This is a genomic window from Candidatus Pelagibacter sp., from assembly GCF_052049815.1.
GTDB lineage: Bacteria > Pseudomonadota > Alphaproteobacteria > Pelagibacterales > Pelagibacteraceae > Pelagibacter.
This window is the reverse complement of the sequence record NZ_JBNGZG010000006.1, coordinates 1-49,348: the sequence shown is the minus strand read 5'-3', so window position 1 is coordinate 49,348 and position 49,348 is coordinate 1. Positions and strand designations below refer to the sequence as shown.

The 49,348-nt window shown below is 27.7% G+C and carries 43 protein-coding genes, 2 tRNA genes and 1 other RNA gene; 30 read left to right on the top strand and 16 right to left on the bottom strand.

Annotated features, from left to right (window positions below; translation table 11 throughout):
• The 3 genes from ACTT9D_RS02195 to ACTT9D_RS02185 form a co-directional block, all read right to left on the bottom strand.
• The coding region (locus tag ACTT9D_RS02195) for a histidine kinase dimerization/phospho-acceptor domain-containing protein (RefSeq protein ID WP_440930241.1) at positions 1 to 1,031 on the bottom strand (1,031 nt) is incomplete at its 3' end.
• Positions 1,012 to 1,689, bottom strand: a complete 678-nt coding sequence (locus ACTT9D_RS02190; RefSeq protein WP_014952769.1) for a response regulator — start codon at positions 1,687 to 1,689, stop codon at positions 1,012 to 1,014. The genes ACTT9D_RS02190 and ACTT9D_RS02195, both read right to left, overlap by 20 nt.
• Positions 1,682 to 2,119, bottom strand: a complete 438-nt coding sequence (locus ACTT9D_RS02185; protein WP_440930240.1) for a MarR family winged helix-turn-helix transcriptional regulator — start codon at positions 2,117 to 2,119, stop codon at positions 1,682 to 1,684. The genes ACTT9D_RS02190 and ACTT9D_RS02185 overlap by 8 nt, the downstream gene beginning before the upstream one ends.
• 72 nt (positions 2,120 to 2,191) lie before the next feature.
• On the opposite strand from ACTT9D_RS02185, the gene ACTT9D_RS02180 reads away from it, so the two are divergent.
• Positions 2,192 to 3,073 (top strand): branched-chain amino acid aminotransferase, encoded by an 882-nt coding sequence (locus ACTT9D_RS02180; protein WP_440930239.1) that lies wholly within the window; start codon positions 2,192 to 2,194, stop codon positions 3,071 to 3,073.
• On the opposite strand, the gene pgsA is transcribed toward ACTT9D_RS02180, so the two are convergent.
• From pgsA to uvrB, 5 genes are read right to left on the bottom strand one after another with little or no spacing between them, the layout of a single operon-like run.
• Positions 3,070 to 3,654 carry a CDP-diacylglycerol--glycerol-3-phosphate 3-phosphatidyltransferase gene (gene pgsA, locus ACTT9D_RS02175; RefSeq protein WP_014952772.1) on the bottom strand — a complete coding sequence of 195 codons (585 nt, stop codon included), beginning with the start codon at positions 3,652 to 3,654 and terminating at the stop codon, positions 3,070 to 3,072. The two genes, ACTT9D_RS02180 and pgsA, sit on opposite strands and share 4 nt — an antisense overlap.
• Before the next feature lie 3 nt (positions 3,655 to 3,657).
• The gene (uvrC, locus tag ACTT9D_RS02170; protein ID WP_440930238.1) at positions 3,658 to 5,493 is read right to left on the bottom strand and encodes an excinuclease ABC subunit UvrC; all 1,836 of its coding nucleotides are present in this window, start codon (positions 5,491 to 5,493) and stop codon (positions 3,658 to 3,660) included.
• The gene (locus ACTT9D_RS02165; RefSeq protein WP_014952774.1) at positions 5,480 to 5,905 is read right to left on the bottom strand and encodes a dihydroneopterin aldolase; all 426 of its coding nucleotides are present in this window, start codon (positions 5,903 to 5,905) and stop codon (positions 5,480 to 5,482) included. The genes uvrC and ACTT9D_RS02165 overlap by 14 nt, the downstream gene beginning before the upstream one ends.
• Positions 5,902 to 6,657 (bottom strand): SDR family oxidoreductase, encoded by a 756-nt coding sequence (locus tag ACTT9D_RS02160; RefSeq protein ID WP_440930237.1) that lies wholly within the window; start codon positions 6,655 to 6,657, stop codon positions 5,902 to 5,904. Before ACTT9D_RS02160 ends, ACTT9D_RS02165 begins: the two co-directional genes overlap by 4 nt.
• Positions 6,639 to 8,813: an excinuclease ABC subunit UvrB gene (uvrB, locus tag ACTT9D_RS02155; protein WP_440930236.1), complete on the bottom strand. Its 2,175-nt coding sequence runs from the start codon at positions 8,811 to 8,813 to the stop codon at positions 6,639 to 6,641. The genes ACTT9D_RS02160 and uvrB overlap by 19 nt, the downstream gene beginning before the upstream one ends.
• Positions 8,814 to 8,849: 36 nt before the next feature.
• On the opposite strand from uvrB, the gene ACTT9D_RS02150 reads away from it, so the two are divergent.
• From ACTT9D_RS02150 to ACTT9D_RS02130, 5 genes are all read left to right on the top strand, one after another.
• Positions 8,850 to 10,034: a pyridoxal phosphate-dependent aminotransferase gene (locus ACTT9D_RS02150; RefSeq protein WP_440930235.1), complete on the top strand. Its 1,185-nt coding sequence runs from the start codon at positions 8,850 to 8,852 to the stop codon at positions 10,032 to 10,034.
• A 17-nt stretch (positions 10,035 to 10,051) separates the two neighbouring features.
• Positions 10,052 to 11,089, top strand: coding sequence for a Gfo/Idh/MocA family protein (locus ACTT9D_RS02145; RefSeq protein WP_440930234.1), 1,038 nt, complete (start codon positions 10,052 to 10,054; stop codon positions 11,087 to 11,089).
• Positions 11,090 to 11,165: 76 nt separating this feature from the next.
• Positions 11,166 to 12,173 carry a TRAP transporter substrate-binding protein DctP gene (gene dctP / locus ACTT9D_RS02140; RefSeq protein WP_440930233.1) on the top strand — a complete coding sequence of 336 codons (1,008 nt, stop codon included), beginning with the start codon at positions 11,166 to 11,168 and terminating at the stop codon, positions 12,171 to 12,173.
• 7 nt (positions 12,174 to 12,180) lie between these two features.
• Positions 12,181 to 12,714 carry a TRAP transporter small permease gene (locus tag ACTT9D_RS02135; protein ID WP_440930232.1) on the top strand — a complete coding sequence of 178 codons (534 nt, stop codon included), beginning with the start codon at positions 12,181 to 12,183 and terminating at the stop codon, positions 12,712 to 12,714.
• Positions 12,715 to 12,720: 6 nt separating this feature from the next.
• Positions 12,721 to 14,016: a TRAP transporter large permease gene (locus ACTT9D_RS02130; RefSeq protein WP_440930231.1), complete on the top strand. Its 1,296-nt coding sequence runs from the start codon at positions 12,721 to 12,723 to the stop codon at positions 14,014 to 14,016.
• Here ACTT9D_RS02130 and trxB read toward each other — a convergent pair whose 3' ends face one another.
• Complete coding sequence (gene trxB / locus ACTT9D_RS02125) at positions 14,017 to 14,961, bottom strand: thioredoxin-disulfide reductase (RefSeq protein WP_440930230.1); 945 nt, start codon at positions 14,959 to 14,961, stop codon at positions 14,017 to 14,019.
• 21 nt (positions 14,962 to 14,982) lie between these two features.
• On the opposite strand from trxB, the gene ACTT9D_RS02120 reads away from it, so the two are divergent.
• Positions 14,983 to 15,933 (top strand): mitochondrial fission ELM1 family protein, encoded by a 951-nt coding sequence (locus tag ACTT9D_RS02120; RefSeq protein ID WP_440930229.1) that lies wholly within the window; start codon positions 14,983 to 14,985, stop codon positions 15,931 to 15,933.
• A complete protein-coding gene (locus ACTT9D_RS02115; protein ID WP_440930228.1) occupies positions 15,920 to 16,585 on the top strand; it encodes a hypothetical protein in 666 nt (221 codons plus the stop codon). The genes ACTT9D_RS02120 and ACTT9D_RS02115 overlap by 14 nt, the downstream gene beginning before the upstream one ends.
• Here the strand turns inward: ACTT9D_RS02115 and carB are convergent.
• The gene (carB, locus tag ACTT9D_RS02110; protein ID WP_440930227.1) at positions 16,582 to 19,806 is read right to left on the bottom strand and encodes a carbamoyl-phosphate synthase large subunit; all 3,225 of its coding nucleotides are present in this window, start codon (positions 19,804 to 19,806) and stop codon (positions 16,582 to 16,584) included. The genes ACTT9D_RS02115 and carB overlap by 4 nt on opposite strands.
• Positions 19,784 to 20,980, bottom strand: coding sequence for a glutamine-hydrolyzing carbamoyl-phosphate synthase small subunit (carA, locus tag ACTT9D_RS02105; protein WP_440930226.1), 1,197 nt, complete (start codon positions 20,978 to 20,980; stop codon positions 19,784 to 19,786). The genes carB and carA overlap by 23 nt, the downstream gene beginning before the upstream one ends.
• A gap of 128 nt (positions 20,981 to 21,108) precedes the next feature.
• Between carA and ACTT9D_RS02100 the strand changes: the two genes are divergently transcribed.
• From ACTT9D_RS02100 to ACTT9D_RS02075, 6 genes are all read left to right on the top strand, one after another.
• Entirely contained in the window at positions 21,109 to 21,570 is a 462-nt protein-coding gene (locus tag ACTT9D_RS02100; RefSeq protein ID WP_440930225.1) for a GatB/YqeY domain-containing protein, read from the top strand.
• The gene (gene dnaG, locus ACTT9D_RS02095; RefSeq protein ID WP_440930224.1) at positions 21,570 to 23,345 is read left to right on the top strand and encodes a DNA primase; all 1,776 of its coding nucleotides are present in this window, start codon (positions 21,570 to 21,572) and stop codon (positions 23,343 to 23,345) included. Before ACTT9D_RS02100 ends, dnaG begins: the two co-directional genes overlap by 1 nt.
• 66 nt (positions 23,346 to 23,411) lie before the next feature.
• Positions 23,412 to 25,226: an RNA polymerase sigma factor RpoD gene (gene rpoD / locus ACTT9D_RS02090; protein WP_440930223.1), complete on the top strand. Its 1,815-nt coding sequence runs from the start codon at positions 23,412 to 23,414 to the stop codon at positions 25,224 to 25,226.
• Between the two features lie 7 nt (positions 25,227 to 25,233).
• A tRNA-Val gene (locus ACTT9D_RS02085) sits at positions 25,234 to 25,308 on the top strand.
• 306 nt (positions 25,309 to 25,614) lie between these two features.
• Positions 25,615 to 26,358 carry a DNA-methyltransferase gene (locus tag ACTT9D_RS02080; protein WP_440930222.1) on the top strand — a complete coding sequence of 248 codons (744 nt, stop codon included), beginning with the start codon at positions 25,615 to 25,617 and terminating at the stop codon, positions 26,356 to 26,358.
• On the top strand, positions 26,355 to 27,401 hold the full coding sequence (locus ACTT9D_RS02075; protein ID WP_440930221.1) for a DNA cytosine methyltransferase: 1,047 nt from the start codon (positions 26,355 to 26,357) through the stop codon (positions 27,399 to 27,401). Before ACTT9D_RS02080 ends, ACTT9D_RS02075 begins: the two co-directional genes overlap by 4 nt.
• 7 nt (positions 27,402 to 27,408) lie before the next feature.
• On the opposite strand, the gene ACTT9D_RS02070 is transcribed toward ACTT9D_RS02075, so the two are convergent.
• Together ACTT9D_RS02070 and ACTT9D_RS02065 are read right to left on the bottom strand one after the other, a co-directional pair.
• The gene (locus tag ACTT9D_RS02070; RefSeq protein ID WP_440930220.1) at positions 27,409 to 29,949 is read right to left on the bottom strand and encodes a DEAD/DEAH box helicase family protein; all 2,541 of its coding nucleotides are present in this window, start codon (positions 29,947 to 29,949) and stop codon (positions 27,409 to 27,411) included.
• A gap of 15 nt (positions 29,950 to 29,964) precedes the next feature.
• The gene (locus ACTT9D_RS02065) at positions 29,965 to 30,267 is read right to left on the bottom strand and encodes a hypothetical protein (RefSeq protein WP_440930219.1); all 303 of its coding nucleotides are present in this window, start codon (positions 30,265 to 30,267) and stop codon (positions 29,965 to 29,967) included.
• A 64-nt stretch (positions 30,268 to 30,331) separates the two neighbouring features.
• Between ACTT9D_RS02065 and ACTT9D_RS02060 the strand changes: the two genes are divergently transcribed.
• A tRNA-Ile gene (locus tag ACTT9D_RS02060) sits at positions 30,332 to 30,408 on the top strand.
• A gap of 8 nt (positions 30,409 to 30,416) precedes the next feature.
• On the opposite strand, the gene ACTT9D_RS02055 is transcribed toward ACTT9D_RS02060, so the two are convergent.
• From ACTT9D_RS02055 to ACTT9D_RS02045, 3 genes are read right to left on the bottom strand one after another with little or no spacing between them, the layout of a single operon-like run.
• Entirely contained in the window at positions 30,417 to 30,890 is a 474-nt protein-coding gene (locus ACTT9D_RS02055) for a hypothetical protein (RefSeq protein WP_440930218.1), read from the bottom strand.
• 16 nt (positions 30,891 to 30,906) lie between these two features.
• On the bottom strand, positions 30,907 to 31,503 hold the full coding sequence (locus ACTT9D_RS02050; protein WP_440930217.1) for an MlaC/ttg2D family ABC transporter substrate-binding protein: 597 nt from the start codon (positions 31,501 to 31,503) through the stop codon (positions 30,907 to 30,909).
• 29 nt (positions 31,504 to 31,532) lie between these two features.
• Positions 31,533 to 32,315, bottom strand: coding sequence for an MlaA family lipoprotein (locus ACTT9D_RS02045; RefSeq protein WP_440930216.1), 783 nt, complete (start codon positions 32,313 to 32,315; stop codon positions 31,533 to 31,535).
• A gap of 66 nt (positions 32,316 to 32,381) precedes the next feature.
• Between ACTT9D_RS02045 and ACTT9D_RS02040 the strand changes: the two genes are divergently transcribed.
• The 15 genes from ACTT9D_RS02040 to ACTT9D_RS01970 all read left to right on the top strand — a co-directional run bounded on the left by ACTT9D_RS02040 (position 32,382) and on the right by ACTT9D_RS01970 (position 49,226).
• Positions 32,382 to 33,116, top strand: coding sequence for an N-acetylmuramoyl-L-alanine amidase (locus ACTT9D_RS02040; protein ID WP_440930215.1), 735 nt, complete (start codon positions 32,382 to 32,384; stop codon positions 33,114 to 33,116).
• Positions 33,117 to 33,159: 43 nt separating this feature from the next.
• Positions 33,160 to 33,517, top strand: an RNA gene (gene rnpB / locus ACTT9D_RS02035) — RNase P RNA component class A.
• A 161-nt stretch (positions 33,518 to 33,678) separates the two neighbouring features.
• On the top strand, positions 33,679 to 34,134 hold the full coding sequence (gene mraZ, locus ACTT9D_RS02030; protein WP_440930214.1) for a division/cell wall cluster transcriptional repressor MraZ: 456 nt from the start codon (positions 33,679 to 33,681) through the stop codon (positions 34,132 to 34,134).
• Positions 34,135 to 34,148: 14 nt separating this feature from the next.
• Positions 34,149 to 35,615, top strand: a complete 1,467-nt coding sequence (gene ftsZ / locus ACTT9D_RS02025; RefSeq protein WP_440930213.1) for a cell division protein FtsZ — start codon at positions 34,149 to 34,151, stop codon at positions 35,613 to 35,615.
• An 18-nt stretch (positions 35,616 to 35,633) separates the two neighbouring features.
• Positions 35,634 to 36,644, top strand: coding sequence for a 16S rRNA (cytosine(1402)-N(4))-methyltransferase RsmH (rsmH, locus tag ACTT9D_RS02020; RefSeq protein ID WP_440930212.1), 1,011 nt, complete (start codon positions 35,634 to 35,636; stop codon positions 36,642 to 36,644).
• Positions 36,641 to 36,955, top strand: a complete 315-nt coding sequence (locus ACTT9D_RS02015) for a cell division protein FtsL (protein ID WP_440930211.1) — start codon at positions 36,641 to 36,643, stop codon at positions 36,953 to 36,955. Before rsmH ends, ACTT9D_RS02015 begins: the two co-directional genes overlap by 4 nt.
• Positions 36,942 to 38,624 carry a peptidoglycan D,D-transpeptidase FtsI family protein gene (locus ACTT9D_RS02010; protein WP_440930210.1) on the top strand — a complete coding sequence of 561 codons (1,683 nt, stop codon included), beginning with the start codon at positions 36,942 to 36,944 and terminating at the stop codon, positions 38,622 to 38,624. The genes ACTT9D_RS02015 and ACTT9D_RS02010 overlap by 14 nt, the downstream gene beginning before the upstream one ends.
• 2 nt (positions 38,625 to 38,626) lie before the next feature.
• Positions 38,627 to 41,488: a UDP-N-acetylmuramoyl-L-alanyl-D-glutamate--2,6-diaminopimelate ligase gene (locus tag ACTT9D_RS02005; protein ID WP_440930209.1), complete on the top strand. Its 2,862-nt coding sequence runs from the start codon at positions 38,627 to 38,629 to the stop codon at positions 41,486 to 41,488.
• A complete protein-coding gene (gene mraY, locus ACTT9D_RS02000; RefSeq protein WP_440930208.1) occupies positions 41,478 to 42,563 on the top strand; it encodes a phospho-N-acetylmuramoyl-pentapeptide-transferase in 1,086 nt (361 codons plus the stop codon). The genes ACTT9D_RS02005 and mraY overlap by 11 nt, the downstream gene beginning before the upstream one ends.
• Positions 42,560 to 43,858, top strand: coding sequence for a UDP-N-acetylmuramoyl-L-alanine--D-glutamate ligase (gene murD / locus ACTT9D_RS01995; protein ID WP_440930207.1), 1,299 nt, complete (start codon positions 42,560 to 42,562; stop codon positions 43,856 to 43,858). Before mraY ends, murD begins: the two co-directional genes overlap by 4 nt.
• Entirely contained in the window at positions 43,836 to 44,963 is a 1,128-nt protein-coding gene (locus ACTT9D_RS01990; RefSeq protein ID WP_440930206.1) for an FtsW/RodA/SpoVE family cell cycle protein, read from the top strand. The genes murD and ACTT9D_RS01990 overlap by 23 nt, the downstream gene beginning before the upstream one ends.
• Positions 44,960 to 46,021 (top strand): UDP-N-acetylglucosamine--N-acetylmuramyl-(pentapeptide) pyrophosphoryl-undecaprenol N-acetylglucosamine transferase, encoded by a 1,062-nt coding sequence (locus ACTT9D_RS01985; protein ID WP_440930205.1) that lies wholly within the window; start codon positions 44,960 to 44,962, stop codon positions 46,019 to 46,021. The genes ACTT9D_RS01990 and ACTT9D_RS01985 overlap by 4 nt, the downstream gene beginning before the upstream one ends.
• Complete coding sequence (murC, locus tag ACTT9D_RS01980; protein WP_440930204.1) at positions 46,011 to 47,405, top strand: UDP-N-acetylmuramate--L-alanine ligase; 1,395 nt, start codon at positions 46,011 to 46,013, stop codon at positions 47,403 to 47,405. Before ACTT9D_RS01985 ends, murC begins: the two co-directional genes overlap by 11 nt.
• Positions 47,405 to 48,313, top strand: a complete 909-nt coding sequence (gene murB / locus ACTT9D_RS01975; RefSeq protein WP_440930203.1) for a UDP-N-acetylmuramate dehydrogenase — start codon at positions 47,405 to 47,407, stop codon at positions 48,311 to 48,313. The genes murC and murB overlap by 1 nt, the downstream gene beginning before the upstream one ends.
• Before the next feature lies 1 nt (position 48,314).
• Positions 48,315 to 49,226, top strand: coding sequence for a D-alanine--D-alanine ligase (locus ACTT9D_RS01970; RefSeq protein WP_440930202.1), 912 nt, complete (start codon positions 48,315 to 48,317; stop codon positions 49,224 to 49,226).
• Positions 49,227 to 49,348: the final 122 nt, after the last annotated feature.

Here is a 49,348-nt window from a genome sequence, read left to right as displayed (position 1 = left end):
ATATTATTGAAACATCTTCTTAATAAATTTTTTCTTCCATTTATATAAATTTCACCAATTATATCTTTTGAAATATTTTTATTTTCGTATTTACGAATGATCTCATCCATTAGTAAGGAAATATTAAATATCTCATTTTTTTCTGAAAAATTTGAGCTTGTAAATTGTAAATACTCATTAAGCATTTTTTCCATCTCATTTATATCTTCACTAAGTTTTGATGAAATTTCTTGATCCTTAATGAATGCAAGTTGCAATTTCATTCTTGTTAATGGTGTTCTCAAATCATGACTTATACCTGAAAGCATTTCTGATCTTTGGTTGAGATGTCTTTGAATTCTTTTTCTCATTTTTTCAAATTCATATCCAGCTTGTCGAATTTCTAAAGAACCTGATGGTCTGTACTCATCAACATCTTCACCACGACCAAATTTTTCAGCAGCTCTTGCTAAATTTGTAATAGGTCTAGTTTGATTTTTTAGAAAAATCATAGCTATTACGATTAAAACTATAGCTGGGACTGTTATCCATAAACCAAACAATCTTGCAGAAGAATTTGATACTCTATCTTTGGGAAATAAAAATTCAAAATATCCATCTTTATATTTTATTCGAACATTGATTAATTCTAAATAATCTGTGGTGCTGAACCAAAATTTTTGATTTCCTATACTTGATTTTAATTCTCGTCTTAAAGATCTATCTAAAGGACTAAACCATCTTTCATTTATTTTGAAATCAAATTCTTCATCCTCAATAAATTTAATATTTAGATCTAAATAAATTGAAAATAGGTCTATTAAATATTCTTTATCGTTATCTTCATTATCATAAGCAACAATGAATGTATCAATTTCACTAACCAACGCTCTTGTAAGACCCTTATTAGTTTTAATCCAAAGGCTATCAAAAAATACAATTGTAACAACTAACTGCAATAAGATTACTGGAGTAGCTACAATTAAAAGTGCTCTATAAAATAATCTTTTAGGTAATAGATTTTTTAAAAATTTATTCAATCCATAAAACATAACCACTACCTCTTAAAGTTTGTAAAAATTTTGGATTTTTTGGATCTAATTCAATTTTTTTTCTTAATCTTGTAATAATTACATCTACAGATCTTTCCTTATCTATATTGATCAACTTTCCAATATCTTCTCTAGAAAAAGTTTTTCCTGGGTTATTTATCATTCTTTCTAAAATAATTTTTTCTGTATTGTTTATTTTGAATTCTTCACTTTCTTTATGAATTAGTAATTTATTTAAATCAATTTTGATATTTGAGAATTCTACAATTCTTTTTTGTTCAATAGTTTTAGTTTTATTTAAAATATTTTTAATTCTTAGTACCAATTCTTTTGGCTCAAATGGTTTTGGCAAATAATCATCAGCTCCAATCTCAAGACCTGCCACACGTTCATCCGCATCACCTTTGGCAGTCAAAAGTATTATTGGTGTGTTAATAGTACTTTTGTGTTCTTCAATAAACTCTAAGCCATTTTTTCCAGGCATCATTATATCTAATACAATGATATCAAATTTAACAATTTTGATTTTTTCTGATGCATTTTCAGCACTATTTGATGTAGTAACTAAAAAATTATTTTCATTAAGATACTTCTTGACCAAATCCCTTATGCCGTCATCATCGTCAACAACTAAAATATGAGCTAGAAAATTATCCATTAATTATTTTTTTTAAAACATTATCAAAGTTAATTACTTCTTCTGATTTAGAACTCAATAAAGCGGCATAAATACGTTTTTTTTGAATTTCAAAAATTTCTTTAAATAATTTCTTTCCCTTTTCATCTAAATATACATGTTTAACCCTGGTATCTTTTTCATCTTTTTTAAATCTAATTACTTCAAGTTTTGTCAGATCTTTAAGAACTCTATTTAAGCTTTGTTTTGTTACTTTTAATTTTTGTAATAATTCGGAAATTGAAATACCCTCATACATTGACAATAGGTGTATAACTTTATGATGAGCTATTCCAATTGAGTGCTTATCCAATATCTTTTTAGGATCTGCAAAAGTGTCTCTGTATGCAATGAAAAGTTTCTCTATAAGATCTTTTAATTGATCGTCTTTTAAATAAAGTAATTCTTTCATTATGGGTAAGTTATATTGACATATTGAAGATACAAAGATAATTTTCAATTAAATTAAAATAAATTTTCTTACATGATACCCTACGATAAAAGAGACGGAAAAATTTGGTATAATGGTGAACTTGTAGATTGGACTGATGTAAAAGTTCATGTTTTAAGTCATGGTTTACATTACGGGAGCTGTGTTTTCGAAGGAGAAAGAGTTTATGATGGCTCTATCTTTAAACTAGAAGAACATACATCTCGTTTTTTTTATTCTGCGAAAAGAATGGGTTTTGAAATACCTTATAGTGAAGAAGAAATTAATTTGGCATCTAAAAAAATCATTGCAACTCAAAAAGTAGAAAATGGATATGTTAGACCAGTGGCTTGGAGAGGAAGTGAGATGATGGCAATTTCAGCACAACAGACCAAAATTCATGTTGCAATTGCTACATGGGAATGGGGATCTTACTTTGACCCAAAACTAAAAGTTGAGGGTATAAAATTAAATATTTCTAAATGGAGAAGACCTGCTCCAAATACAATACCTTGGGATACTAAGGCTGCAGGGTTATATATGATTTGTACTTTATCAAAACATGAAGCAGAAAAAGATGGTTACACTGATTCTTTGATGTTAGATCATGAGGGTAATATTGCAGAGGCGACAGGAGCTAACATTTTTTTTAAAGATAAAAATGGAGAATTGCACACACCAGTTCCGGACTCTTTTTTAGATGGAATAACAAGAAGAACAGTGATTGATATTGCTAAATCAAAGAACATTAAAGTAAATGAGAGAAAAATTAACCCTAATGAACTGAAAGATTTTGTAGGTTGTTTTTTAACAGGAACTGCGGCTGAGGTAACTCCAGTTTCTTGTATTGCCGACAACAAATTTAAAGTCTGTGATACTATTATTGATTTAAATGAAAGCTATCAATCTTTGGTGAGAAAGAAAAAAGCAGCTTAATTTTTGCTATCTTCTGATATAGCGTGGTCTATACCTTTTCTTAGATATTCATAACCAGTATATAAAGTCAAAAAAGCTGATAACCATAAAAGAATTATCCCAATTGTTTGAGCATTATAATCTTGAAAATTTATAATTTTGTTTCCAGTTTCACCAGACAATAAAAGACCAATTGAAACCATCTGAAGTACAGTTTTTAATTTAGATAAGTTTGAAACAGGAAGTTTTATTCTTCCCTTAGCAAGAAATTCTCTCAAACCAGATACAAGAATTTCTCTAGTTAGAATTATTATTGCTGCGATCACCTCGTAATTTTTTATAGTTCCATTCATAACTAATAAAATAAGTGCTGCAGCAACTATAATTTTATCAGCTATTGGATCTAATAATTCACCAAGTTTAGACTCTTGCTCCATCATTCTTGCAAGCATTCCATCTAAAAAATCTGTAAAAGAGGCAACAATAAATAGGATTAAAGCAATTATATCACCATAAAAACCTGGTAGAAAAAAAGCAATAACAAAAAAAGGAACAATTATTATTCTTCCAATTGTAAGTATGTTAGGAATTTTTTTTAACATTTTTTATTCGTGAAAAAAGTTATATATCTTTTTTGCAACTTTTTCCTCAACTCCATCAACTGATTTGATCTCATCTAAACTAGCAGATTCAACTGCTCTTGCAGAGCCAAAGTGATTTAATAAAGCCCTTTTTCTTATTGATCCAATACCTTCAATTTGATCTAAAAGAGACTTGCTTATCCCTTTTTTCCTTTTAGCTCTATGAGCGCTTATAGCAAATCTATGAGACTCATCTCTAATTCTTTGTAAGAAAAAAAGAGTAGGGTCATTTCTAGTAAATTTATATTCTTTACCATTATGAAAAAATGTTTCATTTCCGCTATTTCTCATTTTACCTTTAGCAATAGCAATTAATGGAATGTCATGAAGACCTAATTCGTTCAGAGTCTCTCGAGCCACCGAATATTGGCCCTTACCTCCATCAACCATCACTAGATCTGGGAATGATAAATAATTATCCTTTTCTTGCACTGCTTTTTTAAATCTTCTATTCAATACTTCTCTCATCATTCCATAATCATCTTGTTCATTACCCTTGTTCTTAATATTAAATTTTCTATATCTTTTTTTAATAAATCCTTCTTCCCCGTAAGTAATAAGAGCTCCAACGCTGTTTGTGCCTTGGATATGACTGTTATCATATACTTCAATTAAACTTATATTTGTTTCCAAATTAAATTTTTTAGCGACTGAATCAAAAAGATCTTTATTATTTTGACTTTCATAAAGCTTTCTATTTAGACTATCTTTAGCATTTTTAATTGCTTGATTAATAACTTTTAACTTAGAACCTTTTTTAGCTACAGAAATAGTAATTTGTTTATTTTCTTTTTGAGTTAAAGTTTTTTCAATTAAAGCTTTCTCTTTAATTTCTTCTGAAAGTATAATTGACGATGGAACACTTTTATTTTCATAAAATTGAGACACGAATGAATTAATTATTTCGTTTAGGTTTTCATCTGGATCATGTTTAGGAAAAAATGCTTGATTACCCCAATTTTGTTTAGATCTATAAAAAAATACTTGAATACAAGTTTTACCAGACTCTTTATAACCAGCAATTACATCTGCTTCTACTAAATTTGCTTCATTAACTCTTTGTGAGGATTGAATTATGTTTAGAGATTTTATTCTATCTCTTAAAATTGCTGCTTTTTCAAAATCTAGTTCTTCGCTTGCCTTTTCCATTTGATCAGAGAGATTTTTTTGAATTTTTCTAGATTTTCCTGAAACAAACTCAATAGCATCATTAACAGTTTGCTTATAGTCATCTTCTTTTATATATCCAACACAAGGACCTGAACATCTTTTAATTTGATATAATATACATGGTCTTTCTCTATTTTTAAAAACTGTGTCATCACAAACTCTCAAATGAAATATTTTTTGTATCATTTTGATAGTCCAATTTGCAGAACCGGCAGAAGCAAAAGGACCAAAATAAAAACCTTCTTTAGTTTTTTTTCCTCTATGTCTTTTAATTTGAGACCATTTTTCTTTGTTACCGATATAAATAAAAGGAAAAGATTTATCGTCTCTTAATAAAATATTAAATCTTGGTTTATGTTTTTTGATTAGGTTTGCTTCTAATAGTAAGGCTTCACTTTCATTAGAAGTAGTTGTTATCTCTAACTTTCTAGTTTGAGACAACATTCTTTCGGTTCTAATTATGTGATTTTTTTCTGCAACATAACTCTTTAATCTGTTTGGTAAATTTTTTGCCTTCCCAACATAAAGAATTTCTTCTTTATCATTTAACATTCTGTAAACACCAGGCAACTTTGGAATTAAAGGAAGTTCTTTTTTAATGACTTCCTTACCTATATCAGAACTTATCATGACTTCTTTTTTTGGTAATTTGAATACCAACTGAAGAGCATTCTTTAAGGATTTCTAATTTTTCAATTTTCAACATTATCTTTGCAATTCTTTTATCTTTGAATAATTCATCAAAAACTGCTTCTGCTAATGTTTCTAGGAAATTGTAATGTTTCTTTTTAACTAGTTTTGTAATTAATTTTACAATCGTACCATAATTTACAATTGATTTAATATCTTTATCATTTGTAGGTTTTTTGTCTTCATAATCTATTTCAAGGCTAAATTTGACTTTTTGAGGTTTTTCTTTTTCGAAGTCATAATAACCTAATTTTAAATCTAAAATTAATTCATTAATTAAAATTTTCTTTTCATAATTAAAAAGATTTTTTGTTTTATTAATTTTAACTAATTTTAAGTTATTCTTTTTCATTCTTTTGTCCCAATTATATCTGGGGTTTGCCAATTCAAATTTTGTCCACTATCAATAGCTAATACTTGACCTGTAATAGATCTATTTTTAATAAAAAAGTCAACAGCATTACAAATCTCATTAACATCTACTTGTCTTTTGAGAGGTGTTGCTAAATATTGTTTTTTGAAGTGTTTTTCTGATTGTCTAATATTTTTTATAGTTGGTCCTGGCGCAATTCCATTTACTCTAACATTTGGTGAAAGACTCATAGCGCTAGTTTTGGTTAAAGTATAAAGACCTGTTTTACTTAAAGTATAAGAAAAAAAGAATGGAGTAAGTTTAAACACTCTTTGATCAATAATATTAATAATATTGTTATTCCCCTTTTTAATATTTTTGCTAAATCCTTTTGATAATAATGCAGGCGCTTTTAAGTTTGTATTAATATGGTTGTTCCAACTATTTTTTGTGAAGTTATCTAAGTTGTCATTTTCAAATAAAGATGCGTTGTTTATGAGACAATCAAAGAAATTTAATTTCGATTTTGCAAACTTTAATATTTTATTAATATCTTTTTCTTTACTCAGATCACCTTTTACTAAATAGACTTTTGTATTATTCTTCTCTAATTGCTTTTTTAATATTTCAGCTTTTGTTTTTGACTTATTAAAATGAATTAATATTTCTTTATTTGGACCAGATAATTTTTTTGCTATAGCTGCTCCAATTCTTGTAGCACCACCTGTAATAATTATTTTCCGTGCTTCCATTTTTTATCTCTTTTTTTTGTAACTTTAGTTCCAGGCATACCTAATGTTGATCTACCTTTTGGATAAAGTTTATTTTTTACATCATATTGCTTGATTTTTGGATTAAGAGTTATTTCTAACTCTGTACTTTCTAATTTTCTAATTTCATCTCTAATTTTTGCTGCTTCTTCAAACTCCAAATTAGATGCTGCTTCTTTCATTTTTTTATCAAGAGCTTTTAAATGTTTTTTTAAATTTCCACCAACATTTGAGCCTTCACTTATTTTTACATAATCTTTTTCATAAACACTTTCCAATATGTCACTAATTTCTTTTTTTACAGATTTAGCGTCAATTTTGTGTTTTTTATTATAAGCAAGTTGGATTTTTCTTCTTCTCTCAGTTTCTTGTATAGCTTTTTTTATACTTTTAGTTTCTTTATCAGCGTATAAAACAACCTTACCATCAACATTTCTAGCAGCTCTTCCAATAGTTTGAATTAAAGAAGTTTCAGATCTTAAAAATCCTTCTTTGTCAGCATCTAATATTCCAACTAGTGCACATTCTGGTATGTCTAATCCTTCTCTTAATAAATTAATACCAACAAGCACATCAAAAACTCCAATTCTTAGGTCGCGCATGATTTCTATTCTTTCAAGCGTATCAATATCTGAGTGAAGATATCTAACTTTTATTCCATTTTCATGCAGGTATTCAGTTAAATCTTCTGCCATTTTTTTTGTAAGGGTAGTGACCAAAACTCTATGATTGTTTTCTATAACTTTTTTGCATTCATGCATTAAGTCATCCACTTGATTTTTTGCTGGTCTTATTTCAACAGGTGGATCAATCAGTCCAGTGGGTCTTATTACCTGATCTATAAATTTACCTTTTGTTTGTTCAAGTTCCCAAGGACCTGGTGTTGCAGACACAAAAACAGTTTGAGTTCTCATTAAATCCCATTCTTCAAATTTTAGTGGTCTGTTATCCATACATGAGGGAAGTCTAAACCCATATTCAGCTAAAGTACTTTTTCTTGATCTATCACCTTTGTACATACCATTAAGTTGAGGAACTGTTACGTGGCATTCATCAACAAAAATTAATGTATTATCTGGAAAATATTCAAAAAGTGTGGGAGGTGGTTCTCCTGGTTTTCTACCTGATAAAAATCTAGAATAGTTTTCAATACCTGCACAAGAACCTGTAGCTTCAATCATTTCTAAATCAAACTTAGTTCTTTCCTCTAATCTTTGAGCTTCCAGAAGTTTATTTTCGGATCTATGTTTTTTTAATGTTACCTCTAATTCTCTCTTAATATTGATAACTGCTTGTTCTATTGTTGGTTTGGGAGTTATGTAATGACTATTTGCGTACACTTTAACTAAATTTAGATCTCTAACTTTGTCACCAGTTAATGGATCAAATTCTTCGATTTGTTCTAACTTATCTCCAAATAAACTTAGTCTCCATGCTCTATCTTCTAAGTGAGAAGGAAATATTTCAAGATACTCTCCTCTTGCTCTAAAAGTCCCTCTATAAAAATTTTGATCATTCCTTTTATATTGAAGAGCAACTAATGATTTAATTAATTGTTCTCTGTTGTAATCGTAATTCTTTTGAAGAGTTAAAGTCATTTTACTATATGCTTCAACCGAGCCTAATCCATAAATACAAGATACACTTGCAACAATTAATACATCATCTCTCTCCAAAAGGGATCTCGTTGCTGAGTGTCTCATTCTATCTATCTGTTCATTAATAGATGCTTCTTTTTCAATATAAGTATCCGATCTAGGAACATAAGCTTCAGGAGTATAATAATCATAGTACGAAACAAAATACTCGACAGCATTATCTGGAAAAAAAGTTTTCATCTCACCATAAAGTTGGGCAGCTAAAGTTTTATTAGGAGCTAAAATCAATGCAGGTCTATTGGTAGCTTCGATAACTTTTGCCATGGTAAAAGTTTTTCCAGATCCAGTAACGCCTAACAATACTTGGTTAAATTCTTCTTTATTTGCTCCATTAACAAGTTTTTTTATTGCTTCTGGTTGGTCGCCCGCAGGTTTAAAATCAGATTTAATTTTGAATTTTTTGCCACCTTCAAGTTTTCCACTGATTTTCGGGTTTTTACTTTGAATATCTGTAATTAAATCTTGATATGTATTTTCCATATATTAAAGAAGGTAGTAAAATTAATTAATATTTCAATGAGTATAATATCAGACAGTTTAAAAAGAATTAAACCATCCCCAACTATAGCAGTTACGCAGAAAGCAAGAGAATTAAGAGCGGCTGGTAAAGATGTGATAGGCCTTGGTGCAGGTGAGCCTGATTTTGATACACCAGACAATATTAAGAATGCAGCGATAAAGGCAATTAAAAGTGGAGACACCAAATATACAGCAGTAGATGGAACTCCAGCATTAAAAAAAGCTATTGTAGATAAGTTTAAAAGAGAAAATAAAATCAACTATACTACTGATCAAATCACTGTTGGAACTGGTGGAAAACAAGTTTTATATAATGCCTTTATGGCAACTCTTAATAAAGGTGATGAAGTAATTATTCCCGCACCTTTTTGGGTTTCTTACCCTGATATGGTTTTATTAGCAGGTGGAAAACCAAAAATAGTTAAATGTACAGAGCAAGAAGGATTTAAACTTACTCCCAGCAAACTTAAAAAAGCAATTACAAAAAAAACAAAATGGTTAATTTTAAATTCACCTTCTAATCCAACAGGCGCTGGTTACACAAAAAAAGAAATTCAAAATTTAGCAAAAGTTTTAATCAAAAATAAAAAAGTTCATATTTTGAGTGATGATATCTATGAACACATCAAGTACGATAACTTCAATTTTTTTACAATTGCACAAATTCCTCAATTAAAAGACAGAACTTTAACAATGAATGGTGTTAGTAAATCTTATGCAATGACTGGTTGGAGAATAGGTTATGCAGCAGGTCCAAAAGATATAATTAAAGCTATTGGAAAAATTCAATCTCAATCCACGTCAAATCCATCTTCAATAAGCCAAGCAGCCGCTGTTGAAGCTTTAAATGGCAATCAAAGTTTTATAAAAAAAAGATCCAAAGCGTTTAAGGAAAGAAGAAATTTTGTAGTGCAAAGCTTAAATAATATTGATGGAATAAACTGCTTAACACCTGAGGGAGCTTTTTATGTTTTTCCAAGTTGTAAAGGTTTATTAAATAAAAAGACTGGATTAAAAACAGATACTGAATTTGTTCAAAAATTGTTAGAAAAATCCAATGTGGCGGTTGTTCAAGGTTCAGCATTTGGACTAGATGGTTATTTTAGGATTTCTTACGCAACATCTATGAAGAATTTACAAAAAGCAATGAGCAGAATTAAATCTTTTTGTGAAAGTTTATAATTATTTTTAATTATTAAGTGAGTAGAAAATTAAAGATCTCGGTTATAGGTACTGGCCTAATGGGTATCCAGCATATTGAAGCAATCAAAAAATCAAAAAAAGCAATTCTTCACTCAATTGTTGATATAAATTCTAATGCAGAAATAGTGTCTAAAAAATATAAATCAAAACTATTTAGAAGAATTGAAGATTTACTAAAATCCAATAAACCTGATGGTGTTATTGTTGCAACACCAAATCAATTACACGAAAAACATTCTAATATTTTTTTAAAAAATAAAATACCAGTATTGTTAGAAAAACCAATTTCACATGAAATTAGTTCTGCAAAAAAAATTGTTAATTTTTCTAAAAAATATAAGACACCACTACTTATTGGATTTCATAGGAGACATAATCAGATTATTTCAAAAGTTAAGAATATTTTGTCTTCAAAAAAATTAGGAAAAGTAGTTTCTGCTAATGTTCTATGTTGGTTTTATAAACATAAAGAATATTACAAAACAAAATGGAGAACAAAAAAGGGTGGTGGACCATTAAATATTAATTTAGTTCATGACTTAGATATAGTTTGTTATTTACTGGGTACGGTTAAATATGTTCAAGCTTTTAAATCTAACAAAATTAGAAAATTTAATATTGAGGATACTGCATCTATAAATCTTATATTTAATTCTGGTGCTTTATGTACTTTAAATGTTTCTGATACAATTGTGAGCCCTTGGAGTTATGAATTAACTGCTGGGGAGAATCCAGTATATCCAATAACAAATCAATCTGCATATTATATAGGAGGGACAGAGGGATCTATTCAGTTTCCCAATTTAAAACTTTGGACCTATAAAAAAGAAAAAAGCTGGTGGAATAAAATCTTAGTTCAAAATAACAGAGATAAAAAAGATACTAAAACATTGGTCAATCAAATTAACCACTTTGCTGATGTTATAAATAAAAAAGCAAAACCAAAAGTGAGTGGTGAAGATGGTTTAAATTTACTTAATATCTTCAAAGCTATAGAAAAGAGTTCAAAAACTGGACAAAAGGTTAAAGTATAAAGACTCTGTCACCTTGCAACTAATTTATTTTCACAATAGTTTATTGCAAATTTTAATAAAAAAAGGGGAATACGTTATGATTAAAAATATAATTAAGAAATTAACATTAGCTGTTGTTTCAGTAATGATGCTAACAGTTTCATTAATTTCTCCAAGTTATTCTGCAAAATTAAAACTTACTATGGCTACATCAGGATCTGAAACAGATGCTAGATCAGTTGCAATTGCAAGTGTGATGTTGCCAATGATTTCTAATTTTGCTGATGTAAAAATTGGATACAACTCAACAATGTTTGATCAAGGGACAGAACTTGATGCAATTAGTAGAGGTAATTTAGATATGTCAATTACTTCAGCACAAGAGCTTGCACAATTCTTTCCTGAATTTTCAATCTTTGCCACAGGTTATGTCCACCAAGATGCAGCTCATCAAGTTAGAGTTTTTAATAATGAGTTAATGGATCCATTCAAGAAAAAAGTTGAAGATGAACTGGGAGTAAAATTATTATCTGTAATGTATTTAGGTAAACGTCATGTAAACCTAAGACAAACAAAAGATGAATTAACAGTTAAAACTCCAGCAGACTTAAAGGGAGTTAATTTAAGAATGCCTGGTACAGATGCATGGCAATTTTTGGGTAAAGCTCTTGGTGCATCACCAACTCCGTTAGCATTTAATGAAGTTTATACAGCTTTGCAAACGGGAGCTGTTGATGGTCAAGATAATCCATTACCAACAGTTGTAGATAAAAAGTTTTACGAAGTTACAAAACAGATTATCCTAACGTCTCACTTAGTAGATTTAAACTATATAGCTTTCTCAAAAAAAACTTGGGATAAGTTATCTGGTGATCAGAAAATGAGATTACAACAAGCGGCAGATGCAGCAGCGTCATGGGGAAGATTGAGACAATTACAGTTAGAAAATGGTTTAGCTGATTTTGTTAGATCTCAAGGTTTAGAAATTTATGAACCAGACTCAGCTGCTTTCAGAAAACACGTTCAAAAACAATATGTTGGAAGTGAATTCGCTAAAAGTTGGCCAAAAGGAGTTCTTAAAAAGATTAACTCTTTAGGAAACTAAAAATTTTTTGATTAGTTTGTTTGAAAAACGATTTAATCAAATAACAAAAATAATCGCCGCCACTTTGTTGGCGGCGTTATTCATTACTTTTCTTCTTCAGATATTTTCACGATATGTTTTAAATTCACCATTTGGTTGGACACTTGAATTGTGTCGAATATTATGGGTATGGATTGTTTTTTTTTGCTGTGCTTTTTTAGTTCAAGAAAAAGACCACGTTAAATTTAATCTTATTTATTCAGCATCTTCAAATAGATCAAAATTTATAATGTCTATAATTTCTTGTTTGGCAATAATTCTAATTCTTGGATGGGCATTATTACCAACCTTTGATTACATTGATTGGATGAAAATGAGAAAAACTTCAACTGTAAGAATTCCAATTACTGGTGAAAAAATTAGGTTGAGTTATATTTTTTCAATTTATGGAATTTTTATGATTTCAGTAATTATTTTTTATTTATGGAAGTTAAAAAATCTCATTCAAAGAGGACCAGAGGATCAAGATAAAAATAAATTAAGATCTGTAATAAAATATTAAATTTTTATGAGCATTGAGCTTACAATTTTCTTAATCACATTATTTGGTTTAGCAGGGATAGGAACACCAGTCGGTTATTCAATAATTGTCTCATCGATAATGTATTTTACGTTTGGAGATATGGATGTTGCATTAGCAGGAGAAAAAATACTCCAGGGTTTATATAAATCATTTGTTTTGTTGGCTGTTCCTTTATTTATTACTGCAGCAAATATAATGAATGTAGGAACTATAACTGATCGTTTATTAAGTTTCTGCGTAGCTGTAGTTGGAAGATTTAAAGGCGGATTGGGACACGTTAATGTTGTTGCTTCTTTAATTTTTTCAGGAATGTCTGGGTCGGCAGTAGCAGATGCGGCAGGAATAGGAAAAATAATTATTGGTATGATGACAAAGAACGGTCGTTATACAAAAGGATACGCTGCTGCTATCACTGCAGCATCAGCAACAATAGGTCCGATTATTCCACCTTCTATACCAATGGTTTTGTATTCAGTAATTTCAGATACATCCATCGGATATTTGTTTTTGGCAGGAATTGTTCCTGGATTGATTATGGGATTAGTACTAATGATAATGAATACTATAATTTCTCATAAAAGAAACTTTGTTACTGAAGAAGCAGTTCCAATTAGCAAATTACCAAAAATTACCTCTAGAGCATTTCCAGCATTATTGATGCCAGCAATTTTACTTTATGGAATTTATGGTGGAGTTACTACACCCACAGAAGCAGCAGCTATTGCAGCTTTGTACGCTTTATTTTTAACAGGAATTTTTTATAGATCTGTTTCTCTTAAATCTTTGTATCAAATTTTTGTTGATAGTGCTCGATCATCAGCTGCTGTTGGTGTTGTGATCGGAGGAGCATTTATTTTAAATTATATTGTTATTAGTGAAAATATACCTGGTGCACTAACTGTATTTTTACAAGAACTAGATGTTAGTCCTTTTATGTTTTTAATTTTTGTTAATGTCTTAGTTTTACTTTTGGGATGTTTTTTAGACGCAACGACAATTATTTTGGTAATTGTGCCACTATTCATCCCTGTGTGTAAAGCTTTAGGTATAGACTTAATTCATTTTGGAGTTTTAGTTGTTGTAAATTCAATGATTGGATTAATTACTCCTCCATATGGAATTTTATTGTTTGTAATAAATGCAGTAACTGGAATTTCATTAAAAGAAATAATTTCAGAAATTTGGATGTTTATAGGAGTATTGATCTTTGCTTTAATTATAATGATCTTATTCCCAGAGTTAATACTCTGGTTACCTGAGATGTTTGGTTATAAATCTTAGTTAGTGTGAAAGAAATTTTTCTGCCTCTAAAGCTGCCATACAACCCATTCCAGCAGCTGTTACAGCTTGTCTGAAAGTTTTGTCTTTAACATCTCCAGCAGCGTAAACTCCTGGTATATTTGTTTCTGTAGAATCTGGTTTAGTTATTAAATAACCTTCTTTATCCATTTTAAGTTGATCTTTAAAAAGTTGTGTTGCTGGGTCATGACCGATTGCAATAAACAAGCCATCTAATTTCATTTCTTCAACATTATTTGTTTTTAAATTTTTAACTTTAATTCCTTTAACATTTTTTGGTTCATTATCCCCAATTACATCTTCAACAACAGAATCCCAAATCACCTCTATTTTTTTGTTTTCCATTAATTTTTGTTGAAGCATTTTTTCAGCTCTCAAAGTATCTCTTCTGTGAATTAATTTTACTTTTGATGCAAATTTAGTTAGGAACATTGCTTCTTCAACAGCAGCATTACCACCACCAACAACTGCAACTTCTTTATCTTTAAAAAAGAAACCATCACATGTAGCGCAAGCTGAAACACCAAAACCTCTAAACTCTTGTTCTGAATCTAAATTTAACCATCTAGCTTGTGCACCAGTTGATATAATTATACTATCTGCAGTATATTTTTGACCACTATCACCAATTGCTTCAAATGGAGTAGATTTTAAATTTACTGAAGAAATATGATCTTCAATCATTTCTGTACCAACAGCTTTTGCTTGATCTTTCATTTGATCCATTAACCAAGGACCTTGGATTACATCTGCAAAGCCTGGGAAGTTTTCTACATCTGTAGTTGTTGTTAATTGCCCACCTGGCTGAGCCCCATAAACTAAAATTGGTTTCAACATTGCTCTAGCCGCATAAACGGCAGCTGTATATCCAGCTGGACCAGAACCTATAATTAATACTTTTGTGTGTTTAGTTGGATTTTCATTCATATGAGAGCTATATAGTTATAAATGACAAAATTAAAAGGCTTATTATTAACTGAAGGCATGCATGGAATGATAAGTCAAGTTGAAGGCCTTGCTAAAGCTTTAGACTTAGATTTTACACACGAGAAAATTGAATTGAGTTCTTTTTGGAAGCTTATTCCACCAAGCCTAACTCCTGTGAAGGACTTTGTTTTCAAAAATAAAATAGATCAAAATTTCAATATTGTTATTTCATGTGGAAGAAAAAGCGTGATTCCATCAATATTTTTAAAAAAAAAATTTGGAAACAAGATAATGAGTATTCACATTCAAGATCCAAAAGTTTCATTAAGTAATTTCGATTACATTATAGCACCAGAACATGATGGTTTGATAGGTAGCAATGTAATAACAAGTAAAGGAGCAATTCATTATTTAAGACATAAAGAACTTGATGAAAATGAGAATTATTTAAAAGATAGAGTTAAAAAAGATAAATTAGTTGCTTTAATAGTTGGTGGTCCGAATAAATATTATAATTATGATAAATTAGAAATCGAAAATATTTTTGCAAAAATAGAAAAAAACTTTATTCAAAATGGTTATCAATTAATACTAATTCCATCTATGAGAACACCAAAAAATATTATTGAGATTGCAAAAAAAAATTTTGATAAAAACCAAATAATTATAGATACAGTAGATAAGAAAGCTTACTTATCTTCTTTAAAAATAGTTGATCATATAGTTGTTACATGTGACTCGACTTCTATGATTTCAGAATCAGCAATGACTGGTAAACCAATTTATGTAGCTCAAATGAAACCATTAAAAAGTAATTTCAGATTTCAAAAATTCTTTGAATTATTTAAATCCATGAAAATTATTAGAGATCTTAAGGATACTGTAGAAGATTGGAGTTATGACAAACTTAATGAAACTGATAGAATATCAAGCTATATAAATGAACAATTAAAAAATTATGATTTTTCTTAATTCAATCAAAAACCATTCTAAAAAACATGAATTTCCATTTGATCATTGGGAGTATGATAATGCCCTTAGCGAAGGTGCAATTAAAGAAATTGTAGGAGCAGATATTCCAGATGTGACAAAACATAATTTAAATTACGATGGGACTAGAGCTATCGATGGTGGTGCAGCAGAATTTAGAGAAGGGATTGTATCGGGTGGAAAGGCTATAAAGTTTAGATGTTTTATAACTAAAGAGAATGCAAAAGAGTTTCCAAATTTAGTTGAATTTATTAATGAGCTTCAGTCCAAAGAAACTCATGAAACTATTTCAAAAATGATAAATAAAGATTTATCAAATTCTTATGTAAGAGTTGAAGTAATTTGTGATAGGGAAGGATTTTGGCTTAAACCACACTGTGATATCAAAGAAAAATTACTCTCAGGATTAATTTTTGTAAATAATGTAAATGAGTCTGAAGATCTTGGAACAGATTTTTACAATGAAAAATTAGAAAAAGTGAAAACAGTTCCATATAAACATAATTATGGATACATGTTTACAAGTGGACCAAATACTTGGCATGGAATGGAAAAGAAAAAAATTGTTAAAGAAAGAAGATGTATTCAAGTAAATTATGTAACTTTTCCAACAGATTGGAAAGTAAATAATTAAATATCCTGAAGAGAATTAACTTCTAATTTTTTTGTTTTAAGAGATTTTATTCCTTGTAAACAAGCCATTGCAGTAGACATATTCGTGCAATAAGGAACTTTATTTTTCAATGTAGCTCTTCTTAATGCAATCGCATCATTTAATCTATGTTCACTGTTTCCACCTCCAGTATTAATTACTAAAGCTATTTTTTTAGAGTCCAAAACATCTACAATATGAGGTCTCCCACTACTAACTTTATTGATAATTTTACATTTCATCCCAAATTTTCTTATGTACTCTGCAGTTCCTTTTGTTGCACATAACGTAAATTTTAATTTTATTAGTTCCTTAGCAAGATCAATACCTTCATCTTTGTGTGAGTTTTTAAGTGATATAAATGCTAATCCTTTTGTAGGTAAAGAATTGTATGCTGATATTTGGCTTTTTGCATAAGCGATACCAAAGTCTTTATCAAATCCCATCACTTCACCTGTTGATTTCATTTCTGGACCAAGAAGCACATCGCTTTGAGGAAATTTATTAAATGGGAAAACCGCCTCTTTAACTGCGTACATATTTTTTGTTTTTTCTTTTAATGAAAATTTAGATAATTGTTCACCAGCCATAACTCTTGAGGCTATTTTCGCTAATGGCAATCCTTTTGCTTTCGATACGAATGGAACAGTTCTACTAGCTCTTGGATTAACTTCGATTACATAAATTTCATCTTTTTTAATTGCAAACTGAATATTCATGAAACCTTTTACTTTGAGTGCTAAAGCTAATTTTTTAGTTTGATTTTCAATTTCTTTAACCAAATAAGGTTTAATTGAAACAGGAGGTAAACAACAAGCTGAATCCCCTGAATGTATTCCTGCTTCTTCTATGTGTTGCATAATTCCGGCAACATGAACTTCTTTACCATCTGAAATCGCATCCACATCAACTTCCATTGCATGGTCTAAAAACTTATCAATTAATATTGGATTATTTTCTGCAGCTTTAAATGCTTCTAATACAAAATTTTTTAACTGACTTTTGTCATGAACAATCTCCATGGCTCTTCCACCTAAAACATATGAAGGTCTAACCATCAAAGGAAGACCAATTTTTTCTGCGATTTGAATTGCTTGATTATATGTTTTAGCTATACCGCTTTCAGCTTGTTTTAAGTCCAGTTTGTTTAATAGATTTCTAAATCTATCTCTATCTTCAGCTAAGTCTATTGAAGAGTATTGTGTACCTAAAATTGGTAATTTGTTATCATGTAAAAATTTTGCTAATTTAATCGGTGTCTGACCACCAAATTGAGCAATCACTCCAATTAAATTTCCATTTTCTTGTTCTTTTTTTATTATATTAAATACATACTCTTCTTTTAGTGGTTCAAAATATAATCTGTCACTAGTATCATAATCTGTTGAAACAGTTTCTGGATTACAATTTACCATTATAGTTTCAAAACCAGCGTCTTTTAATGAGAAGCTTGCCTGACAACAGCAATAATCAAATTCGATACCTTGTCCTATTCTATTGGGACCACCACCAAGAATAACAATTTTTTTCTTAGATGATGGATCAGCCTCACACTCAGTATTTAAAGAAAAATTTCTTTGATAAGTAGAATACATATATGGCGTAAATGATTTAAATTCTGCTGCGCAGGTATCCACTTTTTTATACACTGGTAATACTTTTAGTGCAGATCTTTTTCTTCTTATTATATCTTCTGAAGTATTTGTAAGTTCAGACAATTTCTTGTCTGAAAATCCAATCGATTTTATTTTATTAAATTCCTCAAAATTTCCTGGTAATCCTTTGTTTTTAATTTTATTTTCATTATCAACAATCTCTTTTATTTGTTCCAGAAACCAAGGATCAACTTTTGATAAATTATAAATTTTTTTAAGATTAATTTTTTTCCTAATTGCTTCAGCAATTAAGAGTATTTTATTTGGAATATTTTCTTTTAATTTTTTTTCAATTTGGCTTTTATCTAAATCAAAAATTCTATCCAAACCAGAGAAGCCAGTTTCTAAAGATACTAATGCTTTTTGTAAAGATTCTTTGAAGTTTCTTCCAATGGCCATTGCTTCACCAACAGATTTCATTGATGTACCAAGTTCAGCTGGTGATGTTTGAAATTTCTCAAAAGTAAATCTTGGAATTTTAGTTACAACATAATCAATACTTGGTTCAAATGAAGCTGGTGTAACTTTTGTTATTTCATTTTTAAGTTCATCTAATGTGTAACCAACAGCAAGTTTCGCTGCAACTTTAGCAATTGGAAAACCTGTTGCTTTAGAAGCTAAAGCGGAAGATCTGGAAACTCTTGGGTTCATTTCTATTACAACCATTCGTCCATTTTTAGGATTGATTGCAAACTGAACATTAGACCCACCTGTTTCAACCCCTATTTTCCTCAAGCATGCAATGGAAGCATTTCTCATCACTTGATACTCTTTATCAGTTAATGTTAGAGCAGGAGCAACTGTAACAGAGTCTCCTGTGTGAATTCCCATAGGATCAATATTTTCAATTGAACAAATAATAATGCAGTTGTCTTTTCTGTCTCTAACAACTTCCATTTCAAATTCTTTCCATCCCTGCAAACATTCTTCTACTAAAACTTGGCTTACTGGCGACTCATGCAGACCATTAGATACAATTTTAGTATAATCTTTTTTTGTTCTAGCTATACCACCACCAAGACCACCAAGAGTAAAAGCGGGTCTTATTATTGCAGGTAAACCAATTTGTTTTAAAGCTTTTGATGCTTGTTTAATATTGTTAACGATTTGTGACTTTGGTAAGTCCAAACCAATATCTAACATATTTTTTCTAAACTTTTTTCTATCTTCAGCATTTGAAATAGCTTTTGAATTTGCTCCAATTAATTCAATTTTATATTTTTTTAGAATTCCTTTTTTTTCAGCATCCATTGCTAGATTAAGAGCTGTTTGACCTCCCATTGTTGGTAAAATTGCATCAGGTTTTTCTTTTTTAATAATTTTTTCTAAAACTTCTAAAGTAATTGGTTCTATATAAGTTTTATCAGCAACATCTGGATCGGTCATAATTGTTGCTGGATTTGAATTGATTAATATTACTTTATAACCTTCATCTCTTAATGCTTTACAAGCTTGAGTTCCTGAATAATCAAATTCACATGCTTGACCAATGATAATTGGACCTGCTCCTACAACTAGTATTTTTTTAATATCTTTTCTTTTTGGCATTTTTTTTCATTGAGTTAATAAATTCTTGAAATAGATAAACGCTATCTTGTGGACCAGGATTGGACTCAGGATGGTATTGAACAGAAAAAATAGGTTTGTTTTTTAATCTTATTCCTTCAATTGAGTTATCAAATAAAGATTTGTGAGTTACTTCTACATTTTTAGGTAAACTTTCTTTTATAACTTCAAAACCATGATTTTGACTTGTGATTTCTACTTTATCATGAATAAGATTTTTTACTGGGTGGTTCGCTCCTCTATGTCCCAATTTCATTTTTTTCGTTTTTCCACCAAGTGTTAAAGATAAAATTTGATGGCCTAAACAAATACCAAATATTGGTAAATTTTTCTTAATCAAATCTTTTATTATCTGAATTGCATATTTACCTGTAGCCGCTGGATCACCTGGACCATTAGATAAAAATATTCCACTAGGCTTGAGAGCCAGGATTTTATCAGCTTTAGTATCACAAGGAACAACAGTAACTTTGCATTTAAAATCTGAAAAATATCTTAAAATATTTTTTTTTATTCCATAATCTATTGCTACAACATGATATGAGTTTTTATTATTTTTCTTAAATCCGTCTCCTTTTTTCCATGTTCTAAAGCCTTTCCAAGTAAAATTTTTCTTTGTACTAACTTCTTTTGCAAGATCTAAATTTTTCAATCCACCCCAATTAATTGTGCTTTTAGTTAAATTGTTAAGATTAAATTTACCTTTTTTTGAATGAGAAATAGTTCCTTTTGGAGCACCCTTATCTCTAATAAAATTAGTTAAACTTCTTGTATCTAAACCTGTTATCCCAACAATTTTATTCTTTTTTAGCCATATATCTAAATGAGATAGTGCTCTGTAATTCGATGGATCTGTTATCTCAGAATTAATTATTACTCCTCTAGTCCAAATTTTATCAGACTCAACATCTTCTTTATTTGTCCCAACATTTCCTATGTGAGGAAAAGTAAAATTGATTATTTGACCGGCATAAGATGGGTCGGAAATTATTTCTTGATATCCTGTAAGTGACGTATTGAAGCAAACCTCGCCTGTAGCGGTTGCTTGATAGCCTAGACCAATACCTTTAAATATTTTTCTATTTTCAAGAACTAAAACGCCTGTGTGTAAATCTGAGATTTTTTTTGAGTTAGTTTTTTTTCTTTTTTTTATCAATTACAACTCATGAGTTAAAGGTAATTACAATAATTGAATTATTATCGCAACCGATATGTATTATAAAACTGTGAAAAAACAATTTTTTCTTTTGACCATTTTTATCTTTCAAGTAGATTAAAAAAATTATGTCTTTGAAAGAAACAATCGAAACTGAATATAAAAATGCCCTTAAAGCTAAAGATAAATCTAAAATCTCAACTTACAGGTTAATTTTATCATCTATTAAGGATTTAGATATTACAAATAGATCAGGTCCAAATAAAAAAGAAACTGATAATGAAGATATTAAAAAACTTTTAAAGAAGATGGTTAAACAAAGAGCCGAATCGATTGAAATATATAAAAAGAATAATCGATCAGATCTTTTGGAAGTTGAACAAATTGAACATGATATTTTGACAAGTTTTTTACCAAAACAATTAAGTGAAGAAGAAACAAAAAAAATCTGTGAGCAAATAATTTCAAAAACCGGGGCTGCCTCTATTAAAGACATGGGAAAAGTGATGGGTGCCCTTAAAAAAGAATATTCTGATGAAATAGATTTTGCAAAAGCAGGCTCTTTAATAAAAGAATTATTAAATAAGTAATGAAATATCCTAAAGAGTACCTTGATGAAATTAAATCAAGATTAAAAGTATCAACTGTTGTTTCAAAAACAGTGGATCTAAAAAAAAGAGGAAAAGAATTTGTAGGTTTATCTCCATTTAAAAATGAAAAAACACCTTCATTTACTGTAAATGATGAAAAAGAGTTTTATCATTGTTTTGCTACTTCAGAACATGGGAATATTTTTGATTTTATAATGAAAACCCAAAATTTAAAGTTTGGTGAAGCTGTTAGATACTTAGCTAATATAGCAGGTATGCAACCTTATATGTTTTCCAAACAAGATGAAGAAAGAGAGAAGAAGTGGAAAGAATATTCGATGATCTATTCACGTTACGTTGATTATTATCATAATGAATTATTAAAAAATGAAACTTATTCTAATGCTAGAGATTATTTGAAAAATAGATTTTTAGGAAAAGAAATTGTAAAAAAATTTAAGATAGGTTTTGTAGATTATAATTCTACTTTTATTAAAAAATTTAAAGATGAATTTAAAGATAGCGCTTTATTAGAAACTGGATTATTTTATGTTGATGATAAAAAAAATAAGCTAGTTGAAAGATTTAGAAACAGAATTATTTTTCCAATTAATAATTTGTCTGGACAACCAATTGCATTGGGTGGAAGAATAATTGAAGAGAAAGACTACTTAGCAAAATATATTAACTCACCTGAAACAAATTTTTTTAAAAAAGGATCAAATTTATATAATTTAGATCTTGCTAGAAAGCTTTCCAATAAGACAGAGAGTATATATTTGGTAGAAGGATATATGGATGTTGTTGGTTTAAATAAAAATGAAATTGATAATGTAGTTGCAAATTTGGGTACTTCTCTGACTGATAAGCAAATCTCAACCTTAAATCAATTTTTTGATGATATTATAATTTGCTTTGATGGTGATGAAAGTGGTTATAAAGCTGCTTTAAGAGCAGCAGAAAATTCAATTAAAGATTTACAACCTGATAAACAGATCTCTTTTTTATTTTTACCAGAAAATGAAGATCCAGATAGTTTTGTAAATAAGAATGGAAAAAATAGTTTCTTAGATTTTTCAAAAAATAATAAGTTATTTATTCATCATTTTATTTTCAATCATTACAAAAAACAAACCAATAATGATCCTTCATCTTTAGCAATTTTTGAAAAAAATTTAAAAATTATCGCGAATAGTATTAAAGATTCATTAATTAAAAAATATGTTTTAGAATATTTTTTAGAAAAAATTTCAGAATTAACTCCTCATCAATCAAAAATTCAAAACTTTAAATCCCAAAAAAAAATTCAATCATTAGATTCAACAAAGAAATTTTATAAAGAAACTAATAAAATGAGTGGTGCAGAACTTAAGGAATTATCTATCTTTTACTTAATAATTAATAATTTATCTTTGATACAAGAAAATAATCATGTTCTAGATGAAATCAAAATTTTTACAGATGAAAATAAAAAGATTTTTAATTTTATAACTGAAAAATTAAAAAATGAAAAAAAAGTAACACTCGAAGAATTAAATTTAGATATCCAGCTAATTGAAAAAATAAATCACTTTGCATCAATTAAATATATTTTGAAAAATAAGATAGACAAAGATTATGAGATAATTGAAATTCTTGAAGACTTAAAAAGAGATCTTAATAATTATGACTTAGAATTAAGAATCGAGGAATTAGAGGCAAAATTTTCAAAAGATTTCAGCGAGGATACTTTTAATGAGTTAAAAGAGCTTAAAAAAAGACAAAATATCAATTAATTTGATTAAAATTATTAATGGATTTTCTATAATTAGAGATTATATAAGACCTTCAAGTTTTTTACTGTGGAAAGAATTATTACAAAATCATTTGCAAGGCTTTTAGGTCGTGGGACCCACAGAGGCTTTATAACTTACGATGAATTAAATAAATCACTAGGTAAGAGAAATCTTTCGGATGAGAACCTCTCTCAAGCATTCATTCATATATTAGATGAAAAGATTTCATTAGTAGAAAAAAAATCTGATTTTAAATCTTTAAGAAAAAAAGATCCCTCAAATAAAGAAGAGAGCAAAACAATCGAAAAAAGTGATGATCCAATCAGAATGTATTTGAGAGAAATGGGTGGAGTTGAATTACTTTCAAGAGAGGGCGAAATTGCTATAGCCAAAAGAATTGAAGCCGGAAAAGATGTAATGCTAAATGCACTTTCTCAAAGTCCTTTAACAGCTCAGCAGTTTTTTGAATGGGATAAAAAATTACAAAATGATGAAATTTTAGTCAGAGAAATTATTGATATAGATACAAATTATATGGAAGATGAAAGCACTGGTCAATCAGCAAAACAGAAAAATTCTCAGGAAGAAGAGGCTAATGATAGTGAAGATGATGATTTTAATCCAACTCTTGCAGCGATGGAAACAGAAATTAAACCAAAAGTTCTTAAAACAATAAATGAACTTACCAAAGAGTATAATAAGTTAATAAAATATCAAAAAGATAATTTAAACTGTGTATTAAATTCAGAACAATTTTCAACGACAAAACAAAAAACTTACGAAAAAATAAATAATTTAATTTTGGAAAATATTAAGACATTGCAGTTATCACCATCAGTTTTAGAGGAATTAGTGCAAAAACATTATGTAGAAAATAAGAAAATAATTTCACTTGAGGGTAATTTGTTACGTCTAGCTATGGATCAAAAAATACCTAGAAATGAATTTTTAAAATTTTACTTAGGAAATGAAATTAATCCAAATTTGAAAAAGTTTTTAGATACCAATGAAGATTGGAAAAAATTTTTTGATAAAAATAAGGAAGAATTCAAAAATATAAGAGATAGACTTGTGGAAATAAGCCACAAGCTTGGAATGTCTGTAACAGAATACAAAAAACTTGTGAGTAGAGTACAAAAAGGAGAGAAAGAATCTCGTATAGCAAAAAAAGAGATGGTAGAAGCCAACCTAAGATTAGTTATCTCTATTGCGAAGAAATATACAAATAGAGGATTGCAATTTTTAGATTTAATTCAAGAGGGTAATATTGGATTGATGAAAGCAGTTGATAAGTTTGAATATAGGAGAGGTTATAAATTTTCAACATATGCAACATGGTGGATAAGACAAGCAATTACAAGATCTATTGCAGATCAGGCTAGAACAATAAGAATTCCTGTTCACATGATAGAAACAATAAATAAAATTGTAAGAACTCAAAGATTGATCTTAAGTGAATTTGGAAGAGAAGCTACTCCAGAGGAACTAGCACAAAAATTAAGAATGCCATTAGACAAAGTTAGAAAAGTATTAAAAATTTCAAAAGAACCTGTATCTTTGGAAAAACCAGTAGGAGACGAAGAAGATAGTAGCTTGGGTGATTTTATTGAAGATACAAAAGCTTTAGCTCCACTTGAACAAGCAATTAAATCTAATTTAGGTGAGGCAACAACAAAAATATTATCAACATTAACACCAAGAGAAGAAAGGGTTTTAAGAATGCGATTTGGTGTTGGAATGAACACAGACCATACTTTAGAAGAAGTTGGGCTACAGTTTTCTGTGACCAGAGAGAGAATAAGACAGATAGAGGCTAAAGCCCTTAGAAAACTAAAACATCCTAGCAGATCTAAACAATTAAAAAGCTTTTTAGAAAGTTAGAAATTTTGGGCCGTTAGCTCAATAGTAGAGTACTGCATTGACATTGCAGGGGTAGTTGGAGCGTAACCAACACGGCCCACCATAATTAATTTTTGAACATTAATAAGAATTAACTAACTTGAATGATAAATAAAATTAAAGTAAATAAGTTATAATTTTTTGGGCCTGTAGCTCAGTTGGTTAGAGCAGTACACTCATAATTTCTTTTTCAATTTTTTAATTCAAATTAGCTTTTAATATCAATATTAATTTAAGCTACTTTGGATTGAAATTTTTTTACCAACTATTTACCAACAAATTTAATCTTATGAATTAAGTATTTTAATAATTTCGTAAATTTTAAACATAGTTAGTAGCTAATTTAATTTTTAATTGTTATCAGTATCTTGTGAAAGAATCAAAAGTATATAATCAAGATTGTTTGAAAACTATGTCAGCAATAGGAAAAGAAAAAGCTGATTTAATTCTTACCGACCCACCATATAATCTTGGGTTATTCATGAAAAATAGAGATACTAATATTAATGCTATGCGTTCTAATCATTTTGCTGGATCAGGTTGGGATGACTTAGATTTTTTTGAGTGGAAAGATTATATGCTTAAATTTTTTTTATCAGCAAATAAAGTTTTAAAAAAAAAAGGAAATCTGATAATTTTTATGTCTTTAATCAAAGTTGAAACAGTCATAGAATTGGCTAACAAAGCTAACCTATATTATAAAACAACTGGAATATGGCATAAGACAAATCCAATGCCAAGAAATATGAATTTACATTTTGTTAATTCGACTGAAGCTTGGTTACATTTTACTTCAAAATCTAAAACTGGAATTTTTAATAATAATAATAAAATTTTACACGATTTTTTGGAGACTTCAAATATCAAAAAATCTGAAAAAAAAGAAGGCACTCATCCCACACAAAAACCTTTAGAAATTTTATCTTTTTTTATCAAAACTTTATCTAACAAAAATGGATTAGTTATTGATCCTTTTATGGGAAGTGGCTCTACGGGTGTAGCTGCATTAAGCAATAATAGAAAATTTATTGGTGGAGAAATAAAAAAAAAATATTTTAATATTTCAAAAAAAAGATTAAAAAAAATAAGTGCACAATTAAATTTATTTGAATGAATGTAATTGATCTTTTTTCTGGAGTAGGTGGCCTATCACTTGGCTTTGAGCAAAATGGATTTAATGTAATATTTGCTAACGAAATAGATGAAAATATAGCATTTTCATATAAAAAAAATTTTCCAAATACTGAATGTTTAACTCAAGATATTGAAAAATTAGATTTAAAAAAAGAGTTTTCGAGATTCTACAATAAAGTTTCTGTAGTTTGTGGAGGACCGCCATGTCAAGGTCTTTCACAAAAAGGAAAAAGACACTGGTTTCAAGACAAGAGAAATTTTCTTTTTAAAAATTTTTTAGAAGTTGTTAAGATTGTCAATCCTAGTTACGTTTTAATTGAAAATGTACCTAACTTGATTACAGCTTACGAAGGTTACTTTTTAAAAGAGATAGAAAAAATATTTGAAGATTTAAATTACAAAATAAATGCGAAAATTTTGCATGCAAATAAATTTGGAGTTCCACAAATCAGAAAGAGAGCATTTATATTGGCTAGAAAAAAAAATATAAATTTTGAAATGGATGAAAGCAATAATACCAAAACTAGTTTTCAAGACTCTGTTAGTGATTTGCCTGAACTAAAATCAGGTGAGGGTAAAGAATTTTTAAATTATATAAAAAAACCTCTCAATTCCTATCAGCAGAAAATAAGAAAAAATTCTAAAGGTATATGGAACCACATCTCAACAAATCATACCGCATTAGCTTTAAAGAGAATGAAATTTATGAAAATTGGTGGTGTGAGAACTGATTTACCAAAAGAACATCTTACAGGTTCAATATACAGTGGTACGTGGAGTAGAATTATTCCGAACACATTTGCTAGAACTATAACTACAAGATTTGATACACCATCTTCAGGCCAATTTACATTACCCTATCAAGATAGATGTCTTACTGTTAGAGAAGCTGCAAGAGTTCAATCATTCCCAGATAATTTTATTTTTTATGGAAAAAAAAATAGCCAAATGATCCAGGTTGGAAATGCAGTTCCACCTCTTGTCTCGTATAGCATTGCGAATTTAATTAAGAAAAATCTTTGAAGTTTATTCAATTTGTGAGATCAATATCCTCTCCTAAAAATTTTTTATACTTTTTTGGGTTTGTTTTATCAAAAAAAATTACTTTATTATTTGCATATCTTTGATTAAATTTTTTAATTTTATTTGAAATCTCATCAATATAATTTTCCGAAATTGCTATTTTTTTTTTATTAAAATTAAAATATTTAATATTTTTTAATATTGAGAAGAAACGAGAGTCCATCCTGTTGTTTGCTTTTAAAAATTTCTCTAGTTCATAAATTTCACCATAAGATCTGTACTTTATTATATTTCCTACTACTTGATCTAAATCAGAATGATTTTGACAAAAAATCAGAAAGTTATCTATTTCAAACTTAGTTAACTCATTTTTTTTGTAACCAAATTCTCTTAATTTTAAAATTACCTGATAAATAAAAAAAATAGGAAAAATCTTAAATAATTCATCAACATTCCTTTTCCCACTATGTCTATCAGTTAAACTAAATAAATCATTCCAAAAAAAAAACTTTTCATGCTGTTGAGATAATATATTTTTAATTTTTTCTTTATTTCTATTTTTGTAATTAAGAATTAGCTTTTTCCCCTGATTTGTGAATTTATTTTCTTCATTAATAAAGCCTAGTAATTTACTTAAAAATAAAGCTCTATTTCCTTCCATGGTTTTTGAGGGATAATTTTTTTTGGTTATTTTTTTAATATATTCATCCATTTCAGATTTAGTTTTAAAATTAGAGTATTTTGAATATATTTTTTCAAGAATAAATAAATGAACTTCTAAATGATTATTTTTTTTGCCAACACTCCAATATAAATTTTTTCCTTTTGCAGATGAGTCTTTAATAAAAGTTCCATAATTTCTCCAATCATTGGAAATAAGATTCTCGTTAATAGTTCTTGTAGAAGTACTTTTAAAATATTTAAATATGTCAACAACTTCTTCATCAAATATTACAATACGCCCATCGTTATCATAATAATAAATATCCTTTTCTTTATCATAAATTAAATCTCCAGTGTTTATTCCGAGAGAGTCTAATATTTGAGGGGAAGATTTATAATTACCTATAAAATCTAAAACTAATAAATCTTTTTTTTCAGTACTTGGAGATAACCTCAGGCCTCTTCCCATCTGTTGTTTTAGAATTGTTTGCGACTCAGTTGGTCTAAGCATTAATATGCATTCAATATCTGGAATATCTATACCCTCATTCAACATATCAACCACAAATGCAATTTGATAATTTCCTTTATCAAATTTTTCTATCAAAGTTTGATTATCAGTATTTTTTTTTGATGCTTCTGAGTGAATTGAAAGTGTTTTATAGCCTTTTTTTCTAAAAATCTTTTCGCAGTGATTAGCATGTTCAATAGATGCACAAAATGCAATAGATCGTCTATTGTTTGCTAATTCTTCATATTTATTAATTATTGCTTTATCTCTTTTCTCAATAATTAAGTTTTTATTTAGATCATTAACATCATATTTAAATCCGTTATAAGTAATGTTTGTATAATCAACATTGTCGATCATACCTTTATAAATTAATTTAGATAAATAACCTTGTTTAATTGCCTCTTCTTGATCCATCTGAAAAACAAGATTATTTTCGTAAAATTCTAATATATCTTTTTTATCCATTCGATCAGGTGTTGCAGTTAAACCTAAAAAAAATTTTGGAGTAAAATAACTCATTATTTTAACGTAGCTTGGAGCTGCTGTATGATGAGATTCGTCAACAATTATGTAGTCAAACTCATCTTTCTTAAATATTTTTAAATTTTTGTCTTTTGTTAAAGTTTGAATAGTTGAGAAAATAATATTTATTTGATTAGAATTTTTTTTTGAATTAAATTTTTCTTTTCCGGTATAAAAACCCATTTCTTTTATTCTTTCTGGAATCATTTTTTCAAATGAATTTTTTGCCTGTTTAAGAATATGATCTTGATGTACGATAAAAAGAATCTTTTTTGCTTTAAATTTAAGAGTATCAAAAATAGCTAGATAAGTTTTACCAAGTCCCGTAGCTAAAGCCACAAGTCCTCTCTTATGTTTTTTTCTTGTCTCCTTAAGTGCTTCTAGTACTTTTATTTGTACTTCGTGAGGTTGGGGTTTTTTATCTTTGCTCCATTTTAAAAATAATGAAGCTAATTCATTATCAAAATTTATTGCTCTTCTTAGTTGAAATATGGCTTCATTAGGTTCAATTTCAATTTGGTCTCTAGTGAGATTGATTCTGACATATCCTTGTCTAGTTAATTCATTACCTTTTTCAGTTAATTCGTTAAATCTCGTTTTAGAAACTTTACCTGGTGCGTGATAATTAAATCCATCAGTTTCAATGGCAAATTTATTTTTTTTTGTTTGTATCACAAAATCAATTCGCCATTTTCTGTCGGACCCATCATTTCTTGGAATATTTACTTCTGGATTTATAAGGTCTAAACCTCTTTCACCATAATCTTTATAAAAAATATTTATTAAGAATGATTTTTCGAGAAAACCCATTTTAGTTCCATGTAGAGTCAAAAATGATTCTAATTTCATATGTTATAATTATTATTATAAATCGTTATTATGCCAGGTAAAAAGATCAGCTTCAAAAGGAATATTTCTAAATTTTAAAAAAGTTTTATATTTTTTAAGCCTGTCCTTTTTTTTAGCACTTTTTAAATATGTGAGGATTTGATCATAAGTCAGTCCTTTCAACCTATCTTTTTTCACATCCACATATTCCTCATATTCCATACCTGCTATTGCATAGCCTTTATTAGGATCTATGTGCTCTGCATAACTAATGGTGTCTTCAGTTTCTTTAAAGATATCGTACCAGTGAGCAACCTGATTTTTATTATCAAAATGCAATCTATCGCTTGTAAAGTTAACTTGTATGAATATTAAAATTGTTGTAATACCTAATTAATTTCAAGGGCCTGTAGCTCAGTTGGTTAGAGCAGTACACTCATAATGTATTGGTCCCAGGTTCGAGTCCTGGCGGGCCCACCAAAAAGCATTTATTTCTTTTTAATTCCTGCAAGTAATTGAAGTAAATGTATTTCCTTTTTAGTCAAGCCTTTATCATTTAATTGTTTGATTATTTCAATTTTAAGATTTTTGATTGATAAATAATTTATAATTATTGGAATAAGTGTGAAAATTGCATAATAGAAATAGTCTTTAAATAAAAATAATTGAATAATACTTATTAACAGCCATGAAATTGATATTCCAGTTAATATAATCTTTTGACTTTTTAAATCATTAACTTTTAAAAAATAAAAAAACATAAAAGATGAAAAACTCATTACACTACCTATTAAGAACCAAAGAGTTATAGAAATATCTGACGTGTCACCACCTACAAAAGTATCTTCCATTGCAGACTGAACTAAGATTAAAAGAACACCTTTATATATAGAAAAAAAAACATAAATAAGTGAATATATGCCTGATGCTATAAATGCGTGTCGTGAATTAATTCTAATCACTTTAAATTAAAAAAATTTACTTATTTGAAAAATTTTTTAAATTATTCAAAAGAGCCTCAATATCCCCATCAGCACCTTGTATGATGGAATTGAATTCTTCTTTTTGTGTTCTTGCAAGGCTTAGGCCTTCAATTATCAGATCTCTAATAAGAGGTGTTTCTGGATTTTTTGTATATATTCTCCACTCAATTTTAATTTCAGGTCTTTTTGCAGTTGCAACTAAAGTACTTGATACAATTGTATAGTTCTCATTAATTTTTTCTTTAGAGTTAACCTCAATTATAGGATTTGAATATTCAGCTAATCTACTTGAAAAGCTTGTCATGAAATATTCTTTAAATACTTCAGAATATTCATTTAATTTTTCTTTAGATAAACCTTTTCTATGCTTACCTAAAGAGTAAAAACCAATACCTTTAATGTCCACTGTGTCTGCAGCAATTTTTTTAAGTTCTTCTATCCTCTCTTCTTTAGATAGATTTCCACCCAATGTTTCTGCAGCTCTATTAACTGTTGATTGAACAAATACGTCTGGCTCAATTGCAGATGTATTAAAAGTAAATGATACTAAAAAAATTGTAAAGAGAAGTTTAAAAATTTTATTTTTTTTCATTAAGTTGATATAACTTTTTGAAGTTAAAATTAATTTTCAATTTCATCCCAATCAGAATCATCCATAGTTTCAATGATTCCATTAGAATTTAAAATTTTCTGTTGCCTATCTTGTAAGTAAAGGCTTTTAACAGATGCATAAAAATCTACAGCATTTTTTTCAAGATTATCAAATGACTCTATATTTTTCGCTCTGAAATCAATTCCAGCAGTTAATCTTGACACAATATAATCACTGTCTTCAAAGTGCTGAGTATTGTTTCTTACAGTAACGTTATACCAAGCATCACCACCTAAAATATTTACAAAAGAACCTGCAGTATCCCTAACAGTTGAAGGACCAAGCACTGGCAGAACTAAATAACATCCTGGACCAATTCCTTGAACAGCCATTGATTGACCGTAATCTTCCTTTTCATATTCTTCAAAGCCTATTTTTTCTGCAACATCTATAAAACCTAAAATTCCTAGTGTTGTATTAATTATAAATCTTCCTGTATTAGATCCAGCTTTCCTAAACTCACCTTGTAAAACATTATTTGGTATGGTTACTAAGTTGGAGAGATTATCTAGTGAATTGCTCACACCAGATCTTACGGGGCTAGGTAATACTCTATAAACTCTTGCTACAGGTTCAAAGATAACGTTATCTAGACCCTTATTTACAGCAAAAATTGCTCTATTAAATCCTTCATGACAATCTTTTATTTTCGCAGGGTCATTTTTTTTAAGAATTTTTTCATTTGCACCAGCAACGACACTTAAAGTAATACTTACAGCTACAACTGAAGAATAAATAATTTTTTTAATCATTTTCGATCTGTATAATATATTAATTATATATGTAAATTAACAAAATTAGAAAAAAAAGCCAAAAATATGGCATTATTCATAGAAAATAACTATTCACCAAATTTTGACTTTAAAAAAAGGACCAAAAGTTCAATAAAATTTATAATTATTCATTACACAGGAATGAAAAAGGAATCAGATGCAATTTCAAGACTGTTGGATGTCAAATCTAAAGTTAGTTGCCACTATTTTATAAAAAATAATGGAAATCTAATAAGAATGGTACCAGAAAGTTATATCGCATGGCATGCTGGAAAATCTAAATGGAAGAAATTTATATCTCTTAATAAACATTCAATTGGAATTGAAATAAGCAATCCAGGTCATGATCATGGTTATAAATCTTTCAATCAAAAACAAATTAAATCTCTATTATCTTTAATCAAAGATTTAAAAAAAAAATTTAATATTAATAAAAAAAATATTTTAGGTCATTCAGATATAGCGCCTGATAGAAAAAAAGATCCAGGAGAAAAGTTTTCTTGGCCCTTTTTTGCAAAAAACAATATTATCAACTGGCATAATCTAGACTTAAGTAAATTAAAAAGACTAAGAAAAAATAGAGTTAATAAAAAATTAGAGCAAATATTTATTAAAAACTTATATAAAATCGGATATTGTAAAATATCTAATCTTAGTGAAAAGAAATCTAACGAAATTCTAACTATTGCTTTTCAAAGGAGATATAGAAGTCAGCTTATTAATGGTAAAATTGACCAAGAGTGTTATTTGATATCTGAAAATGTCTTAAAAACAAAATAATCTTAAGTTGAAAATATTTCAAAAAGTACTATCTTAATCTACGCCAGATAAATGATTTATCGCTTTAACTTTTTGTTGGAGAGGAAAGTCCGGGCTCCGAAAGGATACAGTGCCAGGTAATGCCTGGCGGGGGTAACCCCAGGGATAGTGCCACAGAAAATAAACCGCCATATCATGGCAAGGGTGAAAAGGTGCGGTAAGAGCGCACCGGTTCTCTTGGTAACAAGGAACGCTGGAAAACCCCACTGGGAGCAAGACTAAGTAGAGATGACATTGTTTAAAAACTAAAAGCTGTCCTTAGCTAGTCATCAGGGTTAGTTGCTTGAGCTTTAAAGTGATTTAAAGCCTAGACAAATGATAAATTTAAACGACAGAACCCGGCTTATAGTTTATCTGGCAAATTTCTTTAAAATTTCTTCATTTAAAATGTTCACGTTTTGATTCACTTTTTCTTTATTAAAGAATCAAATATTAAGAGATTTGTAAGGTATTGACTCTATATATTATATCCCATAATATCCCATAAATTCCCAAAAACGGGAATTTTAAAAATTTATGCATTATGTTTTTATCGAGTTACGAAAACAATATAGACAAAAAAGGAAGGGTATCAGTGCCAGCAAGTTTTAGAGCATATATATCTAATCTTGGTTATAATAGTGTAATTTGTTTTCCATCATTTAATAATCAATCTATAGAAGCATGGCCTCAAGATAGAATTGAAAAAATTTCAAATAGTATAGATAATTTGAATCCATTCGATGAAAAAAGAGATTATTTTGCAACTTCTGTTTTAGCTGAAAGTATTAACTTACAATTTGATAGCGAAGGAAGAATATCGTTAACAGAAAAATTATTAAAACATGCAAAAATAAAAAAAAGCATGGTGTTTGTTGGTCAAGGAAAAACATTTCAAATTTGGGAACCAACAACTTTTGAAAAATTTAAGACTAATGCTAGGAAAAAATCAAATCTAAATCGTGCAAGTCTTAAATGGGAGCAGCAATTAAATAAATAATAGGGGAAATAACGATGACTATAAACTTTAAAACACCAGAAATAAAAGAGCTTCAGCCTAGACTACTTGTATTAGGAGTTGGAGGTGCTGGAGGTAATGCAATAAATGAAATGATTGATAACAATCTTCAAGGAGTTGAATTTATTGCTGTTAATACAGATGCTCAAGATCTAAAGATGAGTAAAGCTAAGACTAAAATACAATTAGGTCTTAATCTTACAAAAGGTTTGGGAGCTGGTGCAAAATTAGATATTGGTCAAGCTGCTGCTGACGAGTCATTAAATGAAATTGTAAATACTCTCCAAGGTGCAAACATGGTTTTTATTGCTGCCGGTATGGGTGGTGGAACAGGAACTGGTGCTGCACACGTTATTGCTAGAGCTGCAAAAGAATTAAATATTCTTACTGTGGGTGTTGTTACTCTTCCTTTCCTTTATGAAGGCCCCTCAAGAATGAGAAGAGCTCAACAAGGTTTAGAGGAACTTAGAAAACATGTCGATACAATTATAGTTATTCCAAATCAAAATTTATTTAAAATTGCCAATGAACAAACTACGTTTGAAGAATCTTTTAATCTTTCAAATAATGTTTTAATGCATGGTGTTCAAAGTATAACAGATCTTATGGTAAGACCTGGTTTAATCAATCTTGATTTTGCTGATGTTGAAACTGTGATGGCATCTATGGGTAAAGCAATGATGGGAACTGGTGAAGCTGAAGGCGAAGGTAGAGCCTTAAAAGCTGCAGAGATGGCAATCAGCAATCCTTTAATTGATGACTATACATTAAAAGGTGCCAAAGGATTATTAGTAAATATTACTGGTGGCAAAGATTTAAAACTTTTTGAAGTAGATGAAGCGGTAAATAAAGTAAGAGCTGAAGTTGATCCAGAAGCAGAATTAATTATTGGAGCAATTACAGATTCTGATTTAGATGGGAAAATGAGAGTTTCAATTGTTGCAACATCTTTAGATGGCCAACAGCCTGAAGCAAAATCAGTAATTAATATGGTGCATAGAATACAAAATAGAAACCCCGGCTATTCAGATTTTTCTAATTTGGGGACAGCATCATTCACTTTTTCAAATCAATCTTCAAATCCTGTTACGCATGGCGCCAATGCACTTAAGATTGATAACGAGGTAATAGAAGAGCAAAAAAATATGATGGAGGGAGCAGCCTCACAAGAAATGAACACCTCTTCTAATACTGAAGTAGAGCAAATTATTGATGAAAGTTCTTCATTAAATGAACAAGAAACATCATTTGCTCATGAGGCATTAAATAATGACCAACATTTGGAAGGAACTCAGACTGAGAATTCATCAAATGGATTAGAGGAATTTGGTGTAGATATGGATGAACCAGATTTATTTAATACTCCAAGTGGAAGCGAACAATCTGAACCTTTATTGTTGGAAGATGAACAAGAAGAGGATGATTTAGAGATACCTGCATTTTTAAGAAGACAAAAAAATTAATGGTCTTCAAAAAAATAAATGGAAGCCACCATAGTAAAGGATGAAGTAAAACATTATCCTGTACTGCTTAATGAAATAATTAGCGTTATTACCCCTCAACATGGTGGCACATTTATTGATTGCACTTTTGGTCAAGGTGGTTACTCAAAAAAGATATTAGATTTTCCTGATACAAGAGTAATTGCTTTAGATAGAGACGGAGATACCAAAAAAAATGCTGATATAATTTTGGAAAATTTTGAGGATCGATTTTTTTATAAAAATCTTAAATTTAGTCAGATATCAAACTTAAAACTTAAAAATGAAAATATTCAGGGAATAGTATTTGATCTAGGCTATTCCTATTTACAAATAAAAGATAAATCTAAAGGGCTTTCATTTTCATCTACAGGTGATCTAAATATGAAAATGGGATTAAATAGTTTTTCAGCTAAAGATGTAATTAATAAACTTGGTGAAGAAGAATTAACAAAAATCTTTAAATTATTTGGTGAAGAAATTGAAGGTAAATTTATTGCAAGAAACATTATAAAGGAAAGAAAGAAAGAAATTATAGACACTCCTAAACTTGTTAAAATAATTGAAAAAACAAAAAGAAAAAAAAATTTTAAAATTAATAACTCAACAAAAGTTTTTCAGGCGTTAAGAATTTTTGTAAATAAAGAAATTAGCGAGTTAATTTATGGATTAATTAATGCAACTAAAGTTTTAAAAAAAGATGGAGTTCTAGCTGTGGTTACATTTCATTCTTTAGAAGATAAAATCGTTAAATATTTTTTTAAAAGTCTTTCTGAAAATAAAAGAGTATCAAGATATTTACCTGAAAATGAAGATCAAAATATAATTTTTGAATTAAAAGAAAAAAAACCAATTTTGCCATCTGAAAAAGAAATAAATGAAAATCCACCATCTAGATCAGCAAAACTTAGATATGTAAAAAAGTCAGTTGAAATTTATGATATCAAAACAGATATTTTAGATAAATTTCAAAATCTTTTAGATGTTGAAAAAATTGGTGAAAGTCTATGAATAAAACTTTGTTAGTTTTTTTAATATTATGCTTAGTTGTTTTTACTACTTTAATAAAAAATTCCTCAAAAAATTTAGAAGATAAAATATTTACAAAACAAGAAAATATTAGAATTTTAAAAAAAGAAGTTAGTGATTTATTATTAGAATATAATTACCTTAGTTCTGCAGAACAATTATTAAAGCATCAATCAAGATATTTTGAGGAAGAACTTGTTCAAAAAAATCTTAATGAATTTGAGATTATTAAAAACATTAAAAGAGAAATTGAAATAAAAAAAATTTTAAAAAATCAAGATGAACAAAAATAGAATTAGATTTGAAATTGAAGATACAGAATATAATTTTTCTTATAAAAAATCTGATCTTAAAATCGATTTTAATCGAATTGCTTTCATTTTTTTTATTTTAGTTTTAATTTCAACAGTTTTTTCAATACATTTAATTCATCTAGGATCAAGAGAGTCAAAAATAAAAAAAGAAGACGATTTAAAAATAAATAGCAACTCACCTTATAGAGCTGACATAGTTGATACAGAAAATAACTATCTAGTCAAAACTGTTAAATCAATTGATATTGGTATTAATCCTGTTGAGATAATTGATAAAAAAAAATTACTACTTAATTTAAGGTATATATTTCCGGAGAAAAATTTTCAAGAAATTGAGACTAAAATTAAAAAAAATAAATTTTTTTGGTTTGAAAAAAAAATTTCAGAGGAAAATTATGAAAAAATAATGAAACTTGGGGATAAATCAATTAAGCCACATGAAAGTTTAACAAGACTTTATCCCCACAAAAATCTTTTCAGTCATATAATTGGACAAATTGATGATGATAATTATGGAATATCAGGATTAGAAAAATCATTTGATGAGATTTTAAAGCAAAGATCTGAACCTTTAGAGTTAACGGTAGACTCGGATATTCAATTTTTAATTAGAAAAGAACTCATTAAATACAATGAAATTTTCAATACTAAAGGTAGTGCTGCAGTTTTGATGAACATTCATTCTGGTGAAATAATAGCTTTTACGTCCCTTCCAGATTTTGACTTAAATAAGAGAGATAAGATTACAGATAAGAATTACATAAATAGAGTCAGTAAAGGCGTGTATGAATTTGGTTCAGTATTTAAGACATTTACACTAGCTGCAGCTTTTGATGAAGGTTTAATAGAGCCAGAGACGGAATATTCAGATTTACCTAAATCTTTAACTTGTTATGGCTTTGCTATAAGGGAGTATGACAATAAAATTCCAAAAGATCTAAGTGCTGAGGAGATATTGATAAGATCTGGAAATGTTGGTTCTGTTAGAATTGGTCAGGAAGTAGGTCAGGAAAAATTCAAATCTTTTTTATATAAAATTGGAGTTTTAGAAGAAATAAATTTTGATATTGAAGAAACTGGAAAACCAATAAAGTTCAATTGGGGAAAGTGTCCACTTGCAACAGCATCTTATGGTCATGGAATAACTACCACATTACTTCAATTAGCAAAGGCTTATTCAATAATTACTAATGGTGGGTTTGAAATTGTTCCAACACTAGTAAAGAAGGAAAAAAAAATAAAAAGAAGAAAAATTTTAGATAAAAAGGTCTCAGAAAAAATTTTACCTATTTTAAGAAAAATAGTTACTACAAAAGAAGGCACAGCTTCTCTAGCTAATGTAGAAGGTTATGAAATTGGTGGAAAAACCGGGACTGCTAACAAAAGTATAGATGGTGTTTATTCTAACAAAAAGGTTAATACATTTGTTTCAGTTTTTCCTACATCAAAACCAAAATTTGTAATGGCAGTTATGCTGGATGAAAGTTCTCGAAGTGATAGTTATATTTATCATTATAGAGATGGATCAAATTTCAAATTATTAGGTAGTCCAAGAAATACTGCTGGCTGGACAACTGTAGAAGTAACTGGTCAAATTATGGATAAGATTGGGCCGATTTTAGCCACAAAGTATTTAGAAATTAATTGAACATGCTTCTTAAAAATCATTTCCAAAATTTAAAAAAGGAGTATTCGCACTATACTTTTTCAAATATTGCATTTGATAGTTCTAAAGTAAGAAAAAATTATATTTTTTTTGCTATTAAAGGAAATATTCATGATGGTCATTCGTATATTAGTGATGCAATAAAAAAAGGTGCAAAAATTATTATTCATGAAAAAAAGTTCAATGGCATTAAAAATGGTATTTTATTTTTATATTCAAAAAATGTAAGAAAAAAGTTAGCTGAATTTTCTTTTACAATAAATAAATTAATACCAAAAAATTTAATTGCAGTGACGGGTACAAATGGCAAATCTTCTGTTGCAGATTTTTATTTTCAAATACTTAAATTAAATAATATAAATGTAGCTTCTATAGGAACGTTAGGAGTAAAAACAAATAATTCCTTACTTAAGCTTCCTAACACTACAATTGATCCTTTAAGTCTCAGTCAAATCTTAAAAAACTTAAAAAAACAAAAAATCGATAATGTAATATTGGAAGCCTCTAGCCACGGTTTGTTTCAAAATAGATTAGATGGATTAAAATTTGAATCTGGTATCTTTACTAATTTATCTCACGATCATTTAGATTATCACAAAACAATGAAGAACTACTTAAAAGCAAAATTATACTTATTTCAAAATTTATTAAATAAGAATAGTAAAGTTGTAATAGATCAATCTATACCTCAAAACAAAATAATAAAAAAAATTTGTAAAAAAAATTTACTAAGTTTAAACACAATTTCTGATAATGATAAAAAAGCTAAAATAAAGATAGATAACTCTTACTATGATGGAGATCATCAAATTGTTGAATTAAAAATTAAAAATAAAAAATATAAATTAAAAATAAATTTGATAGGAAAAATTCAAATTAAGAACTTATTAATGGCTATTATTGTTGCAGAAAATAGCAAATTGCCATTGGATAAAATAATTAGATGTATACCAAAAATAAAATCAATTAATGGACGACTAGAAAATATTGGGAAAATTCATAATAAATCCAAAGTGATATTAGATTATGCACACACACCTGATGCCCTAAAAACAGTTCTAGTTAACATAAAAGATCAATTTCCTAACAAAATGATTTCAATTGTATTTGGTTGTGGAGGGAACAGAGATAAGTTTAAAAGACCATTAATGGGAAGAATTGCAGATCAATATTGTGATAAGATTTATTTAACAGATGACAATCCTAGAAATGAAAATCCTAATTTAATAAGGAAAAATATCAAAAAAGGTATTAAGAAAAAAAATTTTTTTGAGATTAAAGAAAGGAAAAAAGCAATTGACCAAGCAATAAATGATTTAAAAACTGGCGAAATTTTATTGGTTGCAGGTAAAGGTCACGAAGAAACACAAACTTATAAAAATAATGAAAAATTTTTTTCTGATAGAAAAATAATTTTGAGTTCAATAAATAAAAAAAATAAAAATTTATCTCAAAATATAAAAATTAATATTATTTCAGAACAATCAAACACAAAACTAAAATTAAATAAATTAAAAATAAATAAAGCTGTAATTAATTCTAAAGAGGTAAAAAAAGATGATATTTTCTTTACTTTAAAAGGAAAAAAAAATGATGCACATAATTATCTTAATGAAGTTTTTAAAAGTAAAGCTTCAATGGCAATTGTTAATAAGATCCAAAAAAAACCAAAAAAAACAAAACAAATAAAAGTAAAAGAAACATTAAATTTTTTATCAAAAAGTGCTTCTATTTTTAGAGATAATATTGATACGAACATTGTAGCTATCACTGGTAGCAGTGGAAAAACTTCCCTGAAAGATTTGTTAGGTTTTACTTTGAGTAAAATTGATAAGACAAGTTTTTCAAGAAATTCATTCAATAATAAATTTGGAGTGCCCTTAAGTTTATTTAATATTGATCAGAATGATAAATATGGTGTTCTTGAAGTAGGTATGGATAAAAAGGGAGAGATTGATTTTTTATCTAAAATAATCAAACCAAATGTAGCTGTAATTACAAATATAAGCTATGCTCATATTAAAAATTTCAAAAACATTTTCGGTATTGCGGCAGCAAAAGGTGAAATAATTTCAAACGTAAAAAAAGATGGCTCAATAATACTTAATCATGACGATAAATTCTTTAAATATCATAATGACCTAGCCCAAAAAAATAATCTAAGAATTGTTACATTTTCAACAAATAAAAAATCTGCAAATATTTATCTAAAAAAATTAATAAAAAAGAATAATAAATATCAATTAGTTGTCAAAGTTAATGAAAAAGAAAATAAATTTTATGTTTCAAATAATTTTAAAAATCTAATTAGCAACATATTATGTGCTATAGCGGTTATGAGTGTATATTTTGATGTATCAAAATTAAATCAAAATATGTTCAAAAATATTAAAAATACTGAAGGAAGAGGGGATTATAAAAAAATCAAGATTAAAAACAAAATTATAAATTTAATTGATGAAAGTTATAATTCAAATCCTTTATCTCTAAATTCATCTTTAGCAAATTTTGATAAAATTAATATTAATAAAAAAAGAAAACATATAATTCTTGGCGATATGCTTGAATTAGGAAAATTTTCAAAAAAACTTCACAAAGAGGCTACAAAACAGATTAATAAAATTTCAATAAATAAAGTCAATGTTATCGGTAAACATATTTTAGAAACTTACAAAAAAATAAATAAAAGCAATAAAGGAAAAATCTTAAAAAATGATTCGGATCTCACAGATTTAATTTTAAATGATTTACAAAATGGAGACTATTTGATGGTAAAAGGTTCCAATTCAACGGGTTTATTTAATTATATAAGTAAATTAAAAAGAAAACACACACATGCTTTATAATTTTATTTTAAATTTTGTTGATATTTTTTCTTTCTTAAATGTATTTAAATATTTAACGTTTCGAACAGGATTATCTGTATTTACATCATTAGTTATAGTTTTATTTATTGGAAACCCCTTTATTAGATTTTTTTCTACAAGAAGATACACCGATCCTATAAGAGATGATGGCCCCTCAGATCATATAATTAAAAAAATTGGAACTCCAACAATGGGTGGATTGATAATTTTGACAGGTTTAATCTTGTCTGTTTTGATGTGGGCAGATTTGACTAATATTTATGTGTTGTTTGCTCTATACGTTGTAATTTCTTTTGGAGCACTTGGTGCTTATGATGATTATAAAAAAATAAAATTTGAAAATTCTTCAGGCATATCTTCAAAATTAAAAATATTGATTCAAATAATTTTAGCAATAATTGGCATTTTATTTTTATCAAAATTTTCAGATAATAATGATCTTACAAATCTATATTTTCCATTTTTTAAAAATTTAGTAATAAATTTAAGTTGGTTTTTTATTCCTTTTGCTATCTTCGTGATTGTAGGATCTTCTAATGCAGTAAATCTAACAGATGGTTTAGATGGCTTAGCCACAGTTCCAGTCATTTTAGTAGCAGCCTGTTTCGCATTTATAAGTTATATAACGGGAAATATTGTTTTCTCAGAATATTTACAATTAACTTATATTGAAGGTACAGGAGAGGTATCAATTTTTTGTGGAGCTATAATAGGATCTTGCTTAGGCTTTTTATGGTTTAATGCACCTCCAGCAAAAATTTTTATGGGTGATACTGGCTCATTATCTTTAGGTGGATCTTTAGGGGCAGTTGGAATAATAACAAAACATGAGATAGTTTTAGCGATTACTGGAGGTTTGTTTGTTCTTGAGGCTGTTTCAGTTATGGTTCAAGTAATATCTTATAAATTAACTGGAAAAAGAGTTTTCAAAATGGCTCCAATTCACCATCATTTTGAAAAAAAAGGATGGCATGAATCTACAGTTGTTATTAGGTTTTGGATTATTTCTATAATTCTTGCAATGATTGGTTTAGCAACATTGAAGTTAAGATGATCATTAATAAAAGTTTTTTTTTTAAAAAAAAAATTTTAATTTATGGCCTTGGAAAAAGTGGGATTTCAGCACTTAAATTCTTAAAGAGGAAAAAGAATAAATTATATATTTTTGATGATAAAAAAATTCCTAAAAAAAAATTCATTAAAATAAACGAGCTTAATAATCAAGAATTTGATTATATAGTTATAAGCCCCGGTATAGACATTAGAAAGTGTAAATTAAATTTTTTTATAAAAAAAAATATTTCAAAAGTAATAACTGATTTAGATATTTTTTATGCTTTTTATAAAAATCCAACAATCACAATAACCGGCACTAATGGGAAATCAACATCTGCAAAGGTATTATTTGAAATACTTAAAGATCAAAAAAAAGATGCACGATTAGTAGGAAATATAGGAAATCCGATACTTTCTGAAAAAAAAATAAAAAAATCCTCAATATTTGTAATTGAAGCGTCCTCATATCAATTGGAATACAGTAAATTTTTCAAAACAAAACATGGTGTGATTTTAAATATAACACCTGATCATATTGAGCGACACGGCACATTTAAAAATTATATCAAAGCAAAATTTAACCTGATTAAAAACCAATCAAAAGGAACTTTTTCTTTTTTGAATTTTGACGATAAAAACATAAGGCGTCAAATGATATCAAATAAATATAAATCAGAAATTATAAAAATTAAAACAAAAACAATAAATGATATCTCGCTAAAAATTAAAAATGAATATTTTAAATCAGATGGAAATTACGAAAATCTCTTAATGATTATTGAGATTATTAAAAAACTAAAGCTTAATTTAAAAAAATCAATTACTACTCTTAATGAGTTTAAAGGCTTAAAATATAGACAACAAATTATTTTTTCAAATAAAAATTTGAAGATAATTAACGACTCTAAATCAACGAGTTATGCATCATCCGAGTCATTACTAAAAAATTTTAAAAAAGTTTATTGGATTATCGGTGGAATACCTAAAAAGAATGATCGCTTTTCTTTGAGTAAAAAGTATATCAAAGAAACAAGGGCTTATATATATGGTAATTATTCAAAAGTTTTTCAAAAAGAATTAAATAAAAAATTAAAAACAAAAACATTTTTCAATTTAAAAGTTTTATTAAATACACTGTTTTCAGATTTAAAGAAATTTAAAGATGACAAACACATTATATTATTTAGCCCTGCAGCTGCTTCATTTGATGAATTTAAAAATTTTGAAGAAAGAGGGGAATATTTCAACAAATTAATAAAAAACAAAGTAAATGGAAAATTCAATTTTAAATAAAAAATATTATTATAGTTGGTGGAAAAATATTGATAAAACTATCTTTTCAATAATTATCTTGTTATTCATTGTAGGTCTCTTTTTTTCTTTAGTCTCAACATCTCTTGTTGCTTCTAATAAATTAAATACTAATGATTTTTCTTTCTTTTTTAAACACTCAATTTTTATTTTTTTAGGATTAACAATTATTTTTTTTATCTCTTCAATCGAAATTAAGAAATTATATAAATTTTCAATATTGATGTTTTTTTTATCTATATTTTTTTTGATTTTAGTTCCTTTGATTGGTGTTGAAGTGAAAGGTTCAAAAAGATGGTTAGACTTTATTTTAGTACCTAGATTTCAGCCAGTCGAGTTAATTAAACCATTTTATATTGTAATAATTTCAATGATTTTAAGTAATAATTTTAATTTAAATATAAATTACAAATATCTTGTATCATTATTTATTGCTATCTTTATTGCAGCTTTGTTAATGATCCAACCTGATATTGGACAAACTTTGTTAATATTATCTAGTTGGTCAATACTAATTTTTGCTTCAGGTGTTAATATTTACATTTTCTCTATTTTTATTTTATTGTCTTTTTCATCATTATTATATGTCGTAATGTTTGTTCCAAAATTTGCATATATTCAAAAAAGAATTTTTTCCTTTTTTAATTCTGAAACTGGAACACATAATTTTCAATCTGATAAAGCTATTGAGTCTATTAGTAGTGGTGGATTCTTCGGTAAAGGTTTAGGAGAAGGAACACTTAAAAATAGAGTACCTGAGGCTCATACAGATTATATTGTTTCAGTTATTTCAGAAGAGTATGGGGTAATGTCTATAATATTAATTATAATTTTATTTTTATTTTATATTTATTGTGTGATTAAGAAAATAAGTTTTGAAAAAGATGATAAAGTAAAATTAATTTTAACTGGATGTATATCTATAATTTTAATACAGGCTTTAATTCATATTGGAGTAAATATAAGATTGTTCCCAACCACTGGAATGACGTTACCATATTTAAGTTATGGGGGTTCATCAATAATTAGTATCTCATTTTTATCTGGAATTATTTTGAATCTTACAAAAAGAAGAGTTAATAGGTGAAAAAAAAAATATTGATATCTACAGGAGGTTCGGGTGGACATGTTTTACCTGCAATTAGTTTGAGTGAGCACTTAAAAGATAAATTTGAAGTAATAATTTCTACAGATAAAAGAGGTCTAAAATTTCTAAATGAAGAACAAAGCTATATCTTAATTGACACTCCTAGGCTTCATAAATTTTATTTATTACCTATTAATCTTATTTTAATTTTTATTTTAACAATAAAATCAATCTCAATTATAAAACAAAAAAAAATTGATAGAATTATTTCTATTGGTGGTTATATGTCATTACCGATTTGGTTAGCAGCTAAATTTTTGAGTAAAAGAATTGACCTTTGTGAACCAAATTTAGTGTTAGGAAAAGCTAATAAGTTTTATCTAAATTATGCAAAAAATATTCTTTGTTATCATAATAATATAATTAATTTCCCAGAAAGATCTGATTATAAAAAATTAATAATTAAACCTCTTATTAGAAAAAAATTTTATGATGCAAAAGTCTTGATTAACAAAAAATATTTTGAAATAACAATTTTTGGAGGTAGTCAAGGAGCAGCAATTTTTGATAATTTTATAAATGAGGGTTTGTTCAAAGTTAGTCAAAAAACAAAAATAAAAGTAAATCATCAAACAAATCAAAAAAATCTACAAAATTTAAAAAAATTTTATGAAAGAAATGATATAGAGAATGAGGTCTTTAGTTATAGACCTGATTTTTTTGATTTAGTTAAAAATTCTGATTTGTGTATTACTAGATCAGGCGCCTCTGCTCTTGCTGAGATAGCCCTTTTAAATATACCTTTTATTACAATTCCTCTTAAAAATTCAGCTGATGATCATCAAAAAGAAAATGCTAAATATTATGAAAAACTAGATTGTTGTTGGATACTTGATCAAGAAGAATTAGATCAAAATAAAATTGAAGAGTTGTGCTTAAAGATAATTGAGAATAAAGATGAATATAATAAAAAGATAGATAACTTAAAAAAACTTAATGAGCAAAATTCTTGGAAAAATCTTAATAATAATTTGATACAATTTTTTAATGACAATTAAACTCGCTAAAACAGAAAAAATTCATTTTATAGGCATTGGTGGAATTGGTATGAGTGGTTTAGCTTTGATTATGAAGCGAAAAGGGTTCAATGTTCAAGGTAGCGATATTTCAAATAACAAAAATATTGAAAGACTCAAAAAAAATAGAATAAAAGTTTTTATTGGACATAATGAAGAAAATATCAAAAATTCCTCAATAATAGTTATCTCTTCAGCAATTAAGGTTAATAACCCCGAACTAAAAGCAGCAAAAAGAAATAATTTACCTTTTTATAAAAGAGGAGAGATGTTGGCGCATATAGTATCTCTTAACAAAAATATAGTCGTCGTAGGTTCTCACGGCAAAACTACTACGACTTCTTTGATTACATCTATTTTTCAAAATTCAAAAATAGATCCTACAATAATTAATGGGGGAGTGATTAATTCTTTACAAAATTCAGCCAAGCTTGGAAAAAGCGATTGGTCTATATTAGAAGCAGATGAGTCGGATGGGAGTTTTGTAAGTATATCACCAACCTATTCAATAATTACCAATATTGATAGAGAGCATATGGATTATTATGAGTCATTAGAGGATTTAAAAAATCATTTTATAAATTTTGTGAATAAAGTTCCATCGATAGGAAAATCTTTCATTTGTCTAGATGATAAGATGAATAAACAATTGTTAAAAAAATTGAATAATAAAAACTATTTTACTTACGGATTTGATAAAAAATCAAATTTTAATGTATTTAATTTAAAAACGAATAAAAATTTTACCGAATTTAGCCTGAACATTAAATTACCAAATAAAAAAATTACTCAAATTAAAAAAATAAAAATCCCATTACTTGGAAGACATAATGTATTAAATTCTGTTGCAGCAGCAGCAGTGGCGCTAACAGTAGGGATTCCAGTTGAAAAAATTAAATCAGGTTTAAAGAATTTTGCAGGTGTTCAAAGAAGATTTAATAAAATTTTTACATACAATGGAATTGATTTTTTTGATGATTATGCTCATCATCCAACAGAGATTCAAGAAGTATTAAATGGAGTTAAGGAAGTATATGAAGATTATAAGAAAGTATGTATTTTCCAACCTCACAGAATTTCAAGACTTAAAGATTTGCGAAAAGAGTTTTCTTATGCATTTAAAGATGCAGATGAAGTTATTTTATGTCCAATATTTACGGCGGGTGAAAAAATAAATTTAGGATTTCAGTATTTAAATTTTGCAAAAGAAATTATTAAAAATTCTAAAGTTCAACTCTTTATGGTTGAGAATCAGTTTCAATTAGCAAAATTCATTAAACAGAATTTTTATGGTAAAAAAATTGTAATAGGCATGGGAGCTGGATCAATTTCAAGCTGGATGCGAGAGTTGCCAAAATTAATATAATGAAAGTTGACAATTACAAAAATCTTTTAGAAGAGCTAAATATAGATATTAAATTTGATCATGAATTGAAAAAAAAAACTTGGTTCAATATTGGAGGAAAGTCTAAAATTTTTTACAAAGCAAATAGTCTTAAAGATTTAGTAGAATTTTTAAAAATAATAGATAATAACGAAAAAATTTTTATTTTAGGAGCAGGTTCAAATACTTTAATCACAGATAATTTTTTTGATGGTATAGTAATTAAACTAGGAAAAAACTTTAATAATATTTCACTTCATTCAGAAAATATCATCATAGCAGGTGGAGCTGTACTTGATAAAACCTTGTCGGAATTTGCAATGGAAAACTCAATAGGCGGTTTAGAATTTTTATATTGTATACCTGGAAGTGTTGGTGGAGGAATTAGAATGAATGCCGGATGTTTTGAAAAAGAATTTAAAGATGTGTTATTATCAATACAAGTTATAACGAAATCAGGTGATGTAATGACAATACCTTCAGAAAAAATTAATTTTGAATACAGAGGAAATGATTTATCCGATGATCTCATATTTTTAAGCGCTACATTTAAAGGTTTTAAAGATGATAAAAAAATTATTAGGGCAAAAATGGAAGAAATGAAGAAAAAAAAGGAAAATGCCCAACCTTCAAGAATTAAAACGAGTGGCAGCACTTTTAAAAACCCTGTTGGAAAATCTAATAAGAAAGTATGGGAATTAATTAAGCAGTCCGTTTCACTAGATAAAAATTTTGGTGATGCTTATATCTCAGAAAAACACTGTAATTTTTTTGTAAATAAAGGGAATGCAACTTTTGAGGATATGAATAATTTAATTAATTATGTAACAAAAAAGGTTTTTGATAAAACAGGTATCAAGATAGAAAAAGAAATAAAAATTTTAAAGTAAATTGAAAAAAAGAATTTTAATACTTTCAGGGGGAATTTCAAAAGAGAGATCTATCAGTTTAGATACTGGTAGCCAGGTAGCAAAAGAATTAAAAAAAAAATATTCAGTTAAAATTTGTGAGCCTGATAATAATTTAGAAAAAAATATAAAGAAATTTAAACCACACAAAATTTTTAATGCCTTACACGGTCAATTTGGTGAGGATGGTTATATACAAACTATAATCGAGAACTATAAAATTCCATACACTCATTCTGGTGTCATAGCTTCAGCTATTGCTATGGATAAAGATATTTCAAAAAGAATTTTTTTAAAAAATAAAATCTTAACACCAAAATATATTAATTTTACATTTGATAAAAATCTAAAAGAATTAACTAAAAGTGTAGAGAAAATTCTTAAATTTCCGGTTGTGGTTAAACCTATAAATGAAGGTTCAAGTGTTAATGTATTTATTTGTACAAAAAAAAATTTCTTAAAAAAAGTTGAATTATTAAAGCCATATAAAAAAATAATTATAGAAGAATTTATTGGAGGAAGAGAAATTCAAGTTGCAATATTAGGTAAAAAAAAATTAGGTGCAATAGAATTAAAACCAAAAAGAAAGTTTTATGATTACACTGCGAAATATAAAAAAAGTGCAAAAACAAAACATATAATTCCAGTTCAACTACCCAAAAAAAAATTAGATATGGTTTTGAATATTTCTCTTAAAGCACATAACTTAATTGGTTGTAAGGGAGTAACAAGATCTGATTTTAAATTTTACAATAATAAATTTTATCTTCTAGAAATTAATACTCAACCTGGAATGACAAAATTGTCTTTAGTGCCTGAAATAGCAGCATATAGTGGTATAAGTTTTTTTGATTTACTTGAATGGATGTTAAATGATGCTTCAATCAACAGATAAAAAAATTTTCTTTTATATTTTTCTATTCTTTTTATTAGTTACAATAAACAACCAGAAAATTATTAAATCAAATATATTTGAAATTAAAAGTATTAACTTAATTGGTTATAAAATTTTAGATG

Excerpts from the sequence above, each read along its gene's own strand:
- ACTT9D_RS02180 (WP_440930239.1), top strand. The coding sequence starts at position 2,192 with ATGATACCCTACGATAAAAGAGACGGAAAAATTTGGTATAATGGTGAA.
- ACTT9D_RS01990 (WP_440930206.1), top strand. The coding sequence starts at position 43,836 with ATGGAAAATTCAATTTTAAATAAAAAATATTATTATAGTTGGTGGAAA.
- uvrC (WP_440930238.1), bottom strand. The coding sequence starts at position 5,493 with ATGATAAGTTCTGATATAGGTAAGGAAGTCATTAAAAAAGAACTTCCT.
- ACTT9D_RS02165 (WP_014952774.1), bottom strand. The coding sequence starts at position 5,905 with ATGAAAAAGAATAACTTAAAATTAGTTAAAATTAATAAAACAAAAAAT.
- ACTT9D_RS02075 (WP_440930221.1), top strand. The coding sequence starts at position 26,355 with ATGAATGTAATTGATCTTTTTTCTGGAGTAGGTGGCCTATCACTTGGC.
- murD (WP_440930207.1), top strand. The coding sequence starts at position 42,560 with ATGATCATTAATAAAAGTTTTTTTTTTAAAAAAAAAATTTTAATTTAT.
- pgsA (WP_014952772.1), bottom strand. The coding sequence starts at position 3,654 with ATGTTAAAAAAAATTCCTAACATACTTACAATTGGAAGAATAATAATT.
- mraY (WP_440930208.1), top strand. The coding sequence starts at position 41,478 with ATGCTTTATAATTTTATTTTAAATTTTGTTGATATTTTTTCTTTCTTA.
- ACTT9D_RS02150 (WP_440930235.1), top strand. The coding sequence starts at position 8,850 with ATGAGTATAATATCAGACAGTTTAAAAAGAATTAAACCATCCCCAACT.
- ACTT9D_RS02120 (WP_440930229.1), top strand. The coding sequence starts at position 14,983 with ATGACAAAATTAAAAGGCTTATTATTAACTGAAGGCATGCATGGAATG.
- ACTT9D_RS02015 (WP_440930211.1), top strand. The coding sequence starts at position 36,641 with ATGAATAAAACTTTGTTAGTTTTTTTAATATTATGCTTAGTTGTTTTT.
- ACTT9D_RS02160 (WP_440930237.1), bottom strand. The coding sequence starts at position 6,657 with ATGGAAGCACGGAAAATAATTATTACAGGTGGTGCTACAAGAATTGGA.
- dnaG (WP_440930224.1), top strand. The coding sequence starts at position 21,570 with ATGAAATATCCTAAAGAGTACCTTGATGAAATTAAATCAAGATTAAAA.
- ACTT9D_RS02070 (WP_440930220.1), bottom strand. The coding sequence starts at position 29,949 with ATGAAATTAGAATCATTTTTGACTCTACATGGAACTAAAATGGGTTTT.
- ACTT9D_RS02010 (WP_440930210.1), top strand. The coding sequence starts at position 36,942 with ATGAACAAAAATAGAATTAGATTTGAAATTGAAGATACAGAATATAAT.
- ACTT9D_RS02130 (WP_440930231.1), top strand. The coding sequence starts at position 12,721 with ATGAGCATTGAGCTTACAATTTTCTTAATCACATTATTTGGTTTAGCA.
- ftsZ (WP_440930213.1), top strand. The coding sequence starts at position 34,149 with ATGACTATAAACTTTAAAACACCAGAAATAAAAGAGCTTCAGCCTAGA.
- trxB (WP_440930230.1), bottom strand. The coding sequence starts at position 14,961 with ATGAATGAAAATCCAACTAAACACACAAAAGTATTAATTATAGGTTCT.
- dctP (WP_440930233.1), top strand. The coding sequence starts at position 11,166 with ATGATTAAAAATATAATTAAGAAATTAACATTAGCTGTTGTTTCAGTA.
- ACTT9D_RS02045 (WP_440930216.1), bottom strand. The coding sequence starts at position 32,315 with ATGATTAAAAAAATTATTTATTCTTCAGTTGTAGCTGTAAGTATTACT.
- ACTT9D_RS02115 (WP_440930228.1), top strand. The coding sequence starts at position 15,920 with ATGATTTTTCTTAATTCAATCAAAAACCATTCTAAAAAACATGAATTT.
- uvrB (WP_440930236.1), bottom strand. The coding sequence starts at position 8,813 with ATGGAAAATACATATCAAGATTTAATTACAGATATTCAAAGTAAAAAC.
- murC (WP_440930204.1), top strand. The coding sequence starts at position 46,011 with ATGACAATTAAACTCGCTAAAACAGAAAAAATTCATTTTATAGGCATT.
- ACTT9D_RS02100 (WP_440930225.1), top strand. The coding sequence starts at position 21,109 with ATGTCTTTGAAAGAAACAATCGAAACTGAATATAAAAATGCCCTTAAA.
- ACTT9D_RS02040 (WP_440930215.1), top strand. The coding sequence starts at position 32,382 with ATGGCATTATTCATAGAAAATAACTATTCACCAAATTTTGACTTTAAA.
- ACTT9D_RS02185 (WP_440930240.1), bottom strand. The coding sequence starts at position 2,119 with ATGAAAGAATTACTTTATTTAAAAGACGATCAATTAAAAGATCTTATA.
- mraZ (WP_440930214.1), top strand. The coding sequence starts at position 33,679 with ATGTTTTTATCGAGTTACGAAAACAATATAGACAAAAAAGGAAGGGTA.
- ACTT9D_RS02050 (WP_440930217.1), bottom strand. The coding sequence starts at position 31,503 with ATGAAAAAAAATAAAATTTTTAAACTTCTCTTTACAATTTTTTTAGTA.
- ACTT9D_RS02005 (WP_440930209.1), top strand. The coding sequence starts at position 38,627 with ATGCTTCTTAAAAATCATTTCCAAAATTTAAAAAAGGAGTATTCGCAC.
- rsmH (WP_440930212.1), top strand. The coding sequence starts at position 35,634 with ATGGAAGCCACCATAGTAAAGGATGAAGTAAAACATTATCCTGTACTG.
- ACTT9D_RS02190 (WP_014952769.1), bottom strand. The coding sequence starts at position 1,689 with ATGGATAATTTTCTAGCTCATATTTTAGTTGTTGACGATGATGACGGC.
- carB (WP_440930227.1), bottom strand. The coding sequence starts at position 19,806 with ATGCCAAAAAGAAAAGATATTAAAAAAATACTAGTTGTAGGAGCAGGT.
- murB (WP_440930203.1), top strand. The coding sequence starts at position 47,405 with ATGAAAGTTGACAATTACAAAAATCTTTTAGAAGAGCTAAATATAGAT.